This window comes from Serratia sp. LSHTC3, from assembly GCF_057197125.1.
The window spans coordinates 509,169-566,839 of sequence record NZ_JBXUNP010000004.1 but is presented as its reverse complement, the minus strand read 5'-3'; the positions used below and the strand labels follow the sequence as shown (position 1 = coordinate 566,839).

Sequence of the window (57,671 nt, the reverse complement as noted above, 5' to 3'; positions counted from 1 at the left end):
CGATCACATCGTCGGCCTGAACTGCGGCCGCTGGGATTACATCTTCAGCTACATCAAAACGCTGAAGAATCACGGCGATCGCGTGCTGCCGGATCGTCAGTCGGTGACCATGGAGAAACCTTTCCTCAGCGCCTATTCACGTCTGTTGATCAAAACCTGTCATAAGCGCGGCGCCTTCGCCATGGGCGGCATGGCGGCGTTTATCCCGAGCAAAGACGCTGAGAAAAACGCCTGGGTGCTGAACAAGGTGCGGGCGGATAAAGAGCTGGAGGCCAACAATGGCCACGATGGCACCTGGGTGGCGCACCCGGGGCTGGCGGACACGGTGATGGAGGTGTTCGGCAAGGCATTGGGCGATCGCCAGAATCAGCTGGACGTGATGCGTGAGCAGGATGCGCCAATCAGCGCCGCGCAGCTGTTGGAACCATGCGACGGCGAACGCACCGAAGCGGGGATGCGCGCCAATATCCGCGTGGCGGTGCAGTACATCGAAGCCTGGATCTCCGGCAACGGCTGCGTGCCTATCTATGGGTTGATGGAAGATGCCGCGACGGCGGAGATCTCCCGTACCTCTATCTGGCAGTGGATCCACCACGAGAAGAGCCTGAACGATGGGCGCCCGGTCACCAAGGCGCTGTTCCGCCAGATGTTGCAAGAAGAGATGTTGGTGGTGCGTGAAGAAGTAGGGGAAGCGCGCTTTAACGCCGGCCGGTTCGAAGAGGCGGCGCGCCTGATGGAGCGCATCACCACGCAAGATGAATTAATCGATTTCCTGACGTTGCCCGGCTATGAGCTGCTGGCCTGAACTTTCCCAATCAACCCTACATGACTGAAAGGATAAAAATTATGTCTACCTCTCGCTCTCAACAGATCCAGCAGCTGGAACAGGAATGGAAATCGGCCCGTTGGGAAGGCATCACCCGCCCTTACAGCGCCGAAGACGTGATCAACCTGCGCGGTTCGGTCAACCCGGAATGCACCCTGGCGCAAAACGGCGCCGCCAAACTGTGGGCGTTGCTGAACGGCAAGGCGCGCAAAGGCTACGTGAACTGCCTGGGCGCGCTCACCGGCGGCCAGGCGCTGCAACAGGCCAAAGCCGGCGTCGAGGCTATCTACCTGTCCGGCTGGCAGGTGGCGGCCGACGCCAACAGCGCGGCGGCCATGTACCCTGACCAGTCGTTGTATCCGGTGGACTCGGTGCCGAAGGTGGTCGAGCGCATTAACAACACCTTCCGCCGCGCCGATCAGATCCAATGGGCGAACCAGATTGAGCCGGGCAGCAAAGGCTACACCGATTACTTCCTGCCGATTGTCGCCGATGCGGAAGCCGGCTTCGGCGGCGTGCTGAACGCCTTTGAGCTGATGAAAGCGATGATTACCGCCGGGGCCGCCGGGGTGCACTTCGAAGATCAGCTGGCGGCGGTGAAGAAATGCGGCCATATGGGCGGCAAAGTGCTGGTGCCGACGCAAGAAGCGATCCAGAAGCTGGTCGCCGCGCGCCTAGCGGCCGACGTGCTCGGCGTGCCGACGCTGGTGATCGCCCGTACCGACGCCGATGCGGCCGACCTGCTGACGTCCGATTGCGATCCGTATGACAGCGCCTTCGTCACCGGCGAGCGCACGGCAGAAGGCTTCTTCCGCACCCATGCAGGCGTCGAGCAGGCGATCAGCCGCGGCCTGGCCTATGCCCCTTACGCCGATATGGTGTGGTGCGAAACCTCAACGCCGGATCTGGATGCCGCTCAGCGCTTCGCCGACGCCATTCACGCCAAATACCCGGGCAAGCTGCTGGCCTACAACTGCTCGCCGTCGTTCAACTGGAAGAAGAACCTCGACGATCAGACCATCGCGCGCTTCCAGCAGGCGCTGTCGGACATGGGCTACAAGTATCAGTTCATCACGCTGGCGGGCATCCACAGCATGTGGTTCAACATGTTCGACCTGGCGCACGCCTATGCGCAGGGCGAGGGCATGAAACACTACGTCGAGAAGGTGCAGCAGGCGGAGTTCGCCGCGGTGGATCGCGGTTACACCTTTGCGTCGCATCAGCAGGAGGTGGGCACCGGCTACTTCGACAAGGTCACCACCATCATTCAGGGCGGCGCCTCTTCGGTCACCGCGCTGACCGGTTCGACGGAAGAACAGCAGTTCTGATGCGGCAAGCTTGAAGACGTTTCACCCGGAGCCTGCATGCGCAGGCTTCTTTTTCTGGCGGGGGTAAGGATGGCGGCAAAACTGGAGTTGTTGATCGCACAGACGATCCTGCAGGGCTTCGATGCGCAGTACGGCCGCTTTTTGGAGGTGACCGCCGGCGCGCAGCAGCGCTTCGAGCAGGCGGACTGGCCGGCGGTGCAGCAGGCGATGAAAAAGCGCATCCATCTGTATGACCATCATGTCGGCCTGGTGGTGGAGCAGCTCAAATGCATCACCGGGCAGAAATATTTCGACGCCGACTTCCCCAGCCGGGTCAAAGCGGTTTATATCGATCTGCTGCCGGACTACCCGCGTTTCGAGATAGCCGAAAGCTTTTTTAACTCGGTCTACTGCCGGCTGTTCAAGCATCGCGATCTGACGCCGGACAAGCTGTTCGTGTTCAGTTCGCAGCCGGAACGGCGATTTCGCGACATTCCGCGTCCGCTGGCGCGCGATTTCACCTCCAATGGCGATCTGCCGGCGATGCTGCGCAGCGTGCTGAGCGATCTGCCGCTGCGGTTGCCGTGGGAAGATTTGACGCGCGATATTCGCTACATCACTCAGGCGCTGCAGCGCGCCTTCAGTCCGCAGCAACTGGCGGGGGCCACCTTTCAGATCGCCAACGAACTGTTCTATCGCAACAAGGCCGCCTGGCTGGTCGGCAAGCTGCGCCTGGCCGACGGCGTTTACCCGTTCTTGCTGCCGATCCACCACAGCGAGTCGGGCGCGCTGTTTATCGATGCCTGCCTGACCGGTAAGGCCGAGGCCAGCATCGTCTTCGGCTTCGCCCGTTCTTATTTCATGGTCTACGCGCCGCTGCCGGCGGCGATGGTCGAGTGGCTGCGCGAGATCCTGCCGGGCAAGACCACCGCCGAGCTGTACATGGCGATCGGCTGCCAGAAGCACGGCAAAACTGAATGCTACCGCGAATACCTGACCTTTATGGCGCAGTCGCAGGAGCAGTTCATCATCGCGCCGGGGGTGAAGGGCATGGTGATGCTGGTGTTTACCCTGCCGTCCTTCGATCGGGTGTTTAAAGTGATCAAGGACGAATTCGCCCCGCAAAAAGAGGTGACGCAGGCGCAGGTGATGGCCTGCTATCAGCTGGTGAAAGAGCACGATCGCGTCGGGCGTATGGCGGATACCCAGGAGTACGAAAATTTCGTCGTCGACAAGGCGCGCCTCAGCCCGGAACTGTTGGCGGAGCTGCGGCGCGAAGTGCCGGGCAAACTGGAAGATCTCGGCGATCGCATTGTGATTAAGCACCTGTATATGGAACGGCGCATGACGCCGCTGAATCTGTATCTGGAGCAGGCCAACGACCAGCAGATGCGCGATGCGATTGAAGAGTACGGCAACGCGATTAAGCAGTTAGCCGCCGCCAATATCTTCCCCGGCGACATGCTGTTCAAGAACTTTGGCGTGACGCGCCACGGGCGGGTGGTGTTCTATGACTACGACGAGATTTGCTACATGACCGAGGTCAACTTCCGCGATATCCCGCCGCCGCGTTATCCGGAAGATGAGTTGGCCAGCGAGCCGTGGTACAGCATCGCGCCCAACGACGTGTTCCCGGAAGAGTTCCGCCACTTTCTGTGCGGCGATCGGCGCATTCGGCAGGTGTTTGAAGAGCTGCACAGCGATCTGTTTACCGCGGAGTATTGGCGCGGGTTGCAGCAGCGCATCCGCGAAGGGCATGTGGAAGACGTATTTGCTTATCGCAAGAAGCAGCGGTTCAGCCAGCGCAGCGGGGCGGCGCTGCCGGCCGCCACCGCTGCGATGTAAATCAGGCCTCGGCGCCCGCGACGGCGGCGCGCGCCAGTTCAGTGATGCGCGCGTAGTCGCCGCTTTCGAGCGCGTCCGCCGGCACCAGCCAGGAGCCGCCGATGCACAGCACGCTTTTCAGCGCCAGATAGCTGCGGTAGTTGTCCGGTGAGATGCCGCCGGTCGGGCAGAAGCGCACCTGCGGGAACGGGCCGCCGATCGCCTGCAGCGCTTTTACGCCGCCGTTGGCTTCCGCCGGGAAGAATTTAAACTCGCGCAGGCCGTAATCCATGCCCTGCATCAGTTCGGAAACGGTGCTGATGCCCGGGATCAAGGGAATGGAACCTGCGGTGGCGGCTTTGAGCAGCTCGTCGGTCAGGCCTGGGCTGATGGCGAACTGCGCACCGGCTTCGGTCACTTCCCGCAGCTGCTGCGGATTGATCACCGTACCGGCGCCGATGATCGCTTCCGGCACCTCTTGGGCGATGGCGCGAATGGCGTCCATGGCGCAGGCGGTGCGCAGCGTCACCTCCAGCACCCGCACGCCGCCGGCGACCAGCGCTTTCGCCAACGGCACCGCATGTTCCAGCTTGTTGATCACGATGACCGGCACCACCGGCCCCGCCGTCAGGATCTGCTCGGCGCTTGTTGTCCACTTGTTCATGCTGACGTTCTCCTCTGTGGCCGCCGCCAGGCGGCGATGCGGCCAGGCTATCGATTAAAATTTGATACAGCAGGCGCCCTGCTCGGCGCCGGACAGCTGGCTGCGCAGCGCGCCGAACAGCTCGCGGCCGCAGCCGATGTGTTCCGCGCTCAGATCGGGTTGGCAAGGCGTGCGCCGCGCCAGCTCCTCGGCGTCGACCAGCACCTGCAGCTCGCCGCTGCGGCCGTTTACGCGGATCGGATCGCCGTCGCGCACTTTCGCCAGCAGGCCGCCGGTATAGGCTTCCGGGGTGACGTGGATGGCGGAAGGCACCTTGCCGGAGGCGCCGGACAGGCGGCCGTCGGTCACCAGCGCCACTTTGAAGCCGCGATCCATCAGCACGCCCAGCGGCGGCATCAGCTTGTGCAGCTCCGGCATGCCGTTGGCCTGCGGCCCCTGGAAGCGCACCACCACCACGCAATCGCGATCCAGCTTGCCGGCTTCGAACGCCGGCACGATATCGTGCTGGCTGTCGAACACCACCGCTGGCGCTTCGATGATCTGGTTATCAGCGGGCACCGCCGAGGTTTTCATCACCGCGCGGCCCAGATTGCCGGCCATCACTTTGGTGCCGCCGTGATGTTCGAACGGCTGGGCCACGCTGGCGATCACGCTGGCGTCGAGCGAGCCGGCCACGCCTTCGCGCCACACCAGTTGGCCGTTATCCAGCCACGGTTCTTGGGTGTAGCGGCGCAGGCCGAAACCGGCCACGGTATGCACGTCTTCGTGCAGCAGGCCGTGTTGCAGCAGCTCGCGCACCACCAGCGGCACGCCGCCGGCGGCCTGGAACTGGTTGATGTCGGCCGGGCCGTTCGGGTAGATGCGGCACAGCAGCGGCACCGCCTCCGACAGCTCCGAGAAATCGTCCCAGGTAATGATGATGCCCGCCGCGCGCGCCATCGCCACCAGATGCATGGTCAGGTTGGTGGAGCCGCCGGTCGCCAGCAGCGAGACGATGCCGTTCACCACCACTTTCTCGTCCACCAGGCGGCCGATCGGCAGGTAGTTGCCGGCGGTATCGGTCAGTCGGGTCACCTGGCGCGCGGCGGCGTCGTTCAGCGCGTCGCGCAGCGGCGTGTCAGGATGGACGAAGGAGGCGCCCGGCAGATGCAAACCCATCACTTCCATCACCATCTGGTTGGTGTTGGCGGTGCCGTAGAAGGTGCAGGTGCCGATGCCGTGATAAGAGGCTGCCTCGGCTTCCAGCAACGCCAGGCGGTCGGCCTTGCCCTCGGCGTACAGCTGGCGCACGCGCACTTTTTCCTTGTTCGGCAGGCCGCTGCTCATCGGGCCGGCCGGCACGAACAGCGCAGGCAGGTGGCCGAAGGAGAGGGCGGCCATCACCAGCCCCGGCACGATCTTGTCGCAGATGCCGAGGAACAGCGCGCCGTCGAACATATTGTGCGACAGGCCGACGGCGGCCGACATGGCGATCACGTCACGGCTCATCAGCGACAGCTCCATGCCGTCCTGCCCCTGCGTCACGCCGTCGCACATCGCCGGCACGCCGCCGGCCACCTGGCCCACGGCGCCCACCGCCTTCAGCGCCTGTTTCAGCCGCTGTGGGTAATGTTCGTACGGCTGGTGGGCCGACAGCATGTCGTTGTAGGCGGTGATGATGGCGATATCGCTGCGCACCATGTTTTTCAGCGACGCCTTGTCATCGGGCTGACAGGCGGCGAAACCGTGGGCCAGGTTGCCGCAGGCGAGCTGCGCGCGGTGGACGGTTTGGGAGCGGGCCGCCTCGATACGCGCCAGATAGGCGGCGCGGCTGGCCTGGGAACGGTCGATGATGCGCTGTGTGACACGGGACAAGGTTGGATTAATCATGCCTTCCTCACATTGCTGTTGTTATAGTCGCCGCCTGTGGCGGTGCCCCCGGGGGTGATTTGCAGCCCTGGTGTGCAAGGCCGGGGGCGATTTAGGATTTAAAACATCGTGAATGCAATCATGCCGATGGCGCCGCCGACGCTGCCCAGAATGGTTTCCATCACCGTCCAGGTTTTCAGCGTTTGCAGTTCGTTGGCGCCGGTGAATTTGCCGAACAGCCAGAAGCCGGCATCGTTGACGTGGCTCAGCACGATGGAGCCGCCGGCGATGCAGATGGCCAGCGCGGCCAGTTGCCCGCCGCTAAGCCCGAGCTGGCTGGTGACCGGCAGCACCAGGCCGACGGTGGTCAGGCAGGCGACGGTGGCCGAGCCCTGGATCACCCGCACCATGGCGGAGAGCGCAAAGGCGGCCACGGCGATCGGCAGGCCGGCGCCGATCATGGCGTCACCCAGCGCCGGCCCGACGCCGGAATCCACCAGGATCTGCTTGAACACCCCGCCGGCGCCGGTCATCAGCAGGATGATCCCGGCCGGCTGCACCGCGGCGGAGCAGATGGCCAGCGTCTGTTCGTTGCTCATGCCGCGCGGCTTCGCCAGACCGTAAATCACGATCAGGCAGGCCAGCAGGATGGCGGTGAACGGGTGGCCGATAAACTCCAGCCACTGCTGCAGCTGCGAGCCGGGGGTGACCAGCCGCGCGCCGATGGTTTTCATGCCGACCAGCACCAGCGGGCACAGCACCAGCGCCAGGCTGAAGCCGAACGACGGCAGATTGCCCTTGGTCAGCGTCGGCTCATTCTCTTCCGGCGGCATCGGCCAGTTGACGAAACGGCTGATAAAGCTGCCGTACAGCGGGCCGGCGATCAGCATGCCGATCACCGCCGCTACCAGGCCGATGGCGATCATCCAGCCGAAATCGGCCTTCATCTGCGACGCCAGCAGCATCGGCACCGGCCCCGGCAGCAGGAAGGAGGCGGCGGCGGCCACGCCGGCGAACAGCGGAATAGCCAGCTTGACGATATTGCCGTCGGTGCGGCGCGCCACGGCGAACACGATGCCGATCAGCAGCACCACCGCCACGTCGAAGAACAGCGGCAGCGCGCAGATCAGCCCGGCGATGCCGAGCGCGTAGTGCGCTTTGCTTTGTCCGAATCGTTTCAGCAATTGCGCCGCAATTTGATCGAGCGCGCCGACCTCATGCAGGATCTTGCCGAACATCGCCCCGAGCGCCACCACGATCGCCAGGAAGCCCAGCGTGTCGCCCATGCCTTTTTGCATGGTGTCGGCGATGTGTTCCAGCGGCATGCCGGAGAAAATGCCGGCGGCGATGGACACCAGCATCAGCGCGACGAAGGCGTGCATGCGCGCCTTCATCACCAGGAATAACAGCAGTAAAACCGAGCCGACTGCGGTACCGACCAGCGTTACGGTACTCACGCGCACACGTCCTGCGGCAGGAAGCTCTGGATATGGCGCACGGTATCGGCGATCACCGCGTCCAGCGGCTGATTGATGTCGATCGCCATCACGTCGTTCTCGTCGGCGCCCGGTTGCTCCAGCGCGGCGAACTGGGTGACCAGCATCTGCGGCTTGAAGAAGTGGCCGTTGCGCGCCGCCAGGCGGGATTCGATCACCGGGAACTCACCGTGCAGATAGATGAATGACAGGTTGCCGTTGCCGGCGCGCAGGCGGTCGCGATACTGCTTTTTCAACGCCGAACAGACGATGATCGACACGCTGTTGGTGCGCTGCATGGCGAAGGCGGCGTCGTTGAGCGCGGCCAGCCACGGCGCGCGATCGTCGTCGTTCAACGCCTCGCCGGCGGCCATCTTCAGGATGTTGCTGCGCGGGTGCAGGAAGTCGCCGTCGAGGAAGCCGGCGGAGAGTTGGCGGGCCGCGGCGGCGGCGACGGCGGACTTGCCGCTGCCGGAAACGCCCATAACGACGTAAATGCGATTTTGATTGTTGGTCATGGCTTGGCTCCAAAACACCGGGTGACGTTACCTTCGTTCAGCTTGATTGTTACCGGTAACATGTTATCGGTAACATTGTCGAAGGAAGTTTGAGCGGTTGCAATGGGCTTTCGCCGTGAGGATCGTTAACTGTGATCGGCTTCAAGCTTTTTTCCTGTGCGCTAAACAGGATGCCGACAGCCTGTTACATGCTGACAACAGAACAGAGCGGGGGAACAAGGGCGCGCTGCGGCGCCCCTCGGATGGACAGGATTAGCGCACGCCGCCGTAGGCCAGGCTGATCTCTTTCGACGCGTGGATCACCAGCGCGCCCAGCTCGATCACGCGATCGTCAGTGATGCGCGACACCGGGCCGGAGATGGAAATGGCGGCGAAGGCTTCGCGGTGTTCGTCGAAGATGCAGGCCGCCACGCAGCGCAGGCCGAGCGCGTGCTCTTCGTCGTCAAAGGAGAAGCCCTGTTTGCGGATCTGCGCCAGCCCCTCTTTCAGGTTGTGCGGCGTCAGGGTATGCGGCGTGTAGGTGTGCATGCCTTTCTTATGCAGCAGTTTGGTCACCTGATCGTCCGGCAGGGTGGCGAGGAACGCTTTGCCGGCGCCGGAGGCGTGCATCGGCAGTTTGCCGCCGATCGGCGCCGACATGCGCATCAGCGCCGTGCACTGCACCTGATCGATGATGATCGCCTGGTACTCGCTGGTATCCAGCACCGCCAGGTTGACGGTTTCGCCGGACTCTTCCATCAGGCGGCGCAGCGTCGGATGCACCATCGCCAGCAGGTTGCGGCTTTGCAGGAAGCTGCTGCCGACCACAAAGGCGTGCGAGCCGATGGTCCACAGGCCGAGATCGCCGACCTGGCGCACGAATCCCTGCTGCTGCATGGTGGTGAGCAGGCGGTGAGTGGTGGAGTTCGGCAGGCCGGCCTGCTGGGCCAGATCGGTCAGCGCCACGTTGCCCTGGGCTTCCGAAATGTATTCCAACAGTTTCAGGCCACGGGTCAACGATTGTACCTGACCGGTCGCCGCACTGGCGGCGGGGGCTGCTGCGCGGGGCTTCTTGCCGCGCTTGGCGGGAGCAGGGGTGGCCATGGGTGAGATTCCTTTTTCCGTATGATGGAATTCATTTTCGTTTTTTGCCGATGAATTGCAAGCCGCCGTCAGCTCATCGGAGGTGTTGGCGCACAACCTGAAAAACTCTCAATTGTTGCCTGGCCCTTTGTCCTTACAAGCTGTGCTAGGATGACTCGTTGGTGTTTGCGGCAGTTGAGCAATGGGCTGGATGGCAATGGAAGGGGTTACAGTGACGAATCGAGTAGAACAACTGCGCCGCCAGTTAGCGCAGCGCATTTTGGTGTTGGACGGCGGCATGGGCACCATGATCCAGAGCTACCGTCTGGATGAGCGCGATTTCCGCGGTGAGCGTTTCGCCGATTGGCGCAGCGATCTGAAAGGCAATAACGATCTGCTGGTGCTGACCAAGCCGGAAGTGATCACCGCCATTCATTACGCCTATCTCGAGGCGGGCGCCGATATCCTTGAGACCAATACCTTCAACGCCACCTCTATCGCCATGGCCGACTACCATATGGAGTCGCTGTCCGCCGAGATTAACTATCAGGCCGCCTGCCTGGCGCGCGCCTGCGCCGACGAATGGACGGCGCGCACGCCGGAAAAACCGCGCTACGTCGCCGGGGTGCTGGGGCCGACCAACCGCACCGCGTCCATCTCGCCGAACGTCAACGATCCGGCGTTCCGCAACATCTCGTTCGATGAACTGGTGGCGGCTTACCGCGAATCGACCCGCGCGCTGGTGGAGGGCGGCGTCGATCTGATCATGATCGAAACCATCTTCGACACCCTCAACGCCAAGGCCGCCGCTTTTGCGGTGGAAACCGAATTCGAAGCGCTGGGGGTGGAACTGCCGATCATGATTTCCGGCACCATCACCGACGCCTCCGGCCGCACCCTGTCCGGCCAGACCACCGAAGCGTTTTACAATTCGCTGCGCCACGTCAAGCCGCTGACCTTCGGCCTGAACTGCGCTCTGGGGCCGGATGAGCTGCGTCAGTACGTCGCCGAGCTGGCGCGCATCTCGGAGACCTACGTCACCGCGCACCCGAACGCCGGTTTGCCGAACGCCTTCGGCGAATACGATCTGGATGCGGCCGAGATGGCGCGCCAGGTCGGGGAGTGGGCGCAGGCCGGCTTCCTCAATATCATCGGCGGCTGCTGCGGCACCACGCCGGAACATATCGCCGCGATGGCCAAGGCGGTCGAGGGCGTGCCGCCGCGCCGGCTGCCAGAGCTCCCGGTCGCCTGCCGCCTGGCCGGTCTGGAACCGCTGACCATTGACGCCAGCACCCTGTTCGTTAACGTCGGCGAGCGCACCAACGTCACCGGTTCGGCACGTTTCAAACGCCTGATCAAAGAAGAGAAATACAACGAGGCGCTCGACGTGGCGCGCCAGCAGGTCGAGAGCGGCGCGCAGGTCATCGATATCAACATGGACGAGGGGATGCTCGACGCCGAAGCGGCGATGGTGCGTTTCCTCAACCTGATCGCCGGCGAGCCGGATATCGCCCGGGTGCCGATCATGATCGACTCCTCCAAGTGGTCCGTTATCGAGAAAGGCCTGAAGTGCATTCAGGGCAAGGGCATCGTCAACTCGATCTCGATGAAGGAGGGCGAAGAGGCCTTTATCCACCACGCCCGGCTGGTGCGCCGCTATGGCGCCGCGGTGGTGGTGATGGCGTTCGACGAAGTGGGCCAGGCGGACACCCGCGAGCGCAAGTTCGAGATCTGTCGCCGCGCCTATAAAATTTTGACCGAACGCGTCGGTTTCCCGCCGGAAGACATCATTTTCGACCCGAACATCTTCGCCGTCGCCACCGGCATCGAAGAGCACAACAACTACGCCGTCGACTTTATCGAAGCCTGCGCCGACATCAAAACCCACCTGCCGCACACGATGATCTCCGGCGGCGTGTCCAACGTGTCGTTCTCGTTCCGCGGCAACGATCCGGTGCGTGAAGCGATCCACGCGGTGTTCCTGTATCACGCCATTCGCAACGGCATGGACATGGGCATCGTCAACGCCGGGCAGCTGGCGATTTACGACGATCTGCCTGGCGAGCTGCGCGAGGCGGTAGAGGACGTGATCCTCAACCGTCGCGAGGACGGCACCGAACGCCTGCTGGAGCTGGCGGAAAAGTACCGCGGCAGCAAAGACGGCGAAGCGGCGGTGCAGCAGGCGGAGTGGCGCGGTTGGCCGGTGGAAAAGCGGCTGGAGTATTCGCTGGTGAAGGGCATCACCGAGTTTATCGAGTTGGACACCGAAGAGGCGCGGCAGCAGGCCGAACGGCCGATCGAAGTGATTGAAGGGCCGCTGATGGCGGGGATGAACGTGGTCGGCGATCTGTTCGGCGAGGGCAAGATGTTCCTGCCGCAGGTGGTGAAATCCGCCCGCGTGATGAAGCAGGCGGTGGCCTACCTGGAACCGTACATTGAGGCCAGCAAGCAGCAGGGCACCTCCGCGGGGAAAATCCTGCTGGCGACGGTGAAGGGCGACGTGCACGACATCGGCAAGAACATCGTCGGCGTGGTGCTGCAGTGCAACAACTATGAAATCGTCGATCTGGGCGTGATGGTGCCGACGGAGAAAATCCTGCGCACCGCGCGCGAGGAGAACGTCGACATCATCGGCCTGTCGGGGCTGATCACGCCGTCGCTCGACGAGATGGTCAACGTGGCCAAAGAGATGGAGCGCCAGGGCTTTACGCTGCCGCTGCTGATCGGCGGCGCCACCACCTCCAAGGCGCACACCGCGGTGAAAATTGAGCAGAACTACAGCGGCCCGACCACCTACGTGCAAAACGCCTCGCGCACCGTGGGCGTGGTGTCGGCGCTGCTGTCCGCTACCCAGCGCGACGAGTTTGTGGCGCGCACCCGCAAAGAGTATGAGACGGTGCGCATTCAGCACGCGCGCAAAAAACCGCGCACGCCGCCGGTCGATTTGCACAAGGCGCGCGCCAACGCCATGGCGCTGGACTGGGCCGACTATCAGCCGCCGGCGCCGCGGCAGCTTGGCGTATTCCCGGTGTCGGCCGGCATCGAGACGCTGCGCCACTATATCGACTGGACGCCGTTCTTCATGACCTGGTCGCTGGCGGGCAAATACCCGCGCATCCTGGAAGACGAGGTGGTGGGGGAAGAGGCCAAGCGCCTGTTCCACGACGCCAATCAGATGCTGGATCGGCTGGCCGCCGAGCGCAGCCTCAACCCGCGCGGCGTTTACGGCCTGTTCCCGGCCAACCGCGTCGGCGACGACGTGGAAGTGTACCGCGACGAACAGCGCAGCGAGGTGCTGGCGGTGAGCTGCCATCTGCGCCAGCAGACGGAAAAAACCGACTTCCCGAACTACTGCCTGGCGGACTTCGTGGCGCCGAAAAGCAGCGGCAAGGCCGACTACTTCGGTGCCTTCGCGGTGACCGGCGGGCTGGAGGAGGACGCGCTGGCGGCGGCGTACGACGCACAGCACGACGATTACAACAAAATCATGGTCAAGGCGCTGGCGGATCGTCTGGCGGAGGCTTTCGCCGAATACCTGCACGAACAGGTGCGCAAGTTGCACTGGGGTTATGCCGCCGACGAGAATCTGAGCAACGAAGAACTGATCCGCGAAAACTATCAGGGCATCCGGCCGGCGCCGGGCTACCCGGCCTGCCCGGAGCACACCGAAAAAGCGACCATTTGGCAGCTGCTGGACGTCAATCGCCACACCGGCATGGAACTGACGGAGTCCTTCGCCATGTGGCCGGGGGCGGCGGTGTCCGGCTGGTACTTCAGCCATCCTGAGAGCAAGTACTTCGCGGTGGCGCAGATCCAGCGCGATCAGGTGGAAGACTATGCGGCGCGTAAAGGGATGAGCGTGAGCGAGGTCGAACGCTGGCTGGCGCCAAACCTCGGCTACGACGCCGACTGACTTTCCTCTTTAAGGGCGCAGCGATGCGCCCTTGTCATTTACAGCGCTTCCACATCGATGTGCAGCGCGTCGTACCGCCAATACTCCAGGTCGCAATCGATCACCCGGTCATGTTGATCGCGATTCACCCGCGTAATGAACAGCGCCGGGCTGCCGTAGGTCACCTTCAGCATGGCGGCGGCCTGCTGCGGCAGCAGGGTGGGCAGCATGTCGAAACGTACCCGGCCGTAGTGAATGCCGTAGCGTGCGGCGTACAGCGCGGTCAGCGACTGGGTCAGATCTTCGTCCAGAATACCGGGGAAATAGGCCGGATTGAGGTAGTGCTCGCAGTACAGCACCGCGCGCCCGTCGATGTAGCGCAGCCGGCGAATGCGATAGGCCTGCGCGCCGGGAGGCAGCGCCAGGCGGCCGGCCAGCGGCGCGTCGAGCGTGACGACCGCGCTGTCGATCGCTTCGGTATGGGCGGCGCGCCCCTGCTGCTGCGCCATGGCGTGAAAATGGCTGCGCTGCAACGGGTTGTAGATCAAACGTGGAGGCGAGATGAACCAGCCGCGCCGCACCTGGCGGTAGATGACGCCCTGCGCCTCCAGCTGGCCGAGCGCCTCCTGCAAGGTAATGCGGGTGGTGGCGAACTGTTCGCTCAGGGCGCGCTCGGAGGGCAGCTTGCCGCCCGCGGCGAACTCGCCGGCGGTGATGCGGGCGCTCAGCGTTTGGCAGATGGTGGCGACGGTCGTCGGTGCTTCACTCATACAGCGGGTGTCCCGTTTCAGTGCGTTTGGCCTTCCTTAAGGTAGACCAGCGTCGCGTTTTCGCCGTTGCAATGGGTGATAAAACTGTCGCTTTTTTAAGCTGACATATAATTATCACATTCGTCCGTTAGATTGGTTTGGTCCTTGCTGGACTAGTCCAGCCATCCCCACACTACCACCTGGAGCATCAGTTATGAAACGTTTGTGCGCTTCTGTGTTAACCAGTGCCATCGTGTTATCCAGCCAGATGAGCTGGGCCGCGGATACCGATCTGGCGGCGCTGGAGCAGGCCGCGAAGAAAGAAGGCGAAGTCAACAGCGTCGGCATGCCGGACAGCTGGGCCAACTGGAAAGGCACCTGGCAAGATCTGTTGAGCAAGTACGGCCTGAAGCATGTCGATACCGACATGAGCTCCGCACAGGAGATCGCCAAATTCGATGCGGAAAAGAACAACGCCACGGCGGACATCGGTGACGTCGGCGCGGCCTTCGGCCCGGTGGCGGTGCAGAAGGGCGTAACGCAGTCGTACAAACCGTCTACCTGGGATCAGGTGCCGGAGTGGGCGAAAGACAAAGACGGCCACTGGGCGCTGGCTTACACCGGCACCATCGCCTTCATCATCAACAAGCAGCAGGTGAAAGACATCCCGCACAGCTGGGCCGATCTGCTCAAGGGCAGCTATCAGGTCACCATCGGCGACGTCGGCACCGCGTCGCAGGCGGCCAGCGGCGTGCTGGCGGCCACCTACGCCATGGGCGGCAACGAGAAAAATCTCAAGCCGGGCCTGGAATTCTTCGGCAAGCTGGCCAAGGCCGGCCGCCTGAGCCTGAGTAACCCGGTGATCGCATCGCTGGAGAAAGGGGAAGTGCAGGTTGGCGTGGTGTGGGACTTCAACGGCCTGAACTACCGCGATCAGATCGACAAAACCCGTTTTGAAGTGCTGATCCCGTCGGACGGTTCGATCACTTCCGGCTACACCACCATCATCAACAAATACGCCAAGCACCCGAACGCCGCCAAGCTGGCGCGCGAATACATCTTCTCCGACGCCGGCCAGATCAACCTGGCGCGCGGCTATGCCCGCCCGATCCGCGCCGAACATCTGACGCTGCCGGACGACGTCAAGGCCAAGCTGCTGCCGGCCGAGCAGTACAAGAATGCGCATCCGATCGCCGATCCGGCGGCCTGGGAACAGAGCGCCAAAGCGCTGCCGCGCCTGTGGCAGGAAAACGTCATTATGTTTATGCAGCAGTGAGTTAACGCACCATGAAAACGATCCTCGTGCTGCTGGACGGCCTCAACTACCGGGTGGCGCACGACGCTATGGGGTATCTGCAGGCCGAATGCGCGGCGGGACGCGGGCGGTTGTACCTGCTGGAGAGCGAGTTGCCCTCGCTCTCCCGGCCGCTGTATGAATGCATTCTCACCGGCGTCACGCCGGTGGAGAGCGGCGTGGTGCACAATCACGTCTCGCGCCTTTCTCATCAACAAAGCGTGTTTCATTATGCGCGCGCCGCCGGGCTGAGCACCGCCGCCGCCGCTTACCACTGGTTCAGCGAATTGTATAACCGCACGCCGTTCGACGCCGCGCGCGACCGCCATACCGACGCCCCCGAGCTGCCGATTCAACACGGGCATTTCTATTACGACGACGGTTATCCCGACAGCCATCTGTTTGACGACGCCGAAAGCCTGCGTCTGCGTCATCAGCCAGACTTTCTGTTGATCCATCCGATGAACATCGACGACGCCGGCCACCGCTTTGGCCTCTCTTCGCCGCAGTACCGCAACGCGGCGCGGCGCGCCGACGGCTCGCTGTCGCGCTATCTGCCCGAGTGGCTGGCGGCCGGCTATCAGGTGCTGGTTACCGCCGACCATGGCATGAACGACGATCGCAGCCACGGCGGCGTATTGCCGGAAGAGCGTCAGGTGCCGCTGTTCGTATTCGGCGCGGGCTTCAGCCTGGATGACGCCGATCCGCAGCAAACCGAGCTGTGCGGCACGATCTGCGATCTGTTGCAGGCGCCGCACGACAAGCCGCGCTGCCGGGCGCTGCTGGCGCAGGATGCGCGATGAACAGCAAAACCAAATGGATCGCCGCGCTGTGCCTGCTGCCGTTTATCGTGCTGTTCGGCGCGTTTCAGATCGCCCCGCTGGTGTGGATCGCCGTTCACAGCTTTTTCAGCGAGACCAGCGGCTGGGGGTGGGGCAACTATGTCGATATCCTCACCTCGCCGTTCTACCTGCAGGCGTTTCAGTTCTCGCTGGAGATCTCGCTATGGTCGAGCGTCTACGGCTTGCTGATCGCATTAGTTGGCAGTTACTCACTGCGTCAGCTCGGCCAGACGCGGTTTCATGACTTCGTAATGTCGTTCACCAACATGACCAGCAACTTCGCCGGGGTGCCGCTGGCGTTCGCCTTCGTCATTCTGCTGGGGCTGAACGGTTGCCTGACGTTGCTGCTGCGCAAATACGGCCTGATGGAGAGCTTCAACCTCTATTCGAAGAGCGGCCTGATCGTGCTGTATACCTACTTCCAGATCCCGCTCGGGGTGCTGCTGCTGTATCCGGCATTCGACGCGCTGCGCGCCGACTGGCGCGAATCGGCGGCGCTGCTCGGCGCCGGCCCCTGGCGCTACTGGCGGCATATTGGCCTGCCGGTGCTGGCGCCGGCGCTGATGGGCACCTTCGTCATCCTGCTGGCCAACGCGCTGGGCGCCTACGCCACGGTGTATGCGCTGACCACCGGCAACTTCAACGTGATCCCGATCCGCATCTCGGCGCTGGTGGCGGGGGACATCTCCCTCGATCCGAACCTGGCCAGCGCGCTGGCGATGCTGCTGGTGGTGATGATGGCGTTTATCACGGTGATCCACCAATGGATGCTGCGCAGGAGCTACCTCAATGCGCGCTCATAACCGGCTGGAGAATGCTTATGTCGCGTGTTGAACGCTTGTACCACCGCACGGTGACCGGCCTGCTGCTGTTGATCCTGCTGCTGCCGCTGGCGGCGACGCTGATTTACGCGCTGGCTACCCAGTGGGGCGCCACCATTTTGCCGGACGGTTTTACCCTGAAGTGGCTGACGGCGCTGTGGAGCGACCCGCGCTTTTTGCTGGCGCTGTGGCACTCGCTGCTGATCTGCTTTGGCACGTTGCTGCTGTCGGTGGTGGTGATCCTGCCGGCGATGTTTGTAATCGCTTACTACTTCCCTAGGCTTGACGCGGTGATGAACGTGCTGATCCTGCTGCCGTTCGCCGTGCCGCCGGTGGTGTCGGCGGTGGGGCTGATGCAGCTGTTCGCCGCCGATCCGCTGCCGCTGCTCGGCACCCCCTGGATTTTGGTGGGCTGCTATTTCACCATCGCGCTGCCGTTTATCTACCGCGCCATCAGCAACAACATGCAGGCGATCAACCTGCGCGATCTGATGGACGCTGCGCACCTGCTCGGCGCCAGCACCTGGCAGGCGGCGCTGTGGGTGGTGCTGCCGAACCTGCGCAAGGGCGGAACGATCGCTGTGTTGCTGTCGTTTTCGTTCCTGATCGGCGAGTTCGTGTTCGCCAACCTGCTGGTGGGCAGCCAGTATGAAACGCTGCAGGTCTATCTGTTCAACATGCGCAACGGCAGCGGGCATTTCACCAGCGCGCTGGTCATCTCCTATTTCGCCGTGGTGCTGCTCGTCACCTGGCTGGCGAACCTGCTGAATAAAAACAAGGGCTAACCCGATGGCTTATCTCAACGTCACCCGCCTGAACAAACACTATGGCCAAACCCAGGTGTTTCAGGATATCGATTTCACCGCCGAAGAGGGGGAGTTCGTCACCCTGCTCGGGCCAAGCGGCTGCGGCAAGTCGACGCTGTTGCGCTGTCTGGCCGGCCTGACCCCGGTCGACAGCGGGCAAATTTTGCTGCAGGGCCAGGATCTGGTGCCGCTGGCGCCGCAAAAGCGCGGCATCGGCATGGTGTTTCAAAGCTATGCGCTGTTTCCCAATATGACGGTGGAAGGCAACGTGGCCTTCGGCCTGAAAATGCAGAAGCTGGCGGCCGGGCAGATCGGCCAGCGGGTGCAGGAGGCGCTGGCGCTGGTGGAGCTGAGCGATCTGGCGAAGCGCTATCCGCATCAGCTGTCGGGCGGCCAGTGTCAGCGCGTGGCGTTGGCGCGATCGCTGGTCACTCGCCCGCGTCTGCTGCTGCTCGACGAACCGCTGTCGGCGCTGGACGCGCGCATCCGCAAACATCTGCGCGAGCAGATCCGGCGCATTCAACGCGAGCTGAACCTGACGGCGATCTTCGTCACCCACGATCAGGAAGAGGCGCTGACCCTGTCGGATCGCATCGTCCTGATGAACAAGGGGCAGATCGTGCAGAGCGGTGATGCGGAAACCCTGTATACCCAGCCGGCGGACGCCTTCGCCGCCGGTTTTATCGGCAACTATAACCTGCTGAGCGCCGAACAGGCCGGCCGGCTGACCGGGCGCAGCTATGCCGGCAAGGTGGCGATCCGCCCAGAGTCTATCGGGCTGTTGCCGGCCGGACAGGGGATCGGCGGGGTGATCCTTGGCCACAGTTTGCTCGGGAATGTGGTACGCTATCGGATTCAGGTTCGCGAGGTAGAGTTGCTGGTTGACGTGCTCAACCGTTCGGTGGCCGATCTGCGGCCCGACGGCGCGGAAATTGGGCTACACTTGGAACCTGTTGTATTGCGGGAAGTTGCATGACTTCGCAGCGTGGCGCCGGGGCTCTCCCACCGCCGCCTTAACCCTTCTCTTCTGCGGTCTGCCGCCCGCCCGCTGTCCTGCCAGACCCACGCCCGGCAGGCGGGACCGCGCGCTGTACCCGTCATCCTTTGGCTCGCCTCTCTGCGTCGCGTGACAGGCATCGGGTATCAGCCTCCTTTGGCCGGGCGTTAATGGAGCGTATCTTCCGTGCTGACCCTTCTTCACCTGCTTTCGTCCGTGGCGCTGTTGGTGTGGGGCACCCACATCGTGCGCACCGGGATCATGCGGGTTTACGGCGCCAATTTGCGGCGCGTGTTGAGCGACAGCGTTGAGAAAAAACCGCTGGCGTTCGTTTCCGGCATCGGCGTGACCGCGCTGGTGCAAAGCAGCAACGCCACCGCGCTGCTGGTGACCTCTTTCGTCGCGCAGGGGCTGGTGGGGCTGGCGCCTGCGCTGGTGATCATGCTGGGCGCCGACGTCGGCACCGCGCTGATGGCGCGCGTGCTGACCTTCGATCTTTCCTGGCTGTCGCCGCTGCTGATCCTGGTCGGCGTCTTCCTGTTCCTCAGCCGCAAACAGATGCGGATCGGCCAGATCGGGCGCGTTCTGATCGGTCTGGGGCTGATCGTGCTGGCGCTGGAACTGATCGTGGCCGCCGCCACGCCGATCACCCAGGCGGCAGGGGTGAAAGTGCTGTTCTCGTCGCTGACTGGCGATGTGATGCTGGACGCCCTGACCGGCGCGCTGTTCGCCATCGTCAGCTATTCCAGCCTGGCCGCGGTGCTGCTGACCGCCACCCTGACCGCCACCGGCGTGATTTCGCTGAAGGTGGCGCTCTGTCTGGTGATCGGCGCCAACCTCGGCAGCGGCCTGCTGGCGATGATCAACGCCAGCGGCCAGAACGCCGCCGGGCGGCGCGTGGCGCTCGGCAGCCTGCTGTTCAAATTGGTGGGCTGCATCCTGGTTTTGCCGTTCGTCTCCTATCTGGCGGATGTGATGGCTCAACTGCCGGGCGGCAGCGAAGAGCTGGTGATCTATTTCCACGTGTTCTACAACCTGATCCGTTGTCTGGTGATGATCCCGTTGGCCGGGCCGATGGCGACGCTGTGCGAGCGGCTGATCGTCGACGTGGCGGCCGACGACCCGCGCATGCGGCCGCGTCATCTGGACGCCAGTGCGCTGGATACGCCGACGCTGGCGCTGGCCAACGCGGCGCGCGAAACGCTGCGCATGGGCGACGTGGTGGAACACATGATGATCCTGCAGCGCGAAGTGCTGCACGGTAAGCAAGGCGTGGATAAAGAGGTGCGGCGACTCGACGATGACGTCGACGTGCTGTACACCGCCATCAAGCTGTATCTGGCACAGATCCAGAAGGAAGATCTGGGCGAGGAAGATTCGCGCCGCTGGGCGGAAATCATCGAAATGGCGCTCAACCTGGAACAGGCGGGCGACATCATCGAGCGCATGGCCGGCGACGTGGGCGCCAAATCGCACGCCGCGCGCCGCGCCTTCTCGGCGGAAGGATTGGCGGAACTGGACGGGTTGCACGAACGGCTGATCGGCAACCTGCGTCTGGGGTTGTCGGTGTTCCTGTCCGGCGACGTCACCAGCGCCAAACGCCTGCGCCGTTCCAAGCACCGCTTCCGCATTCTGGATCGCCGCTATGCGCATGCGCACGTCGATCGTTTGCATCAGCAAAACGTGCAGAGCATCGAGACCAGTTCGCTGCATTTGGGATTGTTGGGGGACATGAAGCGCCTGAACTCGCTGTTTTGCGCCGTGGCCTACAACGTGTTGGATCAGGATGCGAAAGACGACGATCGCGACTGGGAAGACACCCCGAGCACGCTGTAAAAAAACGCCCCCGGAAAACCGGGGGCGTTGCGTAGGGGAGGCGCGTTATTTGCCGCTGAACACGCCGGCTTTGGCGTCCGCCTGCTGAGTTGAGGCATGGCCGCTGGCGAACGGCACGTTGCCGTTGACGCTTTGCTTCGCCGCGCCGCCTAACAGTCCACCTACCGTGGCGGCCGCATCGACGCGGCCGCCGCCCTGATAGCGCTGGCCGCTGACGTCCTGCTGGCTGACCTGGCTACCGCCCAGTTCCACCTTGCCCTGCTGGCTGCGGATTTCGCCGCCGGTCAGCTGGGTTTGGCCGCCGACCTGCAGCGCCACGCCGTGCTTACCGGCAATCGCTGATTGCTCGCCGACCGCATTGTTGTTCACCACGTCGGCATTGACCTTGAGCTGCCCCTGGCGACCCGCCGGCCCGGTGATGCTGTCTTTCACCGCGCCGCCGACGGTGCGTGCGCCGCGATCCCACAGTGGGCCCTGCGGTTTTTCGCCGGCCGGCGTTTCCGGCAGCGTGACTTTGCCGTCAGCCTTGCTGAAGCTGACTGCACCGGTGGTATCCTGCTGCGGATCGAGGCGACGCGCCACGCTGTTGTACTTGTCGGTGGTGGCGTCGGCCACTTTGTTCACCCCGGCTTCCAGTTTCTCTTTCACTTTACCGGCGTAGCGCGGCGTGCCGACCTTCGACAGCTTGGAGGTGATGCTACTGCCCGGATCGTTGCTGTGGCTCAGACCGGCATCCACATCCACCTTCACGCCTGTCTCGACGTCTTTGCGGCTTTCAACGCGCAGATCGCCGCCCACCTTGCCCTGTACGCTGTCGGCGTCGACGCGCGCGCCGGCAAGGCGGGTGTCTTTGCCGCTGTTGAGCGCCACGTCGCCCGCGGTGATGCCGGTATTGGCGTGGGTGGTTTTATCCTGCTGCTCCACGCCGACTTTCAGACCTGCGCCCAGCGTGTGGGTGTCTTTGCCGGTGTTCGGATCGACCTTGCCGCCTGCGTCCTTGTTGAAGGTTTGACCGCCTCTGGCGTTGGCTTTGATGCCCAGATTCCAGTTGTCCTTATGCTGCTCGTTCTTGGCGGATTCCAGCAGGATGCCGCCGTTTTTCGCTTCGAGCGCGGCGCTGCCGCCGCTGACTTTGGCCCCCTGCAGATGCAGCGCGTCATCGCCTTTGCCGTTGGCGGACAGGGTGACCTTGCCGTCTGAGGCGATAGTGACGCCCTGGCGTTCTGTCGTGGACTCATTGACCTTGGCGATGTCGAAGGCGCCGCCGGCGGAGAGGCTGCCGCCGGTTTTTTCCTTGCTGTCGCTGCTGCCGGCGCCCAGATCGATATTGCCGGACAGCTTGCTTTCCTTACGCGTTTGGGTCGATTCCGCCGCCTGCAGCGCGACCTTGTTGCCCGCGTTCAGGCTGACGTCGCCCTGGCTCTTGACGTTGGTGCCCTGCAGCGTCAGATCGCGGCCCGCCTTCAGCGCCACACCCTGGCCGTTGACGTTGCCGACTTGCGCGGTGCTGCTGCTGCTTTCACCGTTGTTGGTGCCGCCGCCGAAACCGGCGCCGAAGTTTTTGCTGTCGGCGGTGAAGCCGCCTTTGGCGGACGCTTTGACGTTAAAGCCGCTGTGGTTCTCGCTCTGTTTGTCGCTGGCCTGATCGAAGCGGATATCGCCGCCGGCGTTGACGGCGGTTTTACCGCTGCCGCCGTTCAGCGCGGTACCCTGATAGACCGCGTCTTTTTTCACGTTGACGTTGATGCCGTTGGCCGCGTCGATCGAGCCGGCCACCGCCTGGCTGGCGCTGCTGTTGCTGCGCTGGGTGCCGCCTTCGCCCTTGGCGTCCACGGTCAGATCGCTGCCGGTGGTGGTGTAGACGCGCACGCCGGCGCTGCCGCGGGTGTCGCGGCTCTGCTCGTCCTGACGGTTTGCCGCGGCTTCGCTGCGGTGGCTGTCCGCCGTCAGGTTGACCGCGCCTTTGCTCGCCTGGTACTGCGTGCCCTGATCGCGCACTTCGCCTTTGGCATTGATGTCGATGCTGCCGGCTTTCACCGAGCTGACCACCGCCTGCGAGCTGCTGCTGTGTTTTTCGCTGCTGCCGCCCTGTGCGCCGATATCCAGGCCGACGTTAGGCGCGCCGATGCCGCCGATGTCGTTGATAACGCCGGTAGCGTCCAGCTTGGCTGCCTTGCCGACCGCGCGCTCGACCGGACGGGTCACGGCGCTGTAATCGACGTTGGCGCCGATGTTCACGCCGACGTCAGTTTTGGTGGTGGTGGTGCTGGCGGTGTCGGCAGCGGCAAGGTGATCGACGCCGGCGGCGTTTTCTTGATAGGCGCCGCCGACGCTGTGCTGCGCGCCTTGCTGGGTCAGCTTGTCGCGGGCGTTGATCGTCAGATTGCCTTTGACGTCGCTGCCGGAGGTGATCGCCTTGCTGCTTTGCGTCTGGGTTTTGCTGTTCTCGTAGCCGGCTTCCACGCCGCTGCCGAGTTTGTCGATGCCGCCGGTGTAATAGAAACCGCCGCCGATCTTGGTTTGCTCGGTGTTTGAGGCCGTTTTGTCGTCGGCCGCCAGGAACGAAACCTTGTTGCCGCTGACGCTGGCGTCGCCTTTGTCGGCGACCAATTGAGAACCGCTGAAGGTCACGTCCTTCTCCGCCTTGAGCTTCACGCTGCCGCCGCTGAGGCTTGAGGCGCTATTCTCGGTGCGGGTGGTTTTCTCGCTGTCGCGGGTGTGCTCGATGCGCAAACCGGCGCGGTACTGCTTGTCACCGGCTTCTTTGGCGTAGCCGTTAACGGTGAGCGCGGTCTTTTGCTCGTCGATGTTCTGCTGCCGCTCGGCCGCCTTGACGTTGATGTTGCCGGTCTTCGACTCGACGCTCAGCTCACCGCCGCTGGCGACCTGGCTGCCGATCACGTCGGCATCCTTGTGGCTGACCAGCGTCAGGTTGGTGTCGGACTTCAGCTCGCTGGCGGTGCTGCTCTGGTAGCTGTTGTCGGCCTTGTGCGAACTGCTGGTGATGTTGAAGGCGGTGCCGGTGCGCGCGTCGATTTTGTCCACGGTGGTGCTCAGCGCGTTGTCGATGCGCAGGCCGCCGTGGGTGGCGGTGACTTCGCCGCCTTTCTGGCCGCGCGCCTTGCTGCCGGTAATGGTGACGCCTTGCTGGCCGTTCAGGCGCAGGGTGCCGCCGCTGGTCAGCTCGGAAGCGTGGCTGATCTCGCGGCGATTGCTGTTGTTTTTGTTGTCGCCGCCGCCGATGCCGCCCCAGGAGGTTTTGTCATCGCGTACCGCTTTGGCGTTGGCGGTTTTCTGCACCCCGACCTGGATCTGGCTGTCTGCATCGATCGTCAGATCGCGCTGGGCATGGATCTTGGCGCCCTGAGTCGAGACATTGCGACCGGCTTTCAACGTCAGTTCGCCCTGGCTGCGCAGTTCGCTGGCCTTCAGGCTTTCGCTTTCGTCGCTGCTGCTCCATCTGCCGGTGCGCAGGCTGGAGGTGTGATTGCGCTGGTAGCCGCGCTCGCTGGATTTATCCTTCTCCACCAGCCCGGCAAGGTGTACGTCGCGCGCCGCTTTGACGCTCAGCGCACGCTCGGCGCTGACATTGGCGCCCAGCAGCTTCACGTCTTCCTGGGTGCTGATGAGTTTGGCGCTGCCGTTGGCGGCGACGGTGCTGCCCGCCTGCTGCAGCTGCTCGCGTTCGCGGGTGACGTCGTATTGCCAGGAGTAGAACCAGCGATCGTCGGTATGGCCTTGCGTCTGCTTCAGCTGCTGGCCGTCGAGCGTCAGCTTACCGCCCTGCAGCGTAATGTCTTCGCCGCGGATATCGGTGGCGGTGAGGTGCGCATGATTATCCGCCACCAGGCTGATGTTCTTGCCTTTCAGCTCGGTGCGGGTCAGCTTCTGGCTGCTGCTGCGATCGTTGACGTAGATGCCGCCACGGTAATTTTGATAGTTATCACCGCCGTTTTTGTTGCTGCTGGCGTCGTCGACGCGGCTTTCGCTGCGGATATCATAGGCTTTCACCTTGAGTTCATCGCCGGCGTTCAACGAGCCGGCCAGTTTCACGCCGCTGCCCTGCGCGGTGTTGATGATGTTGATGCGCCCGGCCTGCATGCTGCCGAGGTAGTAGCTGTCCAGCGCGGTCGGCGTCTGTTGGCTGGCCTGCACCGTGCCGTCGCGCGCTACCCGGTTAAGGCCGCTGATGGCGTTGATCGTCGCCGAGGTCACTTTACCATTCGAATGTTTGAAATCTTGCACGATCACTTCGCCGCGGCTGTCGATCTTCGGCGCGATCAGATCCAGTACGCCGCCGGCGTTCAGGGTGCCATTGAGGCTCAGCGTGTTGCGGTTGCCGAAGGTGCTGTAACCCTGCAGCACGCCGTTTTCCACCAACGGGTTGCCGACCACCAGTGAGGAATGGCTGGTATTGATGAACCCGCAGCCCTGACAGCTGATGCCGTTCGGGTTGGCCAGCACGTAGTCGGCCGCCATGCCGAAGATCTCTTGCTGGCCATGCAGTAGCGACGGATTGCGGCCGATCACCTCGTTGAGGATCACGCTGGCTTCGCGTCCGCCCAGATTGGGGTTGGCGCCCAGTTGGCCGGCCAGCTGCGACAGCCCCGCCTCGCGGGAGTTGTTCAGCACCGCGCCGGGCTGGTTGACGTTGAAGTCCTGATATTGGTTGTGCGACAGCCCGTTGCCGTTCGGCGCGACGATATCGACCACCTGTGCGCCGGTGGCGGCGGTGGAGACGCCGGGGCCGTTGGCGCCGTTGGCCGCAACGATCTCTGCGGCGTAGGCGCCGGCGGAAGCGGCGAGAATAATCGCCAGCGCGGCGGCCAGTTTGCCTGCCGCCGAAAGTCTGAAGTTATTATTTTTCATCCATGTATCTCCGTATATTGCCGTGGGGTCCTGCAAAACTGTTGATTAAAAGGTGTAAGAAAAGCGGGCCAACACCTGAACGGGATCTTCAGGCGTGGCGTGGTTAGACAAAATCCAGCCGCGGCTGACCTCCAGATCGACCAGCGCCTGCCGGTAGCGTAACGTGGCGCCGCTGCTCACCCCGGCGCTGCTGCGCCAGCCCGAGTTGTCCTGACGCGGCAGAATGCGGCCAACGTCGGCGCCAAGGCGCGGCGTCAGCGTGGTGGCGCCCAGATTAAAACTGCGGGACAGCGTATTTTGCAGATACCAGCCGTTGTCGCCGGACTGGGTGCTGCGGCTAAAGCCGCGCACGGCGCTGCGATCGGTGAGGCTAAGCCACTCCACGCCGGGCAGCGGGTCGCGGCTGTACTGGCCGTAGAACAGATTGTTGAGCTGATAGGTGGCGCCACCCAGCTGGAGGCGCTGGCTCAGGTTGGCGAACAGCTTGCCCTTGGTGAACTGGCTGTCGAGGTGCACCGAACTCGGGTGGCGATCGGCGCCCAGCCAGGGCAGGCCCTGCTCGACGCTGAGGTTGGCGCTGAACACGCCATGGGGCAGAATTTGCAGGTGGCTGGCGCTCAGCTCGGCCAGGGTCAGCGTTGGGCTGCTGACCTCAAGACGCACGCTTTCGAAGTAGTTGTCGATGCGTTTGTAGGTCAGCTGGCCGCTCAAGCTGTCTATCTGATCGTGGTCGCGATAAAACACGTAGTCGCTGCGCAGCCCGTACTGTTGGGTCTGACCGTGCAGTTTGACCACGTTGTGCGGCAGCTGCTGGTGGTTCTCATAGGACGAGAAGCTGGCGAACCCGCTGAAGGTGAACGCGCCGTACGGCAGCGAATAGAGCAGGGTGTAGGCGCGATTATAGCGGTGAGCCGGGTTTTCCAGCGTGCTGTTGGCGTTCAGGCTGACAAAGTCCGACAGGCCAAACGGGCTGTCCAACGTGGCAGTGGCGCGCGCCAGCCACCGGCCGGTGCTTTTTTGGCCGTAATTATCCGTGCCGGCGGTAATCAGCCAGGGCTTGGCATGCTGATTGCGCAAACGAATAACCGAACCGCCAACCTGGCGGCCGGGCAATATATCCAGCTTGGTGGTATTTGATTGCAAACGATTGGCCTGATCCAATCCCTGATCGAGCTCGGTTAATTTCAACGGCTTGCCTTCCAGCCCCGGAAATAATAAACGGCTGTTGACCCAGCGATCGCCGCCTTCTATTTTCTCGATAAATCCTTCCGTCACGCTTAACCCCAATTCTCCTTGTGAATTAGGGCGAACAATTTGCACGCGCGCGGTGATATAGCCCTTTTGCACATAAAGGCGCGTTAATTCACGGGTCAAGCGATTGATATCGTTGCTGCTGATGCAGTTTTCCGGCAGCGCGCTCAGCGCAGATAAATCACCCGGTGAGAGCAGGGTAATGCCTTGCAGATAAACGCCGGCGATCGGCAGGCACTGCGCGGACTGCGGCAGTGCGGGCGCGGCCGGTTCCGGTTCCGCCAGCAGGCGCTGTTGCTTCAGCTGCTGGTAGCGGCGTTGCTCAATCAACTGGTTGACTTCACGCGTGCTGTCTTGCAACGCGCGCCGTGATTCCCCCATCGACATGTCCATCATCATGTGGGAGTCCGGCAGGGTTTCGGCGGAAAGGGCCGTGCTGACCAGCAGTGTCAAGGCGGTGATTTTTTTTATCATTGTAATCCATTCTGAGAGGCCGCCGGGGCAGCCAGCCCAATCCATGAGGTTAACCACGGGCGGCCGACGGCCGGCCCGAAATAATGAGCGACATGCACATTGCGAGGTATCTTGATTTGCCGCAGCAAATAAGACGGTGGGTATATATCTAAATAATAATTAGGCTGCTTCTTTTATGGCGGGCAACCCTGGTGACTTAATTAATTAAAAAAAGTGGAGCGTCTCTTCCTCTTGCCAACATTATCGGCATTGATAGGAAGAATCTGAATTTTTATTTTTCACGGATGATAGGGGATGAGGGGAATTATGACAATCCGACCAGTGGGAAATACGAAATTTCGCAGGAAAGAAAAGGGACGCAATTGTTTGCGTCCCTACAGGCGGTTTATTTCTTCTTGATAGGGCGGCCGGACCAATAACCTGCCAGCAGCGAACCGGAGAGGTTGTGCCAGACCGAGAACAGCGCGCCTGGCAGCGCGGCCAGCGGCGAGAAGTAGATTTTGCCCAGCGTGGCCGCCAACCCGGAGTTCTGCATACCGACTTCGATCGCCAGCGTGCGGCAGGTGGACTCGTCGAAACCGAACAGTTTACCGCCCCAGTAGCCGCTCAGCAGACCGATGCCGTTGTGCAGGATCACCGCGATGATAACGACCAGGCCGACCGAAGCGATATGGCTTTGGCTGCCCGCCACCACCGCGCTGATGATCGCCAGAATGCACACCATCGACAACGCCGGCAACAGTGGCTCGATGCGTTTCACCACCTTGGTCAGGGTATGGTGGACGATCAGGCCCAGGCCGATCGGGATCACCACAATCTGCAGAATGCTGAGCAGCATGCCCATGATATCGACGCTGATCTTGGCGTCGACGTACAGACGGGTCAGCAGCGGCGTGGCGAACACCCCAACCAGCGTCGAGACCGCCGAGATGGTCACCGACAGCGCCACGTCACCCTTGGCCAGATAGATCATCACGTTGGAGGCGGTGCCGCTGGCCACGCTGCCCACCAGCACCATGCCGGCGGACAGATCCGGCGGCATGCGGAACAGCATCGCCAGGATCCAGGCCGCCAGCGGCATGATCAGATAATGCAGGAAGATGCCTGCCGCCACCGGGCCGGGACGCGCCAGCACGCGTTTGAAGTCGTCGAGCCGCAGCGTGACGCCCATGGCGAACATGATCAGCATCAGCAGCGGGCTGACGTAGGGGCCGATACCGGTAAAGGTGGTCGGCGTGTAATAAGCGGAGACGGACAGCAGTATCGCCCAGAGGGGGAATAAGCGCGTGAGTAGTGCCAGCATGCAGGTTTTCCTTAGCCAGATTGAGAACGGTGGATGTGGTTGTGTTTTTATTGCGGGCTCAACATGCTGAACCCCTGCAGGTTTTGAACGGATTTTTTAGACGCAGGGGCGCAGCATGCTGCGCCCGCAATCAGGGATAATGACTTATTCGAACAGGTTGTGATGCAGGGTACGCACCACCTGCTCGGCTTCTTCGCCCGGCACCAGGAAGCACAGGTTATAGCTGCTGGCGCCGTAGCAGATCAGGCGGATATTGAACGGATCGAGCACGCCGAACACCTCTTTGCCCACGCCGCAGGCGCGCGACAGCTGGTTGCCGATGATCGCCACCAGCGCCAGGTTTTCTTCCACTTCCACCCGGCACAGCGACGACAGTTCGGTCAGCAGTGAGGTGGTCAGCAGGCTGCCGCCGACGGAGGTGGCGCCGGTGGTGTCCATGGTCAGCGCGATGCTGACTTCCGAAGTGGTGATCAGATCGACGGAGACATTATGGCGCGCCAGGATGTTGAACACCTCGGCCAAGAAACCGCGCGCGTGCAGCATGTTCAGGCTGTGCAGCGTCAGCAGCGTTTGCTTGCGGCGCAGCGCCAGCGCGCGGAACAGCGGCGGGTTCTCGGTGGTGTTGCACACCAGCGTGCCGCCGGCCGCCGGATCCTTGCTGGAGCCGACGAACACCGGAATATCGCTGCGCACCGCCGGCAACAGGGTGGCCGGATGCAGCACTTTAGCGCCGAAGGTGGCCATTTCCGCCGCCTCTTCGAAACCGATTTTGTCGATGCGCTTGGCCGCCGGCACCACGCGCGGATCGGTGGTGTAGATGCCCGGCACGTCGGTCCAGATATCCACCCGGCCGACGCCGAGCGCTTCGCCGAGCAGCGCGGCGGTATAGTCGCTGCCGCCGCGGCCGAGCGTGGTGGTGCGGCCCTTCGGCTCGCTGCCGATAAAGCCTTGGGTGACCACCAGCGCTTCCTGCAGGCGCGGCTGCAACTGCGCCCGGGCCAGTTCGCTGAGCGCGGCGCTGTCCGGCACGGCGCGGCCGAAGTGATCGTCGGTGCGCATCACTTTGCGCACGTCGAACCATTCGGCCTGCACGTTGCGGGCGCGCAGGATTTCAACGAACAGCAGGGTGGACATCAGCTCCCCATGGCTGACCAGTTCGTCGGTCAACGCCGTCGAGGTGGCCAGCGACGCGGCTTCCGACAGCATGGCGATGTTTTCCAGCAGGCGGTCTATTTCGTCGCGGATCACCGCCGGCGCCGCGAGGCGATCGAGGATGGCATATTGGATACGCCGGATTTCATCAAGCTGGTAATTGCGCTTGTCGGCCTCGCAACCCTCGGCCAGGGCGACCAACAGGTTGGTGACGCCCGCCGAAGCGGACAACACCACCAGGCGGACCTGCGGGTTGGCCAGCACGACGTCGGCACTGCGGTTCATGGCTTCAAAGTCGGCGACGCTGGTGCCGCCGAACTTGGCTACCACGGTGGAATTCTGGGGTGCTGCTTGGTTCATCTAGAAACCTCGTGTCAGGGATGCCCGTTTGGGGCACTGTAATTCCATAGCCTTGGCACAAGGGGAGAGCGGTAAACAGGGGGCAGGCGTAGAGGTCAGGCTACGATACACCCAGAAGCGCCCCACCTTGTCGATCGCCCTGCGGGCGATCCCCTGGTGACAACCCAGGGGATTCAGCCCCTGTAGTCGATACGATAATGGCCGGCCATTACCCTACCTCGGCGTCGCTCCCCCTCGGGTGCCGTCAACGGAGAAACGGCTCCTCTGACACTCTACCTGGGCGACGCGCCTCTTCTGGCTTGCGCACCGGGTGCGCAAGTAGGCTGTTAGGAATAGCCGGTTATCGCCATTCTGTCAACGTACAGACGGTGAGGGATTTTCATCTTGCACCAGCGCGATAAGCGTACAGGGCATCGCGGGCGTGGAACCGGCGCCAATCGGTTGCAGAGAACCGTCTTCCTTTTGGCTGAATAGCGGAATAACGCCCTGATGTTTCTCCAAATACTCCAGCCAACCGAAATTTTCGTTCAATTTGGTCGCTTTGATGGTGGCCCCCCTGGCGAGCAGGCTGCTCAGGCGGCCGTAGGTGGCTTCCTGATTAAATAAAATTTCATGCCGGCGGAAACGCGAACTTTCCGCGCTGGCGCCGCGCCCTTTCAACGGCGCCCCCGAACGGATGGCGAACACGTGATCTTCGCCGAAGAGATGGCCGAAGTGGTAGACCGCCAGCGCGTTCTGGTGGCGATTGGGCGACAGCGCCAGCACCTGGGCGATATTGCTCAGATCGAGGTAGTTCTCGGCGTGTTCGGAGTAGGCGTGGCCATAGTAGGCCGGAATGCCGTCCATGCGCGCCTGACGGTAGTATTCCCAGCTGCTGTCGGTGACGATCACCGGCACGTTCAGCTTGATCAGCGCCTGCGCCAGCATGCGCGCCACGCTGTTGGCGCCGACGATCAGCACGCCGCGCGGTTTCTGCTGCTGCACCCGCAGCCAGCGCGCCATTATGCCGCTGGTCAGGCTTTGCAACACCACGGTGCCGATGATGATGGCGAACACCACGGTCACCAGCCGGTCGGCGCCCTGATAGCCGCTGCGCTGCAGCGTCAGCGCGAACAGCGAGCTGACCGCCGCGGCCACGATGCCGCGCGGGGCGATCCAGCACAGCAGCAGCCGATCGCGCCAGTGCAGGGAAGAGCGCCAGGTCGACACCGCGATGCACAGCGGCCGGGCGATGAACTGCACCGCCAGCAGCAGCAGCAGCAGCGGCCAGCCCATGTTCCACAGCGCCTGGATGTCGAGCCGCGCCGCCAGAATGATGAACAGCGCCGAGATCAGGATCGCCGACAGCTCCTCTTTGAACGCCAGAATATCGCTGGTGTCCACGTCGCGCATATTGGCCAGCCAGATGCCCATCACCGTGACGGTCAGCAAACCGGATTCGTCGGCGATGGCGTTGGAAACGCCGAAGGCGGTCAGCATAATAGCCAGCACCGCCAGGTTCTGCAGGTAGCGCGGCAGCCAGACGCGGCGCAGCGCCAGGCCGAGCAGGTAACCGAACAGCGCGCCGGCGATCAGGCCGACGGCGGCGGTCACGCCCAGCGTCCAAAACAGGTGGGTATAGGATTCCGCATTCTGCTTCAGCACGATGAACTCGAACACCAGCAGGGTGAAGATGGCGCCGACCGGATCGATGACGATCCCTTCCCAGCGCAGCACCTGGTTAATGTTGGCGTTCGGCCGCACCACGCGCATCAGCGGGGCGATCACCGTCGGCCCGGTCACCACCGTCACCGCGCCGATCAACGCCGCCAGCTCCGGCGGGAAATCCAGCAGCCACCAACTAGCGAGGCTGATGACCAGAAAGGTGACCAGCATGCCGACGGTGACCAGGTTGCGCACCACGCCGCCGAGGCCGCGTATCTCCTCGAAACGCAGCGTCAGCGCCCCCTCGAACAGGATGATCGCCACCGACAGCGACACCAGCGGAAACAGCAGATCGCCGAACAGCAGATCCGGCTGCACCAGATGCACCGTCGGGCCGAGCACGATGCCGAACAGCAGCAGCGGCAAGATGGCCGGCAGGCGCAGCAGCCAGGCCAGCCACTGCGCCAGCAGCGACGCCAGGCCGATAAGCACCAACATGAGTGGGGCGGATAATTCCATAAGCGAGATCCCTTTCAAATGACGAAATAAACGACGATGACACAGCCTGATGACAATTCGGCAACTCCGATAACAGGCCGTTAGCCAAAAGTATAGAGTGAAAGCTGAAACGAGGCGGCAATGCGTTGACAGTTAGCGCCTATCGCAAGAAAAGCGATCATAATCACAGTCGAACAGGCTACAATCGGACAAACGCGTCATTTTTATTCTCAAGCCTAAGAGTGTTGCTATGAAAAATATCAATCCTAGTCAAACCGCTGCTTGGCAAGCCCTGCAGCAACATTATGCACAGATGAAAGACGTACGGATCGCCGACCTGTTCGCCGAGGACAGCGATCGTTTCTCCAGGTTCTCCGCGACCTTCAACGATCAAATGTTGGTGGACTATTCCAAGAACCGCATCACGCAGGAAACCCTGGAGAAGCTGCAGGCGTTGGCGAAAGAAACCGATCTGCAAGGCGCCATCAAATCGATGTTCGCCGGTGAGAAGATCAACCGCACCGAAGATCGCGCGGTGCTGCACATTGCCCTGCGCAACCGCAGCAACAGCCCGATCCTGGTCGACGGCAAAGACGTGATGCCGGAAGTGAACGCGGTGCTGGCCAAGATCAAACAGTTCTGCGCGCGCGTCATCGGCGGCGAGTGGAAAGGCTACACCGGCAAGCCGATCACCGACGTGGTGAACATCGGCATCGGCGGTTCGGATCTCGGCCCTTACATGGTGACCGAAGCGCTGCGCCCTTATAAAAACCACCTGAACATGCACTTCGTCTCCAACGTCGACGGCACCCACATCGCCGAAACGCTGCAGCCGCTGAATCCGGAAACCACGCTGTTCCTGGTGGCCTCCAAAACCTTCACCACTCAGGAAACCATGACCAACGCCCACAGCGCGCGTGACTGGTTCCTGAGCAGCGCCGCCGATCAACAGCACGTGGCCAAGCACTTCGCCGCGCTGTCCACCAACGGCAAAGCGGTAGCCGAGTTCGGCATCGATACCGACAACATGTTCGAATTCTGGGACTGGGTCGGTGGCCGTTACTCCCTGTGGTCGGCGATCGGCCTGTCGATCGCGCTGTCCATCGGTTATGACAACTTTGAGCAGCTGCTGAGCGGCGCGCACGCTATGGACAAGCACTTCGCCGAGACGCCGGCGGAGAAAAACCTGCCGGTGCTGCTGGCGCTGATCGGTATTTGGTACAACAACTTCTTCGGCGCCGAAACCGAAGCCATTCTGCCGTACGATCAGTACATGCACCGTTTTGCCGCTTACTTCCAGCAGGGCAACATGGAATCCAACGGCAAGTACGTCGATCGCAACGGCAACCCGGTGGATTACCAGACTGGCCCCATCATTTGGGGTGAGCCGGGCACCAACGGCCAGCATGCTTTCTATCAGTTGATCCACCAGGGCACCAAGCTGGTGCCGTGCGATTTCATCGCGCCGGCCATCAGCCATAACCCGCTGGGCGATCATCACGCCAAACTGCTGTCCAACTTCTTCGCTCAGACCGAAGCGCTGGCGTTTGGCAAGTCGCTGGAAGTGGTGGAAGCCGAGTTCGCGGAGCAGGGCAAAACCCCTGAGCAGGTCAAGCACGTGGCGCCGTTCAAGGTGTTTGAAGGCAACCGGCCGACCAACTCGATCCTGCTGCGTGAAATCACCCCGTTCAGCCTGGGTAGCCTGATCGCGCTGTACGAGCACAAGATCTTCACCCAGGGCGCGATCCTGAACATCTTCACCTTCGATCAGTGGGGCGTGGAGCTGGGCAAACAGCTGGCTAACCGCATCCTGCCGGAGCTGGCGGGCAGCGAGAAAATCAGCAGCCATGACAGCTCGACCAATGCGCTGATCAACCGCTTCAAGGAATGGCGCTAAGCGCCTGAGCTGAAGCCAATAAAAAACCCGCCGCGGCGGGTTTTTTTACGTCTGTAACAAATTACAGATTGATCGGCACTTCGAAGCTGACGCCCGCGCCCACGTCATCGGCGGTGCTGTGATCGTTGTCGGTGTACCACAGGCTGGTATCGAACTTAACCTGAGACGGGAAGGTGTAACCCCAACCGACCTGGACGCCCTTCAGCGTATCGGATTTCGGGAACGCCTGGTTGATGCTTTGGCTCAGCGGGTTCACCTTGGCGTAAACCACGCGGGTGCTCCAGCGCTGGCTGTCGTCCAGCACCAGCTCTACGCGGCCGGACAGCATCTGGCCGTCGCCGCCCATGGCGTGGCCCAGCGGGTAACCCTGCTGGTAGTAGCCGCCTTTGTAGGTATAGTGTGTGTACACATAGTTTTTGCGGCTCATATCCGAACGGGTGTCTGACCCTTCGATATACCAGTTAATGGTGGTCGGGCCCCATTCCGGGTGGCCTTCCAAACCGAGCAGATAGGTGTTTTGCGATGGCAGATAACCTGCCTCATCTTCACCCACCAATTGACCATACAGGCTAACCGGCAGGCCGATCAGCGGCTGCATTTTCAGTTTGAAATCGAAACCGGCGAGCTGGTTGCCCGGATCGTTGCCTTTACCTGAATCATCGTTATCTTTACCGGTGAAGCCGTCCCAGAACGAGCTCCACGACTGCGGTCGGCCCTCGCCACCCCACATCATGATGCGTGAAGCGCCCAGTTCCAGGAAGTCGGTCGGCATCATGGTGAAACGGCCACCGATCAGTTTGGTGTGTGGTACAGAACTGTACTGCGACAGCTGGCCGGCGGACAATTGATATTGCCAGCGGCCGATCCACGACAGCCACGGGGTTTCAAACGGCGATTGGTCGGCGCGCTGCAGCATGAAGCCCGCGACCGGGCGCGCGGCGTCGGAGCGGATCAGGCTGCCGTCGTAGCCAGGGCCCCACCACTGGGAAACCTCGCCGAAGGAGAGCCATTGGTTCCAGATTTTCACTGCGCCGTAGGAGCCGTTCATGTTGAATTTGGAACCGTCGCTGACGCGCTGATCGCCTTCCACCGAGCCCTGCAGACGCACGTCCCAGAACTCGCCGTTGGCGCCGGCGCCGATGGTCAGGCGATCGTCGGCGTACTCGTTTTGGCCGAAGCCTTGCGGGGTGCCAGGTTTATCGGTCGACGCGTAACCGCTGACGCGGATGTTGGCTTTCAGGGCATCGACGCGGCGTTGCACGCGGTCGATGACGTTTTTCTCGGTGTTGGTCACCGGCTTGGCCTGCGCGATAACGGAACTGATCTCTTCCTGACTCAGCGGCCAAGTGGACAGGCTGACGTTGATGACGCCGCGGTCAGACAACCAGGCGAGATCGTTACGCAGATCGTTGTCAGGGGCTACCAGGCCGGCGGCGTGGCCGGACAATGCACAGGTAAACAGGCCTGCAGCGACCAGTCCGTTAAGTTTAGCGCGCATAAAGAATTCCCTTGTTAATTCGAGGTTATTGGTTTTATGTAAAGATCTCTGTGACCCATGATAGTTGACATTTCGATTTGCTACAAATCTATAAGCCAGAAACATCTTATTATAACGTGATGAATTAAATGGGGTTTAAAGTGCTTTCGCGAAGGGCGGAATTTTTAGGACAATGCCTATATTGGCACGGTTGAATCATATAAGCGGTATTCAGGAGAGGTTTTATGGCAAAAACGTCGCGTTCGATCATGATAGCGAAGGGGCTGCAGCGGGTGCTGAACGTGGGCTTGTTGCTGCTGGCGGCAATTCTGGTGGTGTTTCTGGTCAAGGAGACCATCCATCTGGCGAAGGTGTTATTTATTAATAGCGAAGAGTCGTCCTCTTACCTGTTGATTGAAGGCATCGTGATTTATTTTCTGTACTTTGAATTTATCGCCTTGATCGTCAAGTATTTTGAGTCGGGTTATCATTTCCCGCTGCGTTATTTTATTTATATCGGCATTACCGCGATTATTCGTTTGATTATCGTGGATCACAAAAATCCCATCGACACCCTGATCTACGCGGCGGCGATATTGGTGCTGGTGGTGACGCTCTATCTGGCCAACACCGACCGGCTGAAACGGGAATAGCGGAGATAAAAATGGCGGCCAAAGGCCGCCAAAGACACAGGATTACCGCTATCGCGGAAAAACATCAAACGCACTGCAGTGGCACAAATTACCCCTTCACGCCGCCGGCCGTCAGGCCGCCCACCAGCCAGCGCTGCGCCAGCAGGAACACGGCGGTAATCGGTATCGCCGACAGCACCGCAGCAGCGGCGAAGTCGCCCCACAGGTAGTTCTGCGGGTTGAGATATTGCTGCATCCCCACCGCCAGCGTGTAGCTGTTCACATCGCGCAGCAGCAGCGACGCCACCGGCACCTCGGTGATGGCGGCAATAAACGACAGAATGAACACCACCGCCAGAATTGGCACCGACAGCGGCAACAGCACCAGACGGAACGCCTGCCACGGCGTGGCGCCATCCAGCGCCGCCGCTTCTTCCAGCGAATTGTCGATGGTTTCGAAATAGCCTTTGATAGTCCAGACGTGCAGCGCAATGCCGCCCATGTAGGCGAAAATCACGCCGCCGTGGGTGTTCAGGCCGATAAACGGAATGTACTGGCCCAGGCGGTCGAACAGGGCGTACAGCGCCACCAGCGACAGCACCGCCGGGAACATCTGGAATATCAGCATGCTTTTCAACAGCGTGCTCTTGCCGCGAAAACGCATGCGGGCGAAGGCGTAGGCGCAGGTGGTGGATAGCGTCACGATACCGATGGCGGTGATCGCCGCGATTTTGACTGAGTTCCACAGCCACAGCAGCACCGGGAACGGCGGCGGCGTCACGCTGCCGTCGGCGTGAGTGACGCTGAAGCCGAGCGCCAGCCGCCAGTGATCCCAGGAGAGGGTTTCCGGTATCAGGCTGCCGGTGGCGAAGTTGCCGGAGCGCAGCGAGATGGCGACCACCATCAGCAGCGGGAACATGATCAGGGCGATAAAGCACAGCATCAAGATATGGGTGATCCACAGGCGCAAGCGCTGGGATTTGGGTTGAACCATGGCCATCGTTATTCTCCCTAATCGAAGTTCATCTTGCTGGCTTTCAAATTCAGGATCGCCAGCGCGCCCACCAGCAGGAAGATCAGCGTGGCGATGGCGGCCGCCAGGCCGAAGTCTTGCCCGCCGCCGCCTTCGAAGGCGATGCGGTAGGTGTAGCTGACCAGCAGATCGGTATAGCCGGCCGGCGTGGTGGTGCCGATCATGTTCGGGCCGCCGTTGGTCAGCAGCTGGATCAGCACGAAGTTGTTAAAGTTGAAGGCGAAGCTGGCGATCATCAGCGGCGTCAGCGGTTTGATCAGCAGCGGCAAGGTGATACGGAAGAAGTTCTGCCACGGGTTGGCGCCGTCCATCGCCGAGGCCTCGTACAGATCGTCCGGGATCGCTTTCAGCAGCCCCATGCACAGGATCATCATGTACGGGTAGCCGAGCCAGGTGTTGACGATCAGGATCATGCTCTTGGCGGTGAGCGGATCGCTGAACCAGGCGGGTTTGATGCCGAACAGATGGCTGAGCATCATGTTGATTTCGCCGAAGCTCTGGTTGAACAACCCTTTGAAGATCAGGATCGAAATGAACGACGGCACCGCATAGGGCAGGATCAGCAGCACGCGGTAGATCGCCTTGCCTTTCAGCGCCTCCCACTGCACCACGCAGGCCAACACCATGCCGACCGCCACGGTGAGGATCACCGTCATTACCGAGAACACGATGGTCCAGATGAAGATCGACACGAACGGTTTCTTGATGCCCTCGTCCTGCAGCACCCGCAGGAAGTTTTTCCAGCCGGTGGTGACGGTATAGCCGGGGCTCAAGGTTTCCTGCGCCCAGCCGCCGTCGGCGTTGATCGCCTGATAGAAGCCGATGTCGCCGTTCGGCCGATAGCGCACCTGGGTCTGGTTATTGGTCAGCGTGCTGCCGTCTTTGTCCAGCGCATACAGCGGGCGGGTGCCGGAGAATTGGCGAAGAGAGCTCATGCGCAATTCACCGCCGTCGGGCAGTTGCGCCACCAGCTGGCTCAGCGCTTGCCGGTTCTGGGTGATCACTCGCAGCGTGGCGCGTTCGCCCTGCGGCGCGGCGCTCTGCGTGGTCAATGTCAGGGTTTGCGGCGCAGCGGCGTCGAGGCGGAAAGGCTCGGAAATCATCGGCTGTTCACTGTCCGGCGAGGTTAATTGCAGGCGCCATTGCTGATTTTCCGCCGGGTAGAGGCCGAAGGTGAAGGTTTTGCCGCTCTGGAACTGGCGTTGCATCAGCACCGATTGCGCGCGCTCAAAGGTCAGCTGGTTGGTGCTGCTGTAGTTGGTAAAGGCGATGGCGATGGTGCAGATCAGCGGGAACAGGACGAACAGTCCCATGCCGGCGACGCCGGGATACACATAGCGCCAGGCGTAGGCGCGGCGGTTGGCGAAGACGTAAAGTCCGGCGCTGACCAGGATCAGCGTCAGGATGGCGAACAGGTATTCACCCTGTGCATACATCAACACAATCAGGTAGCAGGTCACCAGGCTGAACAGGCCGACCACCAGCCATTTCAGCGCGTCGCTTTGCCACCACTTCGATTTTTTACGCGCAGGCGTCCCGGCGTGAGCGAATTGCATAGGGCGTTCCTTTCTGTGAAGCAATGGCGGGGCGCCACGGCGCCCCGCACGACGTCGTTACTTGGTGATGCGGGTCTGCACGTCGTCCAGCGCGGCTTTCACCGTCTGACGGCCGCTGACGGCGTTGATCACTGCACTGCGTTCGGCGTACCAGAAGGCGCTCATCTGCGGGATGTTCGGCATAATCTCCCCGTTTTGCGAGTTCTGCATGGTGGCGGCGATCTTCGGATCTTTGGCCAGCGCCTCCTGATAAGACTTCAGTGCCACCGCGCCCAGCGGTTTGTCTTTGTTGACGTCCGCCAGCCCTTCGTTGGTCAGCAGGTAGTTTTCGAGGAACTCGGTCGCCAGCTCCTTATTCGGACTGGCGGCGTTGATGCCGGCGGTCAGCACGCCGACGAACGGCTTGGACGGTTTGCCTTTGAAGGTCGGCAGCAGCGTCACGCCGTAGTTGATTTTGCTCTGCTCGATGTTGTTCCAGGCCCATGGCCCGTTGATGGTCATCGCGGTTTGGCCTTTGTTGAACGCGGCCTCGGCGATCGAGTAATCGGTATCGGCGTTGATGTGTTTGTTTTTCACCAGATCGACGATGAACTGCAGGCCAGCCTGTGAACCGGCGTTGGCGACGCCGACATCCTTGATGTTGTATTTGCCGTTTTCATACTTGAAGGCATAACCGCCGTCGGCGGCGATGATAGGCCAGGTGAAGTAGGGTTCCTGCAGGTTCCACATGATGGCGCTCTTGCCGCCGGCGCGCAGCTGTTTGTCCAGCGCCGGGATCTCTTCCCAGGTCTTCGGCGGCTGTTTGACCAAGTCTTTATTGTAAATCAGCGATAGCGCTTCGACGGCGATCGGGTAGCCGATCAGCTTGCCGTCATAGCGCACGGCGTCCCAGGTGAACGGGAACAGCTTGTCCTGGAAGGCTTTGGACGGGTGGATTTCGGCCAACAGGCCGGACTGCGCATAGCCGCCGAAGCGGTCGTGGGCCCAGAAAATGATGTCAGGACCGTCGCCGGTGGCGGCCACCTGCGGGTATTTTTCTTCCAGTTTGTCCGGGTGCTCGACGGTGACCTTGATGCCGGTGTCTTTTTCGAATTTCTTGCCGACTTCCGCCAGGCCGTTATAGCCCTTGTCGCCGTTGATCCAGATAACCAGTTTGCCTTCCTCAATCTTGGCGAAGGCGGAAGAAGAGAGCACCAGGGTGGCCAGTGCCGAGAGCGCCAGCGTGCGGGCGAGGGTAATGCTGCGAGTCATAATCCAGTCCTTCTTTTTGTGGGCACATAAATCAAGGAGAGACGTTTCGCGGTAATAGTGGGTCACAACGCGACATATTCTCATCCTCCCCCCCTCTACGCCCCTGAGATGAGGAGTGTGATCCAGTTAACGTTGTGCTCTATTCTGTGGCGTCAGGCACACAATAGGGGGGCGATTTTTGCCAGCCGGATCACAGATTTGCCTTAAGCGCGGAACTTCTCATCGCCGCGGTCGTTCTCTCATCCTCCCGCCTCCTCCCCCATGAAAAATCCTGTTACGGATGATTACCCTTTCCGGTGACTCCCGCACTATCGACACATCGATTTTTAACGCCACGCGCAGCAGGGATACCGGATTTATGTCGTCAATGCCTATCGCCACTCAGCCCACCCTGTACCGGATCCATCCGGCCAGTTTCCGTGACGGAAACGGGGACGGCGTGGGCGACGCGCACGGCATGCTGGCGGCGCTGCCGTACCTGAAAGCGCTGTCGATCGACGGCCTGCTGCTGCCGCAGACGCTGGCGCCGGAGGCCGAGGCGACGGTGACGGGCGAAGGGCTGACGCTGTGGTACGGCGATGAAGCCAACCGCGTTCGCAATGCCGTCGCGCCGCAGCGGTTCGCCCACGGCGCGCTGGCGCTGGACGTGATGCCGTTCAGCGCGGAGAAGCTGGCGGCGGTGTTGCACGCCCGCCGCGCCACGTTAGCGGACAGCCTGTGGAGCACCGGGGACGCCGAGCAGCCAAGAGTGGTCAGCCGCTGGGGGCAAGGCGATTTGCGTTCCGCCGCCGCCTTTTTGACGCTGTTGGCGATGTTGCCGGCGCCGATCTGCCTGTATCAGGGCGAAGAGCTGGGGCTGCCGCATGCCGCCGGCCTGCAGGATCCGCGCGGCGCGCAAACGCCGATGCCGTGGCATGAAGCCCCCGAACAGGTCACCGCCGGGGAGATCAGCTGGTATCAGCAGGTGGCGATCGAACACCGCGCATTGGCCATCAGCCGCCAACAGCACGACAGCCACTCCACCTTACGTTACTGCCAGGCGCTGTTGGCTCTGCGCCGTTCGCCGCTCATCCAGCGCGGCGAGCTGAACGCGGTCAGCCAGCGGGACGGCGTGGTGCGCTTACTTATTACCCATCAGGATCAATGCCTTGAAGCGCTGATAAACCTGCAGCCTTATACTCAGGCGGCCGCGCCGTCTGAGGCGACCTTGCCGTTGGCATGGCAGCACGGCGCGCAGCAAGAGGGTCATCAATGGGTTTTGGCGGGCTTTGCCTCCGCCATTTTCACACGACATGTTAACTGCGAAAGCAGGGGAGTAACGCATGGCTAGCGTGACACTGCGTAGCGTTTATAAGGCCTTCGGTGAGGCCGTGATTTCCAAAGACGTCAATCTGACCATCGAAGACGGCGAGTTTGTGGTGTTCGTCGGGCCGTCGGGCTGCGGCAAATCGACGCTGCTGCGCATGATCGCCGGGCTGGAGGACATCACCTCCGGCGACCTGCTGATCGGCGAGAAACGGATGAATGAGGTGCCGCCTTCCGAGCGCGGCATCGGCATGGTGTTCCAGTCCTACGCGCTGTATCCGCACCTGTCGGTGGCGGACAACATGTCGTTTGGCCTGAAGCTGGCCGGCGCCAGGAAAGCGGAAATCAATCAACGGGTGAACCAGGTCTCCGAGGTGCTGCAGCTGGCGCACCTGCTCGATCGGCGGCCGAAGGCGCTGTCCGGCGGTCAACGTCAGCGCGTGGCGATCGGCCGCACGCTGGTGGCCGAGCCGGACGTGTTTCTGCTCGACGAACCGCTGTCCAACCTCGATGCCGCGCTGCGGGTGCAGATGCGCATCGAGATCTCCCGTCTGCACAAGCGCCTGCAGCGCACCATGATTTACGTCACTCACGATCAGGTCGAAGCGATGACGCTGGCCGACAAGATCGTGGTGCTCGACGCCGGTCGCGTGGCGCAGGTCGGCAAGCCGCTGGAACTGTACCACTACCCGGCCAACCGCTTCGTCGCCGGGTTTATCGGCTCGCCGAAGATGAACTTCCTGCCGGTCAAGGTGACCGCTGCGCAGCCGCAACAGGTGCAGGTCGAACTGCCCAACCGTCAACTGGTCTGGCTGCCGGTGGAAGGCGCGGGCGTTCAGCCCGGCGCCAACCTGTCACTGGGCATTCGCCCCGAACATTTGCTGCCCGGCGAAGCCTCTGAAGTGCGGCTTACCGGCGACGTACAGGTGGTGGAGCAGCTCGGCAACGAGACGCAAATCCACATCCAAATCCCGGCCATCCGTCAAAACCTGGTGTACCGCCAGAACGACGTGGTGCTGGTAGAAGAAGGTGCCACATTCGCCATCGGCCTGCCGCCTCATCGTTGCCACCTGTTCCGTGAAGACGGTACGGCATGTAAACGGCTGCACCAGGAGCCGGGCGTTTAAAGCATCAAAGTCGGTATAACAGGAGAATAATGATGACTACTCTGCGCAAACTTCCTCTGGCACTGGCTGTCGCCGCCGGTGTTCTCTCTACTCAGGCGCTGGCCGTGGATTTTCACGGTTACGCCCGTTCCGGCATCGGCTGGACCGGCAGCGGCGGTGAGCAACAGTGCTTCAAGGCCACCGGCGCCGCGAGCAAATACCGTCTCGGCAACGAATGTGAAACCTACGCCGAACTGAAACTGGGGCAGGAAGTGTGGAAAGAAGGCGACAAGAGCTTCTATTTCGACACCAACCTGGCCTATTCGGTCTCGCAACGTTCCGACTGGGAAGACGTGACGCCGGGCTTCCGCGAAGTCAACGTGCAGGGTAAAAACCTGATCGACTGGCTGCCGGGCTCCACGCTGTGGGCCGGTAAGCGTTTCTATCAGCGTCATGACGTTCACATGATCGACTTCTACTACTGGGATATCTCCGGCCCGGGCGCCGGTCTGGAGAACATCGATCTGGGCTTCGGCAAGCTGTCCGCCGCCGTGACCCGCAACTCCGAATCCGGCGGCTCTTACGGCTATCTGGATAACGAATGGAAACAGCGTCCGACCGTCAACGATACCTTCGACCTGCGTCTGGCCGGCCTGGAGCTGAACCCGGGCGGCACCCTGGAGCTGGGCGTGGACTACGGCCGCGCCAATGCGCAGGATAACTACCGCCTGGCGGACGGCGCCAGCAAAGACGGCTGGATGTTCACCGCGGAACACACGCAGAGCATCCTGAACGGTTACAACAAGTTCGTGCTGCAGTACGCCACCGACTCGATGACCTCGCAGAACAACGGCCGCAACGAAGGCGCCACCATCGATAACAACGGCAAGATGATCCGCGTGCTGGATCACGGCGCCATCGACTTCAACGATCAATGGGCGCTGATGTACGTCGCCATGTTCCAGGACATCGACCGCGACAACAACAACGGCACCACCTGGTACACCGTGGGCGTGCGCCCGATGTACAAATGGACGCCGATCATGAGCACCTTGCTGGAAGCCGGCTATGACAACGTCAAATCCCAGCGCACCGGCGATCGCAACGGCCAGTATAAAGTGACCCTGGCGCAGCAATGGCAGGCGGGCAACAGCATCTGGTCGCGTCCGGCCATCCGCCTGTTCGCCACCTACGCCAAGTGGGATGAGAAGTGGGGCTACGCCACCGGCGATGATACCGGGTATAACGCCGGCACCGCTTACAACGACACCAGCATGCATACCTTCAGCCGCGGCAAGGATGACGAAGTCACCTTCGGCGCCCAGATGGAAATTTGGTGGTAACGACAGGACGGGGAGGGCCGCAGGCTCTCCCCCAATCGCATTCGCCGCGGCCGGATCTCTTGCCTGAACCATCGCGGCGCTGAAAGAGGATATAACGATGAAAAAGAATCTGCTGTCACTCTGCCTGTCGCTGGCGCTGACCGTCGGCGCGCCTTTGGCGGCCAATGCCGATACGCCGGCCAACGTTTCCGTCGCGCCGGCCATCAGCGCCGCCACGCTGCAAAGCCTGCCGTGGCAGCCGTTGCAGCCGCCGGTGTCGCAAGAGGTGAAGCTCGACGCCGTCAGCCCGCAGCTCAATCAGGGCGAGATCCAGGGGGCGATCGCCGCCTATACGTTGCCGGCCGATCGCGGTTCGCTGGAAGTGACGCTGAGCAGCCTCGCCAAAAACAATTCGCTGTACGCGCCGAGCGTGCTGGTGCTGGACGAGCATCTGCGCCCGGCGGCGTATTACCCGAGCAGCTATTTCCCTTACCAGCCGCCGGGGGCGATGTCCTCCGATCGTCTCGAAGGCACGCTGAAGCTGACGCCGGCGCTCGGTCAAAAACAGATTTACCTGCTGGTGTACACCACTCGCCAGGATTTGGTGAAAACTACGCAGCTGACCAACCCGGCCAAGGCCTATGCGCAGGGGGTGGGCAACGCGGTGCCGGATATCCCGGATCCGATCGCCGGCCACGCGACGACCGGCACGCTGAAGCTTAAGGTCACCGCTGAACAGGGCACCGGCAACGTGATGATCGGCATGCTGCAGCCTGCGCCGAGCGTGGCGCCGGTGGTGGTGGGGTCGAGCACCCCGGCCGCGGCGGCGGCACCGATGCCGACGCCGGAGAAACCGGCGGAGCCGATGCTCAACGATACCGAAAGCTACTTCAATAACGGCATCAAGCAGGCGGTGAAGGCGGGCGATATCGACAAGGCGCTGAAGCTGATGAATGAGGCCGAGAAGTTGGGCTCTACCACTGCGCGTAAAACGTTTATCAGCAGCGTTAAAGGCAAGGGGTAACACCCGGCGCTGCCGATGCTGGCTCGATGATTGGTGCGCCTTGGCGCACCTTTTTTCATCCGCGCGCCAGCGTTGCGCCGATCAACGCCAGCAGACGGGTGTTGTCCACCTGCTGCATGATGCGCACCGGCTTGCCCTGCGGCGGCGGCATACCGACCGTCAGGCGCAGGCCGCCCGGCCGCCAACGGCGTGAGCTGCCGCGCGTCAACGCCCCTTCCAGCGCCACATCCACATGGAACATTTCGGTCGTGACCAACTGCGGTTCCAGCAGCCAGGCGATCACCAGCGCATCATGGATCCAGCAGCCCGGCAGGCGCCGCGTATGGCGCGAATAGTCGATCCACGGCTGCGTGGTGGCGCGCAAATAACGGCACAGCGGGGTATCCGGCTGGGTCAGCGCGGCCAGATCCGCCTGGGTCAGCATGGTCTGGGTGGTGACGTCCAGCGGCGCCAGCGTGATATTGGCACCGCTGTTCAACACCAGCCGCGCCGCTTCCGGATCCAAACCAAAATTGGTGTCCTTGATGTATCCTTCGACGTTGAACACGCCGCCCATGATCACGATCTCTTTCACCGCCTGCGCCATCTGCGGGTAAAGCTGCATGGCGTGCGCAACGTTGGTCAGCGGGCCGATCGCCGCCAGCGTGATCTCGCCGGGATGCCGGCAGATCAGTTCGCCGATGGCGATGGCGGCGTCCGGTGCGGGCGCGTTGGCCAGCGAGGGGGCGGGCAAGTCGCGCCACAGCGCCGCCAGCTGCGGATCGGTGATCGGGTGGTCCAGATGGGCGCGCCACGGCTCCGGCGGCTCGCTCAGGGCGCGCGCCGCGCCGAGGGCGACCGGTACCCGGTAGCCGCTCTGCGCCAGCAGATCGGAGGCGACGGCGAAGCCCACTTCACGCGGGGTATTGCCGGCCACGATGCTGATCAGCTCCAGTTGCAGCTGCGGTTTGGCCGCCAGCGCCAGAGCCAGCGCCAGACCGTCATCGACGTTGGCGCCGGGAACGCCGTTGCCGGGATCGCAATCAATGATTAAACGCATAGTAAGGTGTCCTGAAAAACCGCTAACAGCCGCACGAGTGGCGGATGCGCAGTTGAAAAGCGAATTCATGCAGCTCGGCGGGCGCGGCGCCGGCGGCCAGCATGGCGATGGCCCGCTTGGCCATGGCGTCGATCGGCTGCTCGACCGCGCTGAGCGGCGGCACGCTGAATTCGGATTGCTGCGTGCCGTTAAAACAGATCAGCGCCAGATCGCCCGGCGCGCGCAGCCCATGTTCCGCCAGCGCCGATAGGCAGCCGAGCGCCTGCTGCTCGTTAGAGGTGAAAACGGCGCGCGGGCGCGGGCCTTGCACCAGGCGCTGGGTGGCCTGGTAACCGCCCTGGCGGGTGTAGGGCACCTCGAAAATCCATTCGTCGCGCGGCGCGATGCCCGCTTCCAGCAGCGCATCGCGCCAGCCGTTCAGGCGATCCTGTGCGTTGAGCATGGTCAGCGGGCCGATAAAAATGCCGATATCGCGATAGCCGTGCTGCAGCAGATGGCGGGTCGCCTGGCAGGCGGCGTCGCGCTCGTCGACGCGAATGGCGCAGACGCCGGCCTGGCTGTCGATGGTATCTATCATCACGCAGGGCGTGCCGGAGGCGCGGATCAGATCGAACCACGGATGGCGATCGACGCTGGTGTACAGCAGGCCGTCGACCTGGCGGCGCAGCAGGTTGTTGATCAGCTCATATTCGCGCTGCCGGTCGTCGCCGGCGTCGCCCAGCAGCAGCACGCGGCCGTGGCTGAAGGCCTCCTGCTGCAGCGCCCGCGCCAGCGTGGCGAAGAACGGGTTGGAAATATCCGGCACCACCAGCCCGTAGGTTTGCGTGCTGCCGGAGGCCAGCGCTCGCGCGATGTCGTTCGGCCGGTAGCCGGTCTGCTCGATCGCCGCCAGCACGCGCAGCCGGGTGGCTTCCGCCACCGGGCGCGGACCGTTGTTGATCACATAGCTGACCACGGCGACGGAGGTGCCCGCTATGCGAGCCACGTCGGCGCGGGTAACGCGGCGCGCGGAGTGATTATCCAAATTGAGGTCCTGTTCGCCTTCCCGCTACGCGGCATCCTGCGGCAGGTTGAGATCGCGGCCGCGGGTTTCGGGAGCAAAGAAGGTGGTGATTAAGCCGATGGCCGCCATTACAACAAAATAGCAGGCGACAGGCCACCAGTGACCGAAACCGGACAGCAGCGCGGTGGCGATCAGCGGCGCGGTGCCGCCGGAGAGGATCGACCCGAGCTCCTTGGCGAACGCCATTTTGGAGTAGCGGTTCTTCACGCCGAACAGTTCGACGCCGTAGGCCGCCTGCACGCCGAAGATCCCCAGCGATGCGATGCACATGCCGACCACGATCACCGAGATGACGATCGCCGGCTCACGGCTGTCGAGCAACCAGAACGCCGGGAAAGCGTACAGCACCAGCAGCAGGCAGAACCACCGGTAGGTGATGCGGCGGCCGAAACGATCGGAGAGCCAGCCGGCCAGCGGGATCACCAGAAAACCGCACAGTGAGGCGATCAGCACCGCCAGCGCCGGCACCGATTTATCGACCATCAGCACCTTGGCGACGTAGCCGACGATAAAGCCCTGGCACAGGTAGGAGGGGCCGTTTTCGCCGATGCGCAGGCCGAGCATCACCCAGAACGCCTTGGTACGCTGCAGGTAGCTGCGCGTATCCGGCGCGGCCTGGGCGGCGTCCAGCATGCGCTGGTGGTTTTGCTGCAGCTCGCGTTCGAACACCGGCGTTTCCCGCACGTGGCGGCGCAGATACAGCGCCACCCCGGCTATCAGGATGCTGGCGAGGAACGGAATGCGCCAGCCCCAGCTCATCAGGTCTTCCTTGTCGAGCTGCAATACCAGCAGCCACACCAGCGACGCCAGCAGGGTGCCACTGTTGGAGCCTATGGCGATGATCGACGCCACCAGCCCGCGCCGCTTGGCCGGCGCGTATTCCGCCAGCATCACCGCCCCGCCGGACAGCTCCGCACCGGCGCCGAACCCCTGCGCGAAGCGCAGGATCACCAGGCAGGCGGGCGCCCAGACGCCGATTTGCGCATAGGGCGGGATCAGGCCGATCAATGTGGTGGAGAGGCCCATCAGCGCCACGGTGGTGATCAGCACCACGCGGCGGCCTTTGCGATCGCCGATCCAGCCGAACACCAGCGCGCCGATCGGCCGCGCGACGAAGCCGACGGAGTAGGTGGCGAAGCTGGCCAGCAACGCCACCAGCGGCGTGGCTTCGGGGAAGAACACGTCGCCGAACACCATGCCGGCCGCCAGGCCGTACAGCGCGAAGTCGACGTATTCCATGGCGGTGCCGAGCCAGCAGGAGAAGGTGGCGCGCCAAAATTGGCTGCGCCCCTCTTTGGTTGCCAGGCGTTCATCGGCCGCCAGCGCGGCGTCGGCGGTCTGTGAAGGGGCAAGCGTTGTTTCGCTCATGGCAGTGCTATCCTCTTTTATTCTGCGCCTGGAGGGGCGCGGTTAAAGATGGTTTCCCTGGTGCCGGCAACAAAGGTGTGCCGACAAATCATGTCGGACGCATGGCGATTCAACGCTGCCGTATCAGGGTATCTACGCGCGTAGATAACACAACGCGAGGAAGCTGAAACTTTGCGGGCGATCACAGAATCGTCAGCGCGCCGGGAAATGAAGATAGAGAATGCGGATGGCAAAAAGATGACAGAACCCCGGTTTTTCCGGCCGACAGACCTGCCGTTTTCGCCACGAATCAGCCTGCCGCTTTCGCATTTCTGCGCTACAATGGGGGCCTGTTAACAGTTTGTATCGTCTGGCGCGCCGTACCGGCTGCGGTTCAGGCGAGGAGTAAAGCAATGTCTGGCATCAGGGATTCCATCCTGCCGCCGCTGGAGTGGTTATCCGAACAGGATCCTCCGGCGCCCGCCGCCGTCAGCGACTGGCTGATGGAGTTAGGCTCCATGACCCGACGATTTGAACGCCATTGCGCCCAGGTGCGCGTTGAACCGCAGCGCGAATGCTTCGTCACGCGCGAGGCGCTGGGCGACGAGGCGAACCACCTGCCCGATAGCCCGCGCTACTGGCTGCGCGAAGTGGTGCTGCTGGGCGACGGCCAGCCCTGGCTGCTGGGGCGCACGGTGATCCCGGAACATACGCTGACCGGCCCCGACCAGGCGCTGGTGGATCTGGGGACGCTGCCGCTGGGGCGCTATTTGTTCAGCAGCGGCGATCTGACCCGCGACTATATCCATATCGGCCGACAGGATGCGCTGTGGGCGCGTCGTTCACGGTTGCGGCTGGCGGGCAAGCCGCTGCTGCTGACCGAACTGTTTTTACCGGCTTCGCCGCTGTATTCAGCGGTCCCCGCATAAGAGAGGAGAGCAAGACGTTGGAGGGAAGCGTGACTCAAAGTAAATGGCGGGCTTACAGCCATTTGATGCGCATTGATAAACCGATTGGCACGCTGTTGCTGTTGTGGCCGACGCTGTGGGCACTGTGGCTGGCCGGAAAAGGCGTGCCGCCGCTGTCGATTTTGCTGGTGTTCGTGCTCGGCGTGTTCCTGATGCGCGCCGCCGGCTGCGTGGTGAATGACTATGCCGATCGCGCGGTGGACGGCTACGTGAAACGCACCGCCGGGCGGCCGATGCCGAGCGGCCGGGTGAGCGCGAAAGAGGCCAAGGTGCTGTTCGTGGTGCTGGTGCTGATCTCGTTCTGCCTGGTGTTGACGCTGAATGCGATGACCATCTGGCTGTCTCTGGCGGCGCTGGCGCTGGCCTGGGTGTATCCGTTTATGAAGCGGGTGACCAACCTGCCGCAGTTCGTGCTGGGCGCCGCGTTCGGCTGGGGCATTCCGATGGGCTATGCGGCGGTCAGCGAATCGCTGCCGCTCAGCTGCTGGCTGCTGCTGCTGGCGAACATCTGCTGGACGGTGGCCTATGACACGCTGTATGCGATGGTCGATCGCGACGATGATCTGAAAATCGGCATCAAGTCCACCGCTATCCTGTTCGGGCGTTATGACAAGCTGATCGTCGGGCTGTTGCAGTTCGCGACGTTGTTGCTGCTGGTGTGGGTCGGTTATCTGGCGCAGCTCGGCGGCGCGTTTTACTGGTCGCTGCTGCTGGCGGGCGCACTGTTCATTCACCAGCAGAAGCAGATCGCCGGGCGCGAGCGCGACGCCTGCTTCAAGGCCTTTCTGCAGAACAACTATGTCGGGCTGGTGGTGTTTATCGGCATCGCGCTGAGCTATCTGCCGGCGTAACGGTTCCCTGCCGCAAGAAAAAAGGCACCCCAAGGGGTGCCTTTTGTGTTTCCGCGCCGGGCGAAATCACTCGTCTTTCTCTTCTTCCGCATCGGTTTGCGGCAGAGCGTTGGTCTCTTCCGGCATGTTGACGCTTTCGATGGTCAGCTTGATTTCCGGCGTGATCAGATCGCTCAGCATGCTGTACACCTCGAGGGTGTGCTCGCGGATCGCATCGCCGCTGTCGTTGATGTAGCCTTCTTCACGCAGCGTCGCCACCAGGGTGGAGAACACCGCCTTGTCGAAGAACTCCGGCGCATTGATGCCGTGCAGCACCGACAGACGTTGCGCCATGATGCGGCTCTCTTTCTCCAGCGCGCCGCGGTTGATGCTCGGGTTGGCGCTGAGGATCGACATGGTGATGGCGTAGCGTTGCAGGGTTTCGCGCACCCCGGCGGCCAGCAGCTGCAGCGGGCGAATGCGCGCCGGGTTGAGCACCAGATCGTCGCCTTTGTCGCAGATCAGCTGTTGACGGATCAGCTCGTCGATCATCGGCCGCAGCACCTCCGGCAGCTGTTCCTTGTCGTTATGCAGGAACAGCTCGGCTTTCAGCATCGGGTAGATCATGCCGATCTGGCGCAGCAGCTCGGCGCGCGACACCCGGCGATGATGCATCACGATGCTGGCGATCAGCGACGGCAACACCAGCAGATGGTGGATGTTGTTGCGGTAATAGGTCATCAGCACCGCCTGCTCGCGCGGCAGGATGATGATGTCGCCGATGCTGTCCTTCTCCACCTCGAACTTGTTCATGTTCAGCGCGTGATCCAGCAGCTCATCCGGCGTTTGCGTCGGCACGGTGACGTCACGCGCGTAAGGCGCGTTGCGCATCAGCTGCAGGTAGCACTCGAGCTGCTCGACCAGCTGCTCGCGGGTCAGCGAACGCTGACGCGAGGCCAGCAGCGCGGTGGAACACAGGTTCATGGCGTTGGCTGCGGCGGCATTGTTGATGCGCACCATGATCTGGCCGGCCAGATCGTTGACCGTCGGCGTCAGCCAGCTTGGACGCTGAGCCTCGATCGGATCGATCGATTCGCGCCACTGCGGCACGTTCTGGTTGAGGTAAGCCGTCAATGGCAGCGGTTCGCCGAAGTTGACGTATCCCTGGCCCAGGTTGCGCAGCTTGCGCAGGCCGCGCAGCATCTGCGGCAGGCTCTCTTTTTCCTTGGTGGCGCCGCGCAGCTCTTTGGCGTAGGTACCCACTTCCATCACGTGTTCGTAACCGATGTAAATCGGCACCAGCGTGATCGGACGGGTGCCGCCGCGCAGCATCGCCTGGATGGTCATCGACAGGGTGCCGGTCTTCGGCTCCAGCAAACGCCCGGTGCGGGAACGGCCGCCTTCCACGAAATATTCCACCGAGTAACCGCGGGTGAACAGCTCGCCGAGGTATTCACGGAACACCGTCGAGTACAGCTTGTTGCCTTTAAAGGTGCGGCGGATGAAGAACGCGCCCAGGCGACGGAAGATCGGGCCCGCCGGCCAGAAGTTGAGGTTGATGCCCGCAGCGATGTGCGGCGGCACCAGGCCCTGGTGATACAGCACGTACGACAGCAGCAGATAGTCCATGTGGCTGCGGTGGCAGGGCACGTAGACGATCTCGTGGCCGTCCTGCGCCAGCTGGCGCACGCGCTCGGCGTTGGTGACGTTGATGCCCTGATACAGCCGGTTCCAGGTCCAGCTCAGCACGCGGTCGGACAGGCGCACGGTTTCGTAGGAGAAGTCGGCGGCGATCTCTTCCATCAGCGCGATGGCGTTCTGCTGGGCCTTCTCGTGCGAGATCTTCTTGCTGCGCGCTTCGTCCTCGACCGCTTTTTCGATCGCTTTGGACGCCAACAGCTTGTTGAACAGATCCTGACGGGCCGGCAGACTCGGGCCCACCGCGGCCAGGCGCTGACGCGAGAAGTGCATGCGCGCCACGCGCGCCAGTTTCTGCGCGATGGTTTTATCCGTGCCGTGTTCGGTAGCCATGCGGCGCAGCGACACGGTGTTGGAGAAACGCACGAAGCTGTCGCGGCCGAGCCACAGCACGGCGAAGAATTTCTGCACGCCGTTCAACAGACGCAGGTGCGGCGTGCCGTGGCCTTCGCGGCCCGGCGAACGGCCGAACATCACCGAAACCGGCAGCATCTGAATGTCGAGATCCGGGTTGCTGCGATGCAGATCCAGATAGTCGTGGAACAGCTTTACCGACTCTTCTTTTGGGGTGTAATAGCGGAATACGCGCGGGCCGTCGTGAATGAACACGTAGCTCGGCAGCACGGTGCCGTCGATCTCCAGCGAGTTGAGCGGATCGGGCAGATCCTGCGCCAGGCACTGGGTGCGCAGCGTCAGCAAATCCGCCTTGGAATTGTAAGGTAAAACATACAAAATCGGCCGTGAGGGATCCAACCCTAGCTCGGTAACCGGATCTGAAGGGATGACCTTACTTCTTACCAACAATTTAAGTGGTAAATTCAATATTTTATAATAAATTTTACGCCAACCTGACATAACAACGTGAAGCCTCTTGTTAGCAATGCGCCGCAAGCATACCAGAAACCGGGTAGCAGATCTGTGGTGTTCGAAAACCGAGAGCCGTCAGCGCGGACTGTTCTAGACTCTTTTTATTATGACCGACCTCTGAGAAAGGCACGAAAACATGGCAAACCAAGCAACCGGACTGACCCGCATCATCAAGGCAGCCGGCTATTCTTATAAAGGGCTATCCGCCGCCTGGCAGCACGAAGCGGCTTTCCGCCAGGAACTGGTGGTCACCCTTCTGGCTATCATACTGGCTGTCTGGCTGGATGTGGGTGCGATAGCGCGCATTTTATTGATCGGATCGGTAGCGCTGGTGATGATCGTCGAGATCCTGAACAGCGCGATCGAGGCGGTGGTGGATCGCATCGGCAGCGAACATCACGAGCTGTCCGGGCGGGCCAAGGACATGGGATCGGCGGCGGTGTCGCTGGCGATCGTGCTGGCGCTGTTCGTTTGGGGCACGGTCTTATGGCAGCATTTCGGCTGACGAAAAGCGCCTACTGACTGATTTTTATTTATTCTTCGGTTCCCAATCCGCGCTTACCTGTATATACTCACAGCAAGACTGTATAAACAAACAGGGGGCGGAATGAAAGCACTAACTACCAGACAGCAAGAGGTCTACGATCTGATTCGCGAGCACATTTCGCAAACGGGCATGCCACCAACGCGTGCCGAGATCGCGATGCGTCTGGGGTTCCGTTCGCCTAACGCCGCCGAAGAGCACCTGAAGGCGCTGGCACGCAAAGGCGTGATCGAAATCGTCTCCGGTGCCTCGCGCGGTATCCGTCTGCTGATGGAAGAAGAAGAAGGGCTGCCGCTGATCGGCCGCGTCGCCGCCGGCGAGCCGCTGCTGGCGCAGCAGCACATCGAAGGGCACTACCAGGTGGATCCTTCCCTGTTTAAACCGAGCGCCGATTTCCTGCTGCGGGTGAACGGCATGTCAATGCGCGACATCGGCATTCTGGATGGCGATCTGCTGGCGGTGCACAAAACGCAAGACGTGCGCAACGGCCAGGTCGTGGTCGCGCGGATCGAAGACGAAGTGACGGTCAAGCGCTTGAAAAAGCACGGCAACGTGGTTGAACTGCTGCCGGAGAACAACGAATTCCAACCGATCGTGGTCGATCTGCGTCAGCAGAATTTCACTATCGAAGGGCTGGCGGTCGGCGTGATCCGCAACGGCGACTGGATTTAATCGCCGCGCCATCACCGCCGCTCCCTGTATCAATCGCCCCTGTTTTGGGGCGTTTTTGTTTCTGACTTCGCCCTTTGTCACTCAGTCACAGGAACATCCCATCATGCGCCTGATTTCCGCTTTCACCAGCGACACCGATAAAGCCCTGTGGCGCCTCGCCCTGCCGATGATCTTCTCCAATATTACCGTGCCGCTGCTCGGGTTGGTGGACACCGCGGTGATCGGCCACCTCGACAGCCCCATTTATCTGGGGGGCGTGGCGATCGGTGCGGTGGCGACCAGCTTCCTGTTCATGCTGCTGCTGTTCCTGCGCATGAGCACTACCGGCCTGGCGGCGCAAGCGCTGGGGGCGCAGAACCCCCAGGCGCTGGCGCGCGCCTTTATGCAACCGCTGCTGCTGGCGCTGTTGGCCGGGGTGGCGATCGTCCTGCTGCGCTATCCGCTGATCGAACTGGCGCTGCGGATCGTCGGCGGCGATGCCGACGTGCTGGAACAGGCGCGGCGTTTTCTTGAGATCCGCTGGTTAAGCGCCCCGGCGGCGCTGGCCAACCTGGTGCTGCTGGGCTGGCTGCTTGGCGTACAGTACGTGCGGGCGCCGGTGATCCTGCTGATCGTCGGCAACCTGCTGAACATCGTGCTGGATATCTGGCTGGTGATGGGCCTGGGCTGGAATGTGCGGGGGGCGGCGGCGGCAACCGCCATCGCCGAATACGCTACGCTGCTGCTCGGCCTGTGGTTGGCGTGGCGGGTGATGCGCCTGCGCGGTATTACCCTGCAGATGCTGCGCCAGGCCTGGCGTGGCGATCTGCGTCGCCTGCTGGCGCTCAACCGCGACATCATGCTGCGCTCATTGTTGCTGCAACTGTGCTTTGCGTCGTTGACCATTTTCGGCGCTCGCCTGGGAAGCGAGGTGGTGGCGGTCAATGCGGTATTGATGAATCTGCTGACGTTCACCGCCTATGCGCTCGACGGTTTCGCTTATGCGGTGGAGGCTCATTCGGGCCACGCCTACGGCGCCCGGGACGACAGCCAACTGCGCAAAGTGTGGCATGCGGCCTGCAGGCAGGCAGGGCTGGTCGCGTTGGCCTTCGGCCTGGCGTATGCCGTTACCGGCCAGCAGATCGTGGCAGCCTTGACCTCTTTGCCGGAACTGCGTGCGTTGGCCGCCCATTATTTACCCTGGCAGGTCATTCTGCCGCTGGTTGGGGTGTGGTGCTATTTGCTGGACGGCATGTTTATCGGCGCCACGCGCGGCGCCGAGATGCGCAACAGCATGGCGGTGGCCGCGGCGGGATATGGTATTGCGCTGCTCAGCGTGCCGCTGCTTGGCAACCACGGGCTTTGGCTGGCGCTGGCGGTGTTTCTGGCGCTGCGCGGCCTGGCGTTGGGCTGGATTTGGCACCGTCACCAGGTGCGCGGCAGCTGGTTTACTGCCCATTAAACCGGACGTCTTGTTGGGTTAATGGTTAGTTTTTCTTATGATTTTGATCATGTTTGCTTACATGTTTTCAGCCTTGGTCTGTTCGCGTTAGTTCGTTGTTTGTTAGCGTTTTTTGTTTTTATCTTGTTTGTTAATGGTTTTTTATCCTGTGTTTTGGCTTTTTTATTTCCATGTTTAACTAGAATGAATCATGTGGCTGGTAAATGAAGGGGAGCGTTGCTTCTTAAGGTGAAGGGAGCATCAGCCAGAAAAACTTCTGGTTAACCCCGGCCGGCGACAGGGATCACTGATTCACCACAGGTTAACGGAGAGACTATGAATAAAGATCAAGCCGACGGTAACTGGAAGCAGCTGAAAGGCAAAGTGAAAGAGAAATGGGGCAAGCTGACCGATGACGATCTGACGGTCATCGAAGGGAAACGCGAACAGCTGGTCGGCAAAATTCAGGAGCGCTACGGTTACCAGAAAGAGGCGGCCGAAAAAGAGGTGAAGGCCTGGGAAGATCACACCAAACACCGCTGGTAACACGCAGGGCCGCCACTGACGGCGGCCGGCAACAGCGCAGGCCGGCGTTGCTCCATCCTCTGGCGCCCCGGCCGCAGGTACAGGGAAGTACCTGACTTCGTCTTACTTCTTCTTGATGGCGATGCTGTGATCGTGTTCGGCGCAGTCATGCTTGCTGTCACAAGCTTCAACTTCAACGCAACCGGCGCACAGGCCGTGCGCTTCCACCACGCTGTGCCGCAGCGCAAATCCGGCTTCCTGCGCCAGCTTCTGCAGCGTCTCCTCCACGCCTTCGGTGGTGCGTTCGGTCACCTGGCCGCAGCGATCGCAGATAAACAGCGCGGACGTATGCATCGGCTGTTCGAAGTGGTGGCACAGCACGTAGCTGTTGGCGGACTCCACCCTATGGATAAACCCTTGCTCCAGCAGAAAATCCAGCGCGCGGTAGACCGTCGGCGGCTTGGCCTGCGGTTCGGCGACGCGCAGCAGATCGAGCAGGTCATAAGCGCTGATTGCACCGGGTTGCTGAGTCATCAGACGCAGCACTTCCAGCCGTTGCGGCGTCAATCGCACATTGCGTTGCTGGCAGAGGCGTTCCGCCTGCGCCAGCAGCTTTTCCTGGGTGGTTGAGTTCATCGCAAATATCCCGGTACGTAAAAAAGCCGATTTTACCATGATTACGGCGAATCGCCGAGAGTTGCCCCCTTTTCCCCTGAGGATAGCGCAGAGAAAGGCGCGCTGAGTGCGCTAAAAGAGAGATGCATCACAACTTTTCCCCTCCGCCGGGCGGTAGATCAACGTTGCCGGTTTTAGCGCTGGAGAGCGGGGGGCGAGAGCGGTATAACGCCTTTCACCCGCGTGATGAGCAGGAGCCCTGTGTGATGACGGAAAGAGAGAAACTGTTAAGCGGCCTGGAATACAACAGCCGCGATGAAGAACTGATCGCCCTGTACCATCGGGCGAGGGCGTTGACCAAAAGCCTGGGGGCGCTGGACTCGCATCAGGCGGACGAGAAAAATCGCCTGCTCGGCGAGCTGTTCGGCAACTGGGGTGAGGCGAGCTGGATCGAAACGCCATTCTGGTGCGACTACGGGCAGCATGTCCGCATCGGTAAAAACTGTTTTATCAACGTCAATGCGGTGTTCCTCGACTGCAACACCATCACCATCGGCGACAACACGCTGATCGGCCCCAACGTACAAATCTACACGCCGAGTCATCCGCTGAAGGCCGGTGAACGCTTTACCGGTGACCCGGCTTTTCCTTTCCGCACCTCGGCGCAGCCGGTGTCTATCGGCAGCAACGTCTGGATCGGCGGCAACGTGGTGATCCTGCCGGGAGTGACCATCGGTGACGGCACGACCATCGGCGCGGGCAGCATCGTCACCGGCGACATTCCGGCCAATGTGCTGGCGCTGGGGCAGCCGTGCCGGGTTATCCGCGCGTTGGAATAGGCCGCTTAACACGAATTGGCGGCCAGCGGTTTATCGGCGAGTGCGGGGCAAGGGCGGAGGAGGGGGCTTCTTACGGTGCGAATCGTCGTTTGGCAACTGGCGGTCATCGGCCAAGGCCAGGCGTGCGGCCGCCAGGCGGCTCATGACGGTGCCGATTGGCACCGCCAGCACTTTCGCCGCTTCCCGGTAGGACAGCCCTTCGACATACACCAGAAACAGCGCGTTGCGCTGGGCCGCCGGCAACCGGCTTACGCGCCGCATCACTTCATTGAGCCAGACCGGCTGTTCACCGTTGTCCGCATCGCCAAGCTCTTCCGCCGCCATGCAGC

Annotated in this window: 44 protein-coding genes and 1 riboswitch (2 of these 45 cut by a window edge); of the genes, 23 read left to right on the top strand and 21 right to left on the bottom strand. The window is 62.1% G+C overall.

Features of this window, described 5'->3' with window-relative positions; all coding sequences use genetic code 11:
* The 3 genes from aceB to aceK all read left to right on the top strand — a co-directional run.
* Positions 1-805, top strand: partial view of a malate synthase A gene (aceB, locus tag AC2CGI_RS18265; protein WP_015379256.1) — the 3' portion only. The gene continues 794 nt to the left of window position 1, outside the view; only the last 805 of its 1,599 coding nucleotides appear in the window; its start codon lies beyond the left edge, outside the window; the stop codon is at positions 803-805.
* Positions 806-846: 41 nt separating this feature from the next.
* Positions 847-2,154: an isocitrate lyase gene (gene aceA, locus AC2CGI_RS18260; RefSeq protein WP_004936630.1), complete on the top strand. Its 1,308-nt coding sequence runs from the start codon at positions 847-849 to the stop codon at positions 2,152-2,154.
* Between the two features lie 69 nt (positions 2,155-2,223).
* Positions 2,224-3,978 (top strand): bifunctional isocitrate dehydrogenase kinase/phosphatase, encoded by a 1,755-nt coding sequence (gene aceK, locus AC2CGI_RS18255; protein WP_033631950.1) that lies wholly within the window; start codon positions 2,224-2,226, stop codon positions 3,976-3,978.
* Position 3,979: 1 nt separating this feature from the next.
* Here aceK and AC2CGI_RS18250 read toward each other — a convergent pair whose 3' ends face one another.
* The 5 genes from AC2CGI_RS18250 to iclR form a co-directional block, all read right to left on the bottom strand.
* Positions 3,980-4,621, bottom strand: coding sequence for a bifunctional 4-hydroxy-2-oxoglutarate aldolase/2-dehydro-3-deoxy-phosphogluconate aldolase (locus AC2CGI_RS18250; protein ID WP_004936635.1), 642 nt, complete (start codon positions 4,619-4,621; stop codon positions 3,980-3,982).
* Positions 4,622-4,675: 54 nt separating this feature from the next.
* Positions 4,676-6,490 carry a phosphogluconate dehydratase gene (edd, locus tag AC2CGI_RS18245; protein WP_021505162.1) on the bottom strand — a complete coding sequence of 605 codons (1,815 nt, stop codon included), beginning with the start codon at positions 6,488-6,490 and terminating at the stop codon, positions 4,676-4,678.
* Between the two features lie 98 nt (positions 6,491-6,588).
* The gene (gene gntU / locus AC2CGI_RS18240; RefSeq protein ID WP_015379253.1) at positions 6,589-7,926 is read right to left on the bottom strand and encodes a gluconate transporter; all 1,338 of its coding nucleotides are present in this window, start codon (positions 7,924-7,926) and stop codon (positions 6,589-6,591) included.
* Positions 7,923-8,462 (bottom strand): gluconokinase, encoded by a 540-nt coding sequence (gene gntK / locus AC2CGI_RS18235; protein WP_015379252.1) that lies wholly within the window; start codon positions 8,460-8,462, stop codon positions 7,923-7,925. The genes gntU and gntK overlap by 4 nt, the downstream gene beginning before the upstream one ends.
* 252 nt (positions 8,463-8,714) lie before the next feature.
* On the bottom strand, positions 8,715-9,545 hold the full coding sequence (gene iclR / locus AC2CGI_RS18230; RefSeq protein WP_021505158.1) for a glyoxylate bypass operon transcriptional repressor IclR: 831 nt from the start codon (positions 9,543-9,545) through the stop codon (positions 8,715-8,717).
* Between the two features lie 196 nt (positions 9,546-9,741).
* Here iclR and metH point away from each other — a divergent pair, with 196 nt between their 5' ends.
* Positions 9,742-13,437: a methionine synthase gene (metH, locus tag AC2CGI_RS18225; protein WP_130054888.1), complete on the top strand. Its 3,696-nt coding sequence runs from the start codon at positions 9,742-9,744 to the stop codon at positions 13,435-13,437.
* 38 nt (positions 13,438-13,475) lie between these two features.
* On the opposite strand, the gene AC2CGI_RS18220 is transcribed toward metH, so the two are convergent.
* Positions 13,476-14,186 (bottom strand): UTRA domain-containing protein, encoded by a 711-nt coding sequence (locus tag AC2CGI_RS18220; RefSeq protein ID WP_015379250.1) that lies wholly within the window; start codon positions 14,184-14,186, stop codon positions 13,476-13,478.
* 193 nt (positions 14,187-14,379) lie between these two features.
* Here AC2CGI_RS18220 and AC2CGI_RS18215 point away from each other — a divergent pair, with 193 nt between their 5' ends.
* From AC2CGI_RS18215 to AC2CGI_RS18190, 6 genes are all read left to right on the top strand, one after another.
* Positions 14,380-15,441 carry an ABC transporter substrate-binding protein gene (locus AC2CGI_RS18215; RefSeq protein ID WP_015379249.1) on the top strand — a complete coding sequence of 354 codons (1,062 nt, stop codon included), beginning with the start codon at positions 14,380-14,382 and terminating at the stop codon, positions 15,439-15,441.
* Between the two features lie 11 nt (positions 15,442-15,452).
* Positions 15,453-16,262 (top strand): alkaline phosphatase family protein, encoded by an 810-nt coding sequence (locus tag AC2CGI_RS18210; protein WP_015379248.1) that lies wholly within the window; start codon positions 15,453-15,455, stop codon positions 16,260-16,262.
* Positions 16,259-17,104 carry an ABC transporter permease gene (locus AC2CGI_RS18205; RefSeq protein ID WP_015379247.1) on the top strand — a complete coding sequence of 282 codons (846 nt, stop codon included), beginning with the start codon at positions 16,259-16,261 and terminating at the stop codon, positions 17,102-17,104. Before AC2CGI_RS18210 ends, AC2CGI_RS18205 begins: the two co-directional genes overlap by 4 nt.
* 17 nt (positions 17,105-17,121) lie before the next feature.
* Positions 17,122-17,907: an ABC transporter permease gene (locus AC2CGI_RS18200; RefSeq protein WP_049204306.1), complete on the top strand. Its 786-nt coding sequence runs from the start codon at positions 17,122-17,124 to the stop codon at positions 17,905-17,907.
* 4 nt (positions 17,908-17,911) lie between these two features.
* Positions 17,912-18,904: an ABC transporter ATP-binding protein gene (locus tag AC2CGI_RS18195; protein ID WP_015379245.1), complete on the top strand. Its 993-nt coding sequence runs from the start codon at positions 17,912-17,914 to the stop codon at positions 18,902-18,904.
* A 207-nt stretch (positions 18,905-19,111) separates the two neighbouring features.
* Positions 19,112-20,761 carry a Na/Pi cotransporter family protein gene (locus tag AC2CGI_RS18190; RefSeq protein WP_004936675.1) on the top strand — a complete coding sequence of 550 codons (1,650 nt, stop codon included), beginning with the start codon at positions 19,112-19,114 and terminating at the stop codon, positions 20,759-20,761.
* A gap of 45 nt (positions 20,762-20,806) precedes the next feature.
* Here AC2CGI_RS18190 and AC2CGI_RS18185 read toward each other — a convergent pair whose 3' ends face one another.
* The 5 genes from AC2CGI_RS18185 to AC2CGI_RS18165 form a co-directional block, all read right to left on the bottom strand.
* Positions 20,807-25,630 (bottom strand): hemagglutinin repeat-containing protein, encoded by a 4,824-nt coding sequence (locus tag AC2CGI_RS18185; protein WP_076741029.1) that lies wholly within the window; start codon positions 25,628-25,630, stop codon positions 20,807-20,809.
* Between the two features lie 45 nt (positions 25,631-25,675).
* A complete protein-coding gene (locus tag AC2CGI_RS18180; protein ID WP_076741028.1) occupies positions 25,676-27,355 on the bottom strand; it encodes a ShlB/FhaC/HecB family hemolysin secretion/activation protein in 1,680 nt (559 codons plus the stop codon).
* A 385-nt stretch (positions 27,356-27,740) separates the two neighbouring features.
* Positions 27,741-28,658 (bottom strand): ketopantoate/pantoate/pantothenate transporter PanS, encoded by a 918-nt coding sequence (panS, locus tag AC2CGI_RS18175; protein WP_076741027.1) that lies wholly within the window; start codon positions 28,656-28,658, stop codon positions 27,741-27,743.
* A gap of 144 nt (positions 28,659-28,802) precedes the next feature.
* The gene (lysC, locus tag AC2CGI_RS18170; RefSeq protein WP_004936686.1) at positions 28,803-30,170 is read right to left on the bottom strand and encodes a lysine-sensitive aspartokinase 3; all 1,368 of its coding nucleotides are present in this window, start codon (positions 30,168-30,170) and stop codon (positions 28,803-28,805) included.
* A gap of 107 nt (positions 30,171-30,277) precedes the next feature.
* Positions 30,278-30,472: riboswitch (Lysine riboswitch) on the bottom strand.
* A 52-nt stretch (positions 30,473-30,524) separates the two neighbouring features.
* Entirely contained in the window at positions 30,525-32,333 is a 1,809-nt protein-coding gene (locus AC2CGI_RS18165; RefSeq protein WP_015379241.1) for a cation:proton antiporter, read from the bottom strand.
* 229 nt (positions 32,334-32,562) lie between these two features.
* Between AC2CGI_RS18165 and pgi the strand changes: the two genes are divergently transcribed.
* The gene (pgi, locus tag AC2CGI_RS18160; RefSeq protein WP_015379240.1) at positions 32,563-34,209 is read left to right on the top strand and encodes a glucose-6-phosphate isomerase; all 1,647 of its coding nucleotides are present in this window, start codon (positions 32,563-32,565) and stop codon (positions 34,207-34,209) included.
* 61 nt (positions 34,210-34,270) lie between these two features.
* Here the strand turns inward: pgi and AC2CGI_RS18155 are convergent, their stop codons facing one another.
* Complete coding sequence (locus tag AC2CGI_RS18155; RefSeq protein ID WP_075684494.1) at positions 34,271-35,707, bottom strand: capsule assembly Wzi family protein; 1,437 nt, start codon at positions 35,705-35,707, stop codon at positions 34,271-34,273.
* 224 nt (positions 35,708-35,931) lie between these two features.
* Here AC2CGI_RS18155 and psiE point away from each other — a divergent pair, with 224 nt between their 5' ends.
* Positions 35,932-36,339 carry a phosphate-starvation-inducible protein PsiE gene (psiE, locus tag AC2CGI_RS18150; RefSeq protein ID WP_015379238.1) on the top strand — a complete coding sequence of 136 codons (408 nt, stop codon included), beginning with the start codon at positions 35,932-35,934 and terminating at the stop codon, positions 36,337-36,339.
* An 88-nt stretch (positions 36,340-36,427) separates the two neighbouring features.
* On the opposite strand, the gene malG is transcribed toward psiE, so the two are convergent.
* The 3 genes from malG to malE are packed head-to-tail and all read right to left on the bottom strand — an operon-like array spanning position 36,428 to position 40,158.
* A complete protein-coding gene (gene malG, locus AC2CGI_RS18145; protein ID WP_021505147.1) occupies positions 36,428-37,318 on the bottom strand; it encodes a maltose ABC transporter permease MalG in 891 nt (296 codons plus the stop codon).
* Between the two features lie 11 nt (positions 37,319-37,329).
* A complete protein-coding gene (malF, locus tag AC2CGI_RS18140) occupies positions 37,330-38,907 on the bottom strand; it encodes a maltose ABC transporter permease MalF (RefSeq protein WP_076741026.1) in 1,578 nt (525 codons plus the stop codon).
* Between the two features lie 57 nt (positions 38,908-38,964).
* Positions 38,965-40,158, bottom strand: coding sequence for a maltose/maltodextrin ABC transporter substrate-binding protein MalE (gene malE, locus AC2CGI_RS18135; RefSeq protein WP_016930286.1), 1,194 nt, complete (start codon positions 40,156-40,158; stop codon positions 38,965-38,967).
* Positions 40,159-40,516: 358 nt separating this feature from the next.
* Between malE and AC2CGI_RS18130 the strand changes: the two genes are divergently transcribed.
* The 4 genes from AC2CGI_RS18130 to malM all read left to right on the top strand — a co-directional run bounded on the left by AC2CGI_RS18130 (position 40,517) and on the right by malM (position 44,915).
* Positions 40,517-41,488: an alpha-amylase family glycosyl hydrolase gene (locus tag AC2CGI_RS18130; RefSeq protein WP_015379234.1), complete on the top strand. Its 972-nt coding sequence runs from the start codon at positions 40,517-40,519 to the stop codon at positions 41,486-41,488.
* Positions 41,481-42,590: a maltose/maltodextrin ABC transporter ATP-binding protein MalK gene (gene malK, locus AC2CGI_RS18125; RefSeq protein ID WP_004936708.1), complete on the top strand. Its 1,110-nt coding sequence runs from the start codon at positions 41,481-41,483 to the stop codon at positions 42,588-42,590. Before AC2CGI_RS18130 ends, malK begins: the two co-directional genes overlap by 8 nt.
* 32 nt (positions 42,591-42,622) lie before the next feature.
* The gene (locus tag AC2CGI_RS18120; RefSeq protein WP_015379233.1) at positions 42,623-43,912 is read left to right on the top strand and encodes a maltoporin; all 1,290 of its coding nucleotides are present in this window, start codon (positions 42,623-42,625) and stop codon (positions 43,910-43,912) included.
* A 97-nt stretch (positions 43,913-44,009) separates the two neighbouring features.
* Positions 44,010-44,915 carry a maltose operon protein MalM gene (gene malM / locus AC2CGI_RS18115; RefSeq protein WP_015379232.1) on the top strand — a complete coding sequence of 302 codons (906 nt, stop codon included), beginning with the start codon at positions 44,010-44,012 and terminating at the stop codon, positions 44,913-44,915.
* Between the two features lie 55 nt (positions 44,916-44,970).
* Here the strand turns inward: malM and AC2CGI_RS18110 are convergent, their stop codons facing one another.
* Genes AC2CGI_RS18110 through AC2CGI_RS18100 form a run of 3 tightly spaced genes read right to left on the bottom strand, consistent with a single transcriptional unit; the run spans position 44,971 to position 48,385 of the window.
* Positions 44,971-45,954, bottom strand: coding sequence for a nucleoside hydrolase (locus tag AC2CGI_RS18110; protein ID WP_076741025.1), 984 nt, complete (start codon positions 45,952-45,954; stop codon positions 44,971-44,973).
* Positions 45,955-45,976: 22 nt separating this feature from the next.
* On the bottom strand, positions 45,977-46,978 hold the full coding sequence (locus AC2CGI_RS18105; protein WP_049189126.1) for a LacI family DNA-binding transcriptional regulator: 1,002 nt from the start codon (positions 46,976-46,978) through the stop codon (positions 45,977-45,979).
* Between the two features lie 24 nt (positions 46,979-47,002).
* Positions 47,003-48,385, bottom strand: coding sequence for an MFS transporter (locus AC2CGI_RS18100; RefSeq protein ID WP_015379229.1), 1,383 nt, complete (start codon positions 48,383-48,385; stop codon positions 47,003-47,005).
* Between the two features lie 392 nt (positions 48,386-48,777).
* Between AC2CGI_RS18100 and ubiC the strand changes: the two genes are divergently transcribed.
* Complete coding sequence (gene ubiC / locus AC2CGI_RS18095; protein ID WP_015379228.1) at positions 48,778-49,293, top strand: chorismate lyase; 516 nt, start codon at positions 48,778-48,780, stop codon at positions 49,291-49,293.
* Between the two features lie 17 nt (positions 49,294-49,310).
* On the top strand, positions 49,311-50,183 hold the full coding sequence (gene ubiA, locus AC2CGI_RS18090) for a 4-hydroxybenzoate octaprenyltransferase (RefSeq protein ID WP_004936728.1): 873 nt from the start codon (positions 49,311-49,313) through the stop codon (positions 50,181-50,183).
* Positions 50,184-50,249: 66 nt separating this feature from the next.
* Here ubiA and plsB read toward each other — a convergent pair whose 3' ends face one another.
* Positions 50,250-52,715, bottom strand: coding sequence for a glycerol-3-phosphate 1-O-acyltransferase PlsB (gene plsB / locus AC2CGI_RS18085; protein ID WP_031300261.1), 2,466 nt, complete (start codon positions 52,713-52,715; stop codon positions 50,250-50,252).
* A gap of 148 nt (positions 52,716-52,863) precedes the next feature.
* Here plsB and AC2CGI_RS18080 point away from each other — a divergent pair, with 148 nt between their 5' ends.
* From AC2CGI_RS18080 to AC2CGI_RS18065, 4 genes are all read left to right on the top strand, one after another.
* Entirely contained in the window at positions 52,864-53,232 is a 369-nt protein-coding gene (locus AC2CGI_RS18080) for a diacylglycerol kinase (RefSeq protein WP_015379225.1), read from the top strand.
* Between the two features lie 102 nt (positions 53,233-53,334).
* On the top strand, positions 53,335-53,943 hold the full coding sequence (gene lexA, locus AC2CGI_RS18075) for a transcriptional repressor LexA (RefSeq protein WP_004936736.1): 609 nt from the start codon (positions 53,335-53,337) through the stop codon (positions 53,941-53,943).
* A 103-nt stretch (positions 53,944-54,046) separates the two neighbouring features.
* Positions 54,047-55,384: an MATE family efflux transporter DinF gene (gene dinF / locus AC2CGI_RS18070; protein WP_015379224.1), complete on the top strand. Its 1,338-nt coding sequence runs from the start codon at positions 54,047-54,049 to the stop codon at positions 55,382-55,384.
* 315 nt (positions 55,385-55,699) lie between these two features.
* Positions 55,700-55,909 carry a CsbD family protein gene (locus AC2CGI_RS18065; protein ID WP_004936743.1) on the top strand — a complete coding sequence of 70 codons (210 nt, stop codon included), beginning with the start codon at positions 55,700-55,702 and terminating at the stop codon, positions 55,907-55,909.
* Positions 55,910-56,011: 102 nt separating this feature from the next.
* Here the strand turns inward: AC2CGI_RS18065 and zur are convergent, their stop codons facing one another.
* Complete coding sequence (gene zur / locus AC2CGI_RS18060) at positions 56,012-56,524, bottom strand: zinc uptake transcriptional repressor Zur (RefSeq protein WP_015379223.1); 513 nt, start codon at positions 56,522-56,524, stop codon at positions 56,012-56,014.
* 245 nt (positions 56,525-56,769) lie between these two features.
* Here zur and AC2CGI_RS18055 point away from each other — a divergent pair, with 245 nt between their 5' ends.
* Positions 56,770-57,342 (top strand): sugar O-acetyltransferase, encoded by a 573-nt coding sequence (locus AC2CGI_RS18055; RefSeq protein WP_004936750.1) that lies wholly within the window; start codon positions 56,770-56,772, stop codon positions 57,340-57,342.
* A 30-nt stretch (positions 57,343-57,372) separates the two neighbouring features.
* On the opposite strand, the gene AC2CGI_RS18050 is transcribed toward AC2CGI_RS18055, so the two are convergent.
* Positions 57,373-57,671, bottom strand: the 3' portion of a protein-coding gene (locus AC2CGI_RS18050; protein WP_021505140.1) for an RNA polymerase sigma factor. The gene runs 247 nt beyond the window's last position; only the last 299 of its 546 coding nucleotides appear in the window; the start codon falls outside the window, past its right edge; its stop codon occupies positions 57,373-57,375.

What these genes read in the sequence shown, in the direction of transcription:
- aceA (WP_004936630.1), top strand. Translation starts at nt 847, where the DNA reads ATGTCTACCTCTCGCTCTCAACAGATCCAGCAGCTGGAACAGGAATGG.
- aceK (WP_033631950.1), top strand. Translation starts at nt 2,224, where the DNA reads ATGGCGGCAAAACTGGAGTTGTTGATCGCACAGACGATCCTGCAGGGC.
- AC2CGI_RS18250 (WP_004936635.1), bottom strand. Translation starts at nt 4,621, where the DNA reads ATGAACAAGTGGACAACAAGCGCCGAGCAGATCCTGACGGCGGGGCCG.
- edd (WP_021505162.1), bottom strand. Translation starts at nt 6,490, where the DNA reads ATGATTAATCCAACCTTGTCCCGTGTCACACAGCGCATCATCGACCGT.
- gntK (WP_015379252.1), bottom strand. Translation starts at nt 8,462, where the DNA reads ATGACCAACAATCAAAATCGCATTTACGTCGTTATGGGCGTTTCCGGC.
- iclR (WP_021505158.1), bottom strand. Translation starts at nt 9,545, where the DNA reads ATGGCCACCCCTGCTCCCGCCAAGCGCGGCAAGAAGCCCCGCGCAGCA.
- metH (WP_130054888.1), top strand. Translation starts at nt 9,742, where the DNA reads ATGGAAGGGGTTACAGTGACGAATCGAGTAGAACAACTGCGCCGCCAG.
- AC2CGI_RS18220 (WP_015379250.1), bottom strand. Translation starts at nt 14,186, where the DNA reads ATGAGTGAAGCACCGACGACCGTCGCCACCATCTGCCAAACGCTGAGC.
- AC2CGI_RS18215 (WP_015379249.1), top strand. Translation starts at nt 14,380, where the DNA reads ATGAAACGTTTGTGCGCTTCTGTGTTAACCAGTGCCATCGTGTTATCC.
- AC2CGI_RS18210 (WP_015379248.1), top strand. Translation starts at nt 15,453, where the DNA reads ATGAAAACGATCCTCGTGCTGCTGGACGGCCTCAACTACCGGGTGGCG.
- AC2CGI_RS18205 (WP_015379247.1), top strand. Translation starts at nt 16,259, where the DNA reads ATGAACAGCAAAACCAAATGGATCGCCGCGCTGTGCCTGCTGCCGTTT.
- AC2CGI_RS18200 (WP_049204306.1), top strand. Translation starts at nt 17,122, where the DNA reads ATGTCGCGTGTTGAACGCTTGTACCACCGCACGGTGACCGGCCTGCTG.
- AC2CGI_RS18195 (WP_015379245.1), top strand. Translation starts at nt 17,912, where the DNA reads ATGGCTTATCTCAACGTCACCCGCCTGAACAAACACTATGGCCAAACC.
- AC2CGI_RS18185 (WP_076741029.1), bottom strand. Translation starts at nt 25,630, where the DNA reads ATGAAAAATAATAACTTCAGACTTTCGGCGGCAGGCAAACTGGCCGCC.
- AC2CGI_RS18180 (WP_076741028.1), bottom strand. Translation starts at nt 27,355, where the DNA reads ATGATAAAAAAAATCACCGCCTTGACACTGCTGGTCAGCACGGCCCTT.
- panS (WP_076741027.1), bottom strand. Translation starts at nt 28,658, where the DNA reads ATGCTGGCACTACTCACGCGCTTATTCCCCCTCTGGGCGATACTGCTG.
- lysC (WP_004936686.1), bottom strand. Translation starts at nt 30,170, where the DNA reads ATGAACCAAGCAGCACCCCAGAATTCCACCGTGGTAGCCAAGTTCGGC.
- AC2CGI_RS18165 (WP_015379241.1), bottom strand. Translation starts at nt 32,333, where the DNA reads ATGGAATTATCCGCCCCACTCATGTTGGTGCTTATCGGCCTGGCGTCG.
- pgi (WP_015379240.1), top strand. Translation starts at nt 32,563, where the DNA reads ATGAAAAATATCAATCCTAGTCAAACCGCTGCTTGGCAAGCCCTGCAG.
- AC2CGI_RS18155 (WP_075684494.1), bottom strand. Translation starts at nt 35,707, where the DNA reads ATGCGCGCTAAACTTAACGGACTGGTCGCTGCAGGCCTGTTTACCTGT.
- psiE (WP_015379238.1), top strand. Translation starts at nt 35,932, where the DNA reads ATGGCAAAAACGTCGCGTTCGATCATGATAGCGAAGGGGCTGCAGCGG.
- malG (WP_021505147.1), bottom strand. Translation starts at nt 37,318, where the DNA reads ATGGCCATGGTTCAACCCAAATCCCAGCGCTTGCGCCTGTGGATCACC.
- malF (WP_076741026.1), bottom strand. Translation starts at nt 38,907, where the DNA reads ATGCAATTCGCTCACGCCGGGACGCCTGCGCGTAAAAAATCGAAGTGG.
- malE (WP_016930286.1), bottom strand. Translation starts at nt 40,158, where the DNA reads ATGACTCGCAGCATTACCCTCGCCCGCACGCTGGCGCTCTCGGCACTG.
- AC2CGI_RS18130 (WP_015379234.1), top strand. Translation starts at nt 40,517, where the DNA reads ATGTCGTCAATGCCTATCGCCACTCAGCCCACCCTGTACCGGATCCAT.
- malK (WP_004936708.1), top strand. Translation starts at nt 41,481, where the DNA reads ATGGCTAGCGTGACACTGCGTAGCGTTTATAAGGCCTTCGGTGAGGCC.
- AC2CGI_RS18120 (WP_015379233.1), top strand. Translation starts at nt 42,623, where the DNA reads ATGACTACTCTGCGCAAACTTCCTCTGGCACTGGCTGTCGCCGCCGGT.
- malM (WP_015379232.1), top strand. Translation starts at nt 44,010, where the DNA reads ATGAAAAAGAATCTGCTGTCACTCTGCCTGTCGCTGGCGCTGACCGTC.
- AC2CGI_RS18110 (WP_076741025.1), bottom strand. Translation starts at nt 45,954, where the DNA reads ATGCGTTTAATCATTGATTGCGATCCCGGCAACGGCGTTCCCGGCGCC.
- AC2CGI_RS18100 (WP_015379229.1), bottom strand. Translation starts at nt 48,385, where the DNA reads ATGAGCGAAACAACGCTTGCCCCTTCACAGACCGCCGACGCCGCGCTG.
- ubiC (WP_015379228.1), top strand. Translation starts at nt 48,778, where the DNA reads ATGTCTGGCATCAGGGATTCCATCCTGCCGCCGCTGGAGTGGTTATCC.
- plsB (WP_031300261.1), bottom strand. Translation starts at nt 52,715, where the DNA reads ATGTCAGGTTGGCGTAAAATTTATTATAAAATATTGAATTTACCACTT.
- AC2CGI_RS18080 (WP_015379225.1), top strand. Translation starts at nt 52,864, where the DNA reads ATGGCAAACCAAGCAACCGGACTGACCCGCATCATCAAGGCAGCCGGC.
- lexA (WP_004936736.1), top strand. Translation starts at nt 53,335, where the DNA reads ATGAAAGCACTAACTACCAGACAGCAAGAGGTCTACGATCTGATTCGC.
- dinF (WP_015379224.1), top strand. Translation starts at nt 54,047, where the DNA reads ATGCGCCTGATTTCCGCTTTCACCAGCGACACCGATAAAGCCCTGTGG.
- AC2CGI_RS18065 (WP_004936743.1), top strand. Translation starts at nt 55,700, where the DNA reads ATGAATAAAGATCAAGCCGACGGTAACTGGAAGCAGCTGAAAGGCAAA.
- zur (WP_015379223.1), bottom strand. Translation starts at nt 56,524, where the DNA reads ATGAACTCAACCACCCAGGAAAAGCTGCTGGCGCAGGCGGAACGCCTC.
- AC2CGI_RS18055 (WP_004936750.1), top strand. Translation starts at nt 56,770, where the DNA reads ATGACGGAAAGAGAGAAACTGTTAAGCGGCCTGGAATACAACAGCCGC.